This window comes from Burkholderia stabilis (genome assembly GCF_001742165.1).
Taxonomy (GTDB): Bacteria; Pseudomonadota; Gammaproteobacteria; order Burkholderiales; family Burkholderiaceae; genus Burkholderia; species Burkholderia stabilis.
Map to the genome: position 1 here is coordinate 1,262,930 of NZ_CP016444.1, position 57,671 is coordinate 1,320,600.

42 protein-coding genes and 2 pseudogenes (2 of these 44 running past the window's edge) are annotated in these 57,671 nt (G+C 64.9%); 20 read left to right on the plus strand and 24 right to left on the minus strand.

Annotated elements, in window-relative coordinates; translation table 11 throughout:
* The 4 genes from BBJ41_RS38050 to BBJ41_RS38065 form a co-directional block, all read left to right on the plus strand.
* Positions 1-1,058, plus strand: partial view of an aldehyde dehydrogenase gene (locus BBJ41_RS38050; protein WP_069751532.1) — the 3' portion only. 415 nt of this gene lie to the left of the window's left edge; only the last 1,058 of its 1,473 coding nucleotides appear in the window; the start codon falls outside the window, past its left edge; its stop codon occupies positions 1,056-1,058.
* Between the two features lie 48 nt (positions 1,059-1,106).
* The gene (locus tag BBJ41_RS38055; RefSeq protein WP_083282162.1) at positions 1,107-1,928 is read left to right on the plus strand and encodes an SDR family NAD(P)-dependent oxidoreductase; all 822 of its coding nucleotides are present in this window, start codon (positions 1,107-1,109) and stop codon (positions 1,926-1,928) included.
* A 743-nt stretch (positions 1,929-2,671) separates the two neighbouring features.
* Positions 2,672-3,757, plus strand: a complete 1,086-nt coding sequence (locus BBJ41_RS38060; RefSeq protein ID WP_418222329.1) for a porin — start codon at positions 2,672-2,674, stop codon at positions 3,755-3,757.
* Positions 3,758-4,018: 261 nt separating this feature from the next.
* A complete protein-coding gene (locus tag BBJ41_RS38065; RefSeq protein ID WP_069751383.1) occupies positions 4,019-4,918 on the plus strand; it encodes an alpha/beta fold hydrolase in 900 nt (299 codons plus the stop codon).
* Between the two features lie 51 nt (positions 4,919-4,969).
* Here BBJ41_RS38065 and BBJ41_RS38070 read toward each other — a convergent pair whose 3' ends face one another.
* Positions 4,970-5,593: a TetR/AcrR family transcriptional regulator gene (locus tag BBJ41_RS38070; RefSeq protein WP_069751384.1), complete on the minus strand. Its 624-nt coding sequence runs from the start codon at positions 5,591-5,593 to the stop codon at positions 4,970-4,972.
* Between the two features lie 564 nt (positions 5,594-6,157).
* Here BBJ41_RS38070 and BBJ41_RS38075 point away from each other — a divergent pair.
* On the plus strand, positions 6,158-7,045 hold the full coding sequence (locus tag BBJ41_RS38075) for an alpha/beta fold hydrolase (protein WP_236872186.1): 888 nt from the start codon (positions 6,158-6,160) through the stop codon (positions 7,043-7,045).
* A 48-nt stretch (positions 7,046-7,093) separates the two neighbouring features.
* Here BBJ41_RS38075 and BBJ41_RS38080 read toward each other — a convergent pair whose 3' ends face one another.
* The 7 genes from BBJ41_RS38080 to BBJ41_RS38115 form a co-directional block, all read right to left on the minus strand.
* Complete coding sequence (locus BBJ41_RS38080) at positions 7,094-7,507, minus strand: YybH family protein (RefSeq protein WP_069751386.1); 414 nt, start codon at positions 7,505-7,507, stop codon at positions 7,094-7,096.
* Positions 7,508-7,629: 122 nt separating this feature from the next.
* The gene (locus BBJ41_RS38085; protein WP_069751387.1) at positions 7,630-8,343 is read right to left on the minus strand and encodes a nitroreductase; all 714 of its coding nucleotides are present in this window, start codon (positions 8,341-8,343) and stop codon (positions 7,630-7,632) included.
* Between the two features lie 103 nt (positions 8,344-8,446).
* On the minus strand, positions 8,447-9,235 hold the full coding sequence (locus BBJ41_RS38090; RefSeq protein ID WP_069751388.1) for an IclR family transcriptional regulator: 789 nt from the start codon (positions 9,233-9,235) through the stop codon (positions 8,447-8,449).
* Positions 9,236-9,242: 7 nt separating this feature from the next.
* The gene (locus BBJ41_RS38095; RefSeq protein WP_083282179.1) at positions 9,243-10,112 is read right to left on the minus strand and encodes an IclR family transcriptional regulator; all 870 of its coding nucleotides are present in this window, start codon (positions 10,110-10,112) and stop codon (positions 9,243-9,245) included.
* A gap of 437 nt (positions 10,113-10,549) precedes the next feature.
* Positions 10,550-14,068: a pyruvate carboxylase gene (locus BBJ41_RS38100; RefSeq protein ID WP_069751389.1), complete on the minus strand. Its 3,519-nt coding sequence runs from the start codon at positions 14,066-14,068 to the stop codon at positions 10,550-10,552.
* 269 nt (positions 14,069-14,337) lie between these two features.
* A complete protein-coding gene (locus BBJ41_RS38105) occupies positions 14,338-14,532 on the minus strand; it encodes a hypothetical protein (protein WP_069751390.1) in 195 nt (64 codons plus the stop codon).
* Positions 14,533-15,212: 680 nt separating this feature from the next.
* Positions 15,213-16,364, minus strand: a complete 1,152-nt coding sequence (locus tag BBJ41_RS38115) for an acyl-CoA dehydrogenase family protein (RefSeq protein WP_069751392.1) — start codon at positions 16,362-16,364, stop codon at positions 15,213-15,215.
* 241 nt (positions 16,365-16,605) lie between these two features.
* Here BBJ41_RS38115 and BBJ41_RS38120 point away from each other — a divergent pair, with 241 nt between their 5' ends.
* The 6 genes from BBJ41_RS38120 (at position 16,606) to BBJ41_RS38145 (ending at position 23,996) form a co-directional block, all read left to right on the plus strand.
* Entirely contained in the window at positions 16,606-17,481 is an 876-nt protein-coding gene (locus BBJ41_RS38120; RefSeq protein WP_069751393.1) for a MaoC family dehydratase, read from the plus strand.
* A gap of 24 nt (positions 17,482-17,505) precedes the next feature.
* A complete protein-coding gene (locus BBJ41_RS38125; RefSeq protein ID WP_069751394.1) occupies positions 17,506-18,255 on the plus strand; it encodes an SDR family NAD(P)-dependent oxidoreductase in 750 nt (249 codons plus the stop codon).
* A gap of 92 nt (positions 18,256-18,347) precedes the next feature.
* Positions 18,348-19,553, plus strand: a complete 1,206-nt coding sequence (locus tag BBJ41_RS38130; protein WP_069751395.1) for an acetyl-CoA C-acetyltransferase — start codon at positions 18,348-18,350, stop codon at positions 19,551-19,553.
* Positions 19,554-19,568: 15 nt separating this feature from the next.
* Entirely contained in the window at positions 19,569-21,521 is a 1,953-nt protein-coding gene (locus BBJ41_RS38135; protein WP_069751396.1) for an AMP-binding protein, read from the plus strand.
* An 18-nt stretch (positions 21,522-21,539) separates the two neighbouring features.
* Positions 21,540-22,721: a CaiB/BaiF CoA transferase family protein gene (locus BBJ41_RS38140; RefSeq protein WP_069751397.1), complete on the plus strand. Its 1,182-nt coding sequence runs from the start codon at positions 21,540-21,542 to the stop codon at positions 22,719-22,721.
* A gap of 282 nt (positions 22,722-23,003) precedes the next feature.
* The gene (locus BBJ41_RS38145) at positions 23,004-23,996 is read left to right on the plus strand and encodes a LysR family transcriptional regulator (RefSeq protein ID WP_069751398.1); all 993 of its coding nucleotides are present in this window, start codon (positions 23,004-23,006) and stop codon (positions 23,994-23,996) included.
* Between the two features lie 28 nt (positions 23,997-24,024).
* Here BBJ41_RS38145 and BBJ41_RS38150 read toward each other — a convergent pair whose 3' ends face one another.
* Together BBJ41_RS38150 and BBJ41_RS38155 are read right to left on the minus strand one after the other, a co-directional pair.
* Positions 24,025-24,804: an enoyl-CoA hydratase/isomerase family protein gene (locus BBJ41_RS38150; protein WP_069751399.1), complete on the minus strand. Its 780-nt coding sequence runs from the start codon at positions 24,802-24,804 to the stop codon at positions 24,025-24,027.
* Between the two features lie 276 nt (positions 24,805-25,080).
* A complete protein-coding gene (locus BBJ41_RS38155) occupies positions 25,081-26,736 on the minus strand; it encodes a methyl-accepting chemotaxis protein (protein ID WP_083282164.1) in 1,656 nt (551 codons plus the stop codon).
* A 521-nt stretch (positions 26,737-27,257) separates the two neighbouring features.
* Here BBJ41_RS38155 and BBJ41_RS38160 point away from each other — a divergent pair.
* The 4 genes and pseudogenes from BBJ41_RS38160 to BBJ41_RS42190 all read left to right on the plus strand — a co-directional run bounded on the left by BBJ41_RS38160 (position 27,258) and on the right by BBJ41_RS42190 (position 31,306).
* Entirely contained in the window at positions 27,258-28,151 is an 894-nt protein-coding gene (locus BBJ41_RS38160; RefSeq protein ID WP_083282165.1) for an MBL fold metallo-hydrolase, read from the plus strand.
* Between the two features lie 21 nt (positions 28,152-28,172).
* On the plus strand, positions 28,173-29,669 hold the full coding sequence (locus BBJ41_RS38165; RefSeq protein ID WP_069751400.1) for an aldehyde dehydrogenase family protein: 1,497 nt from the start codon (positions 28,173-28,175) through the stop codon (positions 29,667-29,669).
* A 3-nt stretch (positions 29,670-29,672) separates the two neighbouring features.
* Positions 29,673-29,744 (plus strand): annotated as a pseudogene (locus BBJ41_RS42185) (hypothetical protein); the annotation flags it as partial.
* Positions 29,727-31,306: pseudogene (locus tag BBJ41_RS42190) on the plus strand (GMC family oxidoreductase). The pseudogenes BBJ41_RS42185 and BBJ41_RS42190, both read left to right, overlap by 18 nt.
* Before the next feature lie 153 nt (positions 31,307-31,459).
* On the opposite strand, the gene BBJ41_RS38175 reads toward BBJ41_RS42190, so the two are convergent.
* Together BBJ41_RS38175 and BBJ41_RS38180 are read right to left on the minus strand one after the other, a co-directional pair.
* On the minus strand, positions 31,460-32,704 hold the full coding sequence (locus BBJ41_RS38175; protein WP_069751401.1) for an aromatic ring-hydroxylating oxygenase subunit alpha: 1,245 nt from the start codon (positions 32,702-32,704) through the stop codon (positions 31,460-31,462).
* A gap of 56 nt (positions 32,705-32,760) precedes the next feature.
* Positions 32,761-33,123 (minus strand): hypothetical protein, encoded by a 363-nt coding sequence (locus BBJ41_RS38180; protein ID WP_069751402.1) that lies wholly within the window; start codon positions 33,121-33,123, stop codon positions 32,761-32,763.
* A gap of 651 nt (positions 33,124-33,774) precedes the next feature.
* Between BBJ41_RS38180 and BBJ41_RS38185 the strand changes: the two genes are divergently transcribed.
* The gene (locus BBJ41_RS38185; protein WP_236872187.1) at positions 33,775-35,157 is read left to right on the plus strand and encodes a spinster family MFS transporter; all 1,383 of its coding nucleotides are present in this window, start codon (positions 33,775-33,777) and stop codon (positions 35,155-35,157) included.
* 301 nt (positions 35,158-35,458) lie between these two features.
* Here BBJ41_RS38185 and BBJ41_RS41025 read toward each other — a convergent pair whose 3' ends face one another.
* The gene (locus BBJ41_RS41025; RefSeq protein ID WP_156815017.1) at positions 35,459-36,865 is read right to left on the minus strand and encodes a hypothetical protein; all 1,407 of its coding nucleotides are present in this window, start codon (positions 36,863-36,865) and stop codon (positions 35,459-35,461) included.
* 681 nt (positions 36,866-37,546) lie between these two features.
* On the opposite strand from BBJ41_RS41025, the gene BBJ41_RS38200 reads away from it, so the two are divergent.
* Both BBJ41_RS38200 and BBJ41_RS38210 read left to right on the plus strand, forming a co-directional pair.
* The gene (locus BBJ41_RS38200) at positions 37,547-39,115 is read left to right on the plus strand and encodes an AAA family ATPase (protein ID WP_156815018.1); all 1,569 of its coding nucleotides are present in this window, start codon (positions 37,547-37,549) and stop codon (positions 39,113-39,115) included.
* A gap of 140 nt (positions 39,116-39,255) precedes the next feature.
* The gene (locus BBJ41_RS38210; RefSeq protein ID WP_156815019.1) at positions 39,256-40,188 is read left to right on the plus strand and encodes a hypothetical protein; all 933 of its coding nucleotides are present in this window, start codon (positions 39,256-39,258) and stop codon (positions 40,186-40,188) included.
* Between the two features lie 79 nt (positions 40,189-40,267).
* Here the strand turns inward: BBJ41_RS38210 and BBJ41_RS41030 are convergent, their stop codons facing one another.
* The 8 genes from BBJ41_RS41030 to BBJ41_RS38245 all read right to left on the minus strand — a co-directional run bounded on the left by BBJ41_RS41030 (position 40,268) and on the right by BBJ41_RS38245 (position 52,835).
* Positions 40,268-41,422, minus strand: a complete 1,155-nt coding sequence (locus BBJ41_RS41030; protein ID WP_156815020.1) for a hypothetical protein — start codon at positions 41,420-41,422, stop codon at positions 40,268-40,270.
* A 304-nt stretch (positions 41,423-41,726) separates the two neighbouring features.
* Entirely contained in the window at positions 41,727-42,353 is a 627-nt protein-coding gene (locus BBJ41_RS41035; RefSeq protein WP_156815021.1) for a hypothetical protein, read from the minus strand.
* A gap of 534 nt (positions 42,354-42,887) precedes the next feature.
* On the minus strand, positions 42,888-45,197 hold the full coding sequence (locus BBJ41_RS38220; protein WP_156815022.1) for a hypothetical protein: 2,310 nt from the start codon (positions 45,195-45,197) through the stop codon (positions 42,888-42,890).
* A 170-nt stretch (positions 45,198-45,367) separates the two neighbouring features.
* Positions 45,368-47,059: a hypothetical protein gene (locus BBJ41_RS38225; protein ID WP_156815023.1), complete on the minus strand. Its 1,692-nt coding sequence runs from the start codon at positions 47,057-47,059 to the stop codon at positions 45,368-45,370.
* Positions 47,060-47,236: 177 nt separating this feature from the next.
* Positions 47,237-49,135: a hypothetical protein gene (locus tag BBJ41_RS38230; protein WP_156815024.1), complete on the minus strand. Its 1,899-nt coding sequence runs from the start codon at positions 49,133-49,135 to the stop codon at positions 47,237-47,239.
* Between the two features lie 308 nt (positions 49,136-49,443).
* Complete coding sequence (locus BBJ41_RS38235; protein ID WP_069751413.1) at positions 49,444-51,222, minus strand: hypothetical protein; 1,779 nt, start codon at positions 51,220-51,222, stop codon at positions 49,444-49,446.
* A 372-nt stretch (positions 51,223-51,594) separates the two neighbouring features.
* Positions 51,595-51,999, minus strand: a complete 405-nt coding sequence (locus tag BBJ41_RS41040; RefSeq protein WP_156815025.1) for a hypothetical protein — start codon at positions 51,997-51,999, stop codon at positions 51,595-51,597.
* A complete protein-coding gene (locus tag BBJ41_RS38245; protein ID WP_156815026.1) occupies positions 51,933-52,835 on the minus strand; it encodes a hypothetical protein in 903 nt (300 codons plus the stop codon). The genes BBJ41_RS41040 and BBJ41_RS38245 overlap by 67 nt, the downstream gene beginning before the upstream one ends.
* A gap of 72 nt (positions 52,836-52,907) precedes the next feature.
* On the opposite strand from BBJ41_RS38245, the gene istA (BBJ41_RS38250) reads away from it, so the two are divergent.
* Entirely contained in the window at positions 52,908-53,939 is a 1,032-nt protein-coding gene (gene istA / locus BBJ41_RS38250; protein ID WP_042976508.1) for an IS21-like element ISRme20 family transposase, read from the plus strand.
* Positions 53,939-54,745, plus strand: a complete 807-nt coding sequence (gene istB / locus BBJ41_RS38255) for an IS21-like element ISRme20 family helper ATPase IstB (protein ID WP_011516034.1) — start codon at positions 53,939-53,941, stop codon at positions 54,743-54,745. The genes istA (BBJ41_RS38250) and istB (BBJ41_RS38255) overlap by 1 nt, the downstream gene beginning before the upstream one ends.
* A 154-nt stretch (positions 54,746-54,899) precedes the next feature.
* Here the strand turns inward: istB (BBJ41_RS38255) and BBJ41_RS38260 are convergent, their stop codons facing one another.
* The 3 genes in view from BBJ41_RS38260 to istA (BBJ41_RS38270) are tightly spaced (at most 4 nt apart) and all read right to left on the minus strand, a layout consistent with a single transcriptional unit that may run on beyond the window.
* Complete coding sequence (locus BBJ41_RS38260) at positions 54,900-55,820, minus strand: hypothetical protein (RefSeq protein WP_069751416.1); 921 nt, start codon at positions 55,818-55,820, stop codon at positions 54,900-54,902.
* The gene (gene istB, locus BBJ41_RS38265) at positions 55,817-56,605 is read right to left on the minus strand and encodes an IS21-like element ISBmu1 family helper ATPase IstB (protein WP_012213993.1); all 789 of its coding nucleotides are present in this window, start codon (positions 56,603-56,605) and stop codon (positions 55,817-55,819) included. Before istB (BBJ41_RS38265) ends, BBJ41_RS38260 begins: the two co-directional genes overlap by 4 nt.
* 4 nt (positions 56,606-56,609) lie before the next feature.
* Positions 56,610-57,671, minus strand: partial view of an IS21 family transposase gene (gene istA, locus BBJ41_RS38270; protein WP_027809980.1) — the 3' portion only. 450 nt of this gene lie beyond the right edge of the window; only the last 1,062 of its 1,512 coding nucleotides appear in the window; its start codon lies off the right edge, out of view; it ends in the stop codon at positions 56,610-56,612.

A 57,671-nucleotide genomic window follows, 5' to 3' on the forward strand; every position in this document is an offset into this window, starting at 1 on the left:
CCACCGGGCACCAGGCGTACCGCGTGCAGGAGCCGGTGGGCGTCGTCGCGGTGATCGTGCCGTGGAACGGCCCGGCCGGGCTGCTCGCGTACAAGATCGCGCCGGCCCTGCTCGCGGGTTGCACGGTCGTCATCAAGAACTCGCCGGAAACACCGAGTTCCGGCCACCTGTTCGCGCAAATCTGCGACGAAGTCGGGCTGCCGCCCGGCGTGGTCAACATGCTGACGGCGGACCGGACCGTGTCCGAGTCGCTCGTGCGCCATCCCGGCGTGGACAAGATCACCTTCACCGGCTCCACCGGCGCGGGCCGGCGCATCGGCGCGGTCGCGGCCGAACGCGTCGCACGCGTCACGCTCGAGCTCGGCGGCAAATCGCCCGCCGTGGTGCTCGACGACTACGACATCGAAACGGCCGCGAAGGCGCTCGGCGCGCCGTATTTCAGCTACTTGTCGGGTCAGGTCTGCCACAGCCTCACCCGCATCATCGTGCCGCGCGCGCGGCACGACCAGATGGTCGACGCGCTGGTCGCCGCGGCGCGCGGGATGACGCTCGGCGACCCGCTCGACGACGCCACGAGCATGGGCCCGCTGGCCACGGCCGCCCAGCGCGGCGCGGTCGAACGACTGGTCGCACAGGGCGTATCGGACGGCGCGCGGCTGGCGGTCGGCGGCAAGCGGCCCGCGCACCTGACGCGCGGCTTCTTCTTCGAACCGACGGTATTTGCAAACGTGGACAACCGCTCGCGCATCGCGCAGGACGAGTTCTTCGGCCCGGTGCTGTCCGTCATTCCCGCCGACAGCGAGCAACACGCGATCGACATGGCCAACGACACGATCTTCGGCCTGAATGCCGTGGTGTTCACGCAGGACACCGACCGCGCGCTGCGTGTCGCGCGCCGGTTGCGCGCGGGGTCGGTCGGACACAACGCGTCGCGCACCGATTTCTCCATCGGCTTCGGCGGCTTCAAGCAATCGGGCGTGGGCCGCGAAGGCGGCGTGGGCGGCCTCGAAGCATTTCTCGAATCCAAAACCGTGGTGCTGGACCAGCCGGCCGACTGAGCGCCAGCATACGAACGATCGATTACCTGACATCAGGAGGAGCAACGAATGAGCAACACCGAATCCAACAACGAAGCGCCACACGACTGGATGATCCATTCGCGCATCAAGGGGCTGGTCGCGCTGGTGGTCGGCGCCGGCAGCGGCATGGGCGAAGCCAGCGCGAAAACCTTCGCGGCAAACGGCGGCGCGGTCGCCGTGGCGGACCTGAACGCCGGCAACGCCGAACGCGTCGCCGGAGAGATCGCACGACGCGATGGCCAGGCGATCGCGCTCGGCCTCGACGTATCGAAACAGTCGGACATCGACGCGGCCATCGACAGGACGGTCGAGCGCTTCGGCCGGCTCGACGTCGTCATCAACACGGCCGCGCTGGTGCGTTCCGGGATGCTCGAGGACGTGTCGATCGACGAATGGCGCAGCGGTTTCCAGGTCAACGTGGACGGTGCGCTGATGCTCGCGCGCAGCGCGCTGCCGCACCTGAAGAAAAGCCCGCATGCGGCGATCGTGAACACGGCTTCGCTGGCGGGCGTGCACGGCTATTCGCAGGGCGGCGCGTATGGCCCGAGCAAGGCGGCGCTCATCACGCTCAGCCGGCAGATGGCGCACGAGTGGGCGTCGTACGGCGTGCGCGTGAATGTCGTGCTGCCGGGCGTCATCGATACGCCGATGGCACGCGGCTCCGTGCCGCAGGATCTGCTCGACCAGCTTGCGGCGATGCTGCCGATGAGCCGGGTAGGCCGGCCGGAGGAAGTCGCCGACCTGATCGTGTACCTCGCGTCGCCCGCGGCCGGCTACATCACGGCCCAGTCGATCGCATGCGACGGCGGCATGTCGCACATGATGTTCGCGAAACCGATGGGCAAGTAAGCGCCCGGCGTGAAGCACGTGCGCCGTTTGCGGCGAAGGCCCGCCCGGGCCCTCGCCGCCGGCGCTCGCCCGCATTGCCTGCATTGCCCGACGGGAACGATCGGGCTGCGGGCCGCTCCAGCCTGATCTCCCGCCATGCGGGCATCGGATCACGGCTGACGGCGTCCCTTTCTTCTTCCTCTCCCCCCACACGCTGCCCCGGCAGTGCGAATCCGCACGCCCGTTCCGCCTTCGATGAGGCCGCGCACGATTTGAATCGAACCTCGATGCTGGCGATGAAATATCCGGCAACAGACGGTGACGCCCGAAAAACTCGTTCCGCCGGGTAAAACGCCATTCGACAGGGACATCTCCTCCGAATCCATTAAACAGGATCGCCATCCCCTGCATGGAAACGCTTCCACGCACTTTATTACGTAGAACGGATGATATTTCCGGGAATCACGATTGCTCGATTGAGTTGAAGTACGGAACGTCGAAATTCAGCCAGCGGATCATTGCCTAAAAGAACGAATTCGCCTCGGGTTATACCCGATGGAGATTCGATGTCACGCACCTCAATCTACCGAACGTTAGATATTCATCGAACCCAAAGACGATTGTCCGTACCCGGACATCGATAACAAACCGGCACATCCGTCTGGTCGTGCATTCGCCGCACCGCCTCGGCAGTTCGACACGAACCGCCTCTTCACTTTTCATTAAATTCGGATATCGAAATGAATGTAAGCCGATCATCAGGGTTGGGCACGAAGAAAACGATAATTGCGCTTGGCATTGCGCTCCTGCCTGCATGGTCGTATGCGCAAAGCAGCGTCACGCTTTACGGCACGCTCGATACGGGCCTGCTGTTCACCAGCAAGACGCTCAACTCGACGACCGGCACGAACGGCGGCAAGCAGGTCGCCCTCATCAACGGCGGGCTGGAGCCCTCCAATTTCGGCCTGTTCGGGCAGGAAGACCTGGGCGGCGGACTGAAGGCGACCTTCAGGCTGGAAAGCGGCGTGAGCGTCGTCAACGGCGGCTTCGACAACAGCAACGGCAACTTATTCGGCCGTCAGGCATGGCTGGCCCTCGACGGCAACTTCGGCCAACTGAAGGCCGGCGTGCAGTACTCGCCGTTCGTGCTGGCGATCTACGAGGCGGACCCGCGCAACGCCGGCCAGTTCGGCACGGCGTTTTCCGTCTACGGCGCCAATACGTTCGTCGGCAGTTTCAATCCGAATGCGATCACCTATACGAGCCCGAAGTTCGCCGGGTTTTCCGCCAGCGCAATGTATGCGTTCGGCGGCATACCGGGCGACTACCGCGCGGCGCAGCAGTATTCGATCAGCGCGCGCTACGAGTTTCGCGGGCTGGTCGTGAACGCCGCGATGTACGACTCGAGTTCGGCCAGGAATTCCGCGGGGCTGACGATCTTCCAGCAGCCGTTCCTGGGCCGGATGCTCGGGCTCAGCTACCACTTCGGTACGTTCGCGGTGAAGGGTTCGTTCACCAGCTACAAGCTGCCGACGACGGTTGCCGGCGGTGTAACGAACGGCGGCACCAACAACGTCTGGAATCTCGGGTTCGATTACTATCCGCTGCCGCAGCTCGATATCAACTCGGGCGTGTGGTACATCCGCGATCCGCAGGATTCGAACAATCACTCGCTGATCGGTGCGCTGACGACGCGCTATTTCTTGTCGAAGGCGACCTCGCTGTATGCGGAGGTCGGCGCGGCGAACAACCACGGCCGGCAAAAATTCGGGCTGTCGATCGACAACGCGCTGTACGGCGCGCCGGGCACGACCATCGGCGCGATCATCGGGATCAACAAGCGGTTCTAACTATCCCCGGCGGGCACGATGCAACGTACCCCGCTCCGTTCGGTCGGAGTACGGAACACTCGGCCCGCCTCGATTGACTCGATTGCAAACCACCGCGAACGTAGGCGGGTATGTGTCGATTTCTGTTCGGCATGCATGGCATTTCGGCAACGCAGCGCCGACATGCCGGCCGGAAGAAGATCACGAATGGCGGGCGTCCCGGCTGCGACTCGGCGACGAGCGGCCCCGCAACGCGAATGCAATCGAATCATGAATAATGCGATGACTACGGGAACGCGTGCGGCCGGCCCGGCCGGCACGACGCACACCTGGAAAAGCACCGACGGAATCCGGCTCGCGGGTTGCTCGTGGGGCGACCCTGACGGCGCGCCGGTCATCCTGCTGCACGGCAGCGGACAGACGCGTCACGCGTGGAGCGGCATGGGGCGCGCGCTCGGCGCGGCGGGCTTTCATGCGATTGCGTTCGACGCACGCGGCCATGGAGAGTCGGACTGGTCGCCGACCGGCAACTACAGCCAGGGCGCGATGATCCGCGATCTCGAGCGCGTCGCCGCGATGTTCGAAGGCCGTCGGCCGATACTCGTCGGTGCGGGCCTGGGCGGCGGGACGAGCCTGCTCGCCGTCGGCGAAGGGTATCTCGACGCCGAAGCGCTCGTGCTCGTCAACATCGCGCCGTACATCGAACCGGCGGGCGTCCTGCGCCTGCAGTCGTTCATGCGACAGCCGCCGGACGGTTTCGGATCGCCCGATGAAGCGGCCGACGCGATCCGCAACTATCGCGCGCAGCCGGCGCATGCGCTCACGCAGGAAAGCCTGACCCGCAGCCTGCGCTACGACGACGGAAAATATCGCTGGCATTGGGACCCGCACTTTCTCGCGTGGCCGCGAGACCTGGAGCGCCGTCACACGCGTTTCGCGGCCAGCGCACGCCGCCTGAGGCTGCCGACGCTGCTCGTGCGCGGCGAAGATTCGGAAATCGTCAGCAAGGCAGGCGCGCGCGAGTTCCTCGACCTGTGCCGGCACGCGGAATATGCGGACGTACGGGATGCCGGCCACACGGTCGCGGGGGAGCATAACGATCTGTTCGCCCATACCGTGCTCGACTTTCTCGAGCGCCAGATCCCACGCGGCCCGGCGCTGCGGGATCGCGCGGTCGCCTGATCCGGCCGCGTGCGCGGAGAAGCGCACGGCCGGCCGGTCAGCCGCGCGGCATCACGACGATGCGACCGGTTCGGTCTTGCGGCTGACTCGCCGGGCTTTCGCGGCGGGCTTCGCGCCGGCCGCGGGCTTCACGCCTTCGAAGAACATCGTGGCGAGCTGGTCAGCGACCTTGTCCAGCGAGCCCTTCTTCGGGTCGAACCAGGTCTGGACCGAGTTGATGCAACCGAGGACGAACACGCGGCACAGTGCGATGTCGACGTCCTCGCGCAGGAGCCCTTCGGCGCGCAAGCCATCGAACACCTCAGTCCACAGCTGCTGATGGCGCGCGCGCCGCTTGATCTGGCGCTCCCGTACCTTGTCCGGAAGCTGGGTCAGCAGCCTGCCGTGCGCCAGCGCGTAGTCGCCGAACTTGATCAGCCCGCTCATCTGCCCGATCAGCGCCGCCTTGAAACGCGCCTCGGCCGTCGCATCGGGCGGCAGCGCGTCGAAATGCTCCTTGATGTGCTGCACGATGCTGTCCGCGCCGTGCTCCATCACGACGTCGACCAGTTCTTCCTTCGACGAGAAGTGATAGTAGATGCTGGCCGCCTCGATGCCGGCCTGGTCCGCGATGGAGCGCATCGTCGTCGCGGCATAGCCCTGCATCGCAAAGGAGCGCGCGGCAAGCCGCAGCAAGGTTTCCCGGGTATCCGCGCTGGGATTTACATTTCGCTTTCGCACGTTCGTGTATCAGCCGTCTGCTGTTATCAAGATGAAGTGAAGAGATCCGGATGCCGCATGAGCGACGGCCCGGCCGCGCGGCGTCGTGCAGGACGCCCGGCGAGTGATCATCCCGTGCCGCTCCGGTGCGCCGATGGCGGCGTGTCTCCGTCTCCCCGGGTACTGCCTGATCCTGTCGAATGCCGCCATGCGGCACAAAACTAATGTTCGAGAGGGTAGCGTATTTTCAGGGCGCGAGCCAGCGAACCAAAACACCGTCGGCGAACCCGCCGCGCGTGGTTCGCCGGCCGCTGGATTGCCTGAATCTCTCGTCGATGAATCGACGTTGCGAAGCCGTTCGCGGAATGCCGCGGAACCGCGCATCTTCCGAACGATCACTGTACGGAACGCCGTGGCCGCTCGCGTTGACACGTATGCGCCCGCCAGCGAAGTTTGAAGGCTCGACGGGCCATACGACCGGTCCGCCCTTCTCCGTCAGTCATTCATCGCCCTGCCATGCCTTCATCAACCGAATCCGTCGTGCGAGCCTCGACCAAGCCGGGCAACCGGCTGCCCGGCACCCCCGACCCCGCGCACCTGTGGCGCACCGCAGACGGCGTGCGGCTCGCCGGCGATACGTGGGGGCATCCCGACGCCCCGCTCGTGGTGTTGCTCCATGGCGGCGGGCAGACACGTCATGCATGGGGCGGCACGGGGGCGCTGCTGGGTAGCACCGGCTACTTTGCCGTCGCCTACGATGCGCGCGGGCATGGAGACTCGGACTGGAGCCCCGCAGGCGACTACGGCCAGGACGCGTTCGTCAGCGACTTGCGCCACGTCGTCGATGTGCTTGGCGGCCGGCGGCCGATACTCATCGGCGCATCGCTGGGCGGCGGCACCAGCCTCGTCGCGATCGGAGAATGCCGGATCGATGCGCGCGCGCTGATCCTGGTCGACATCGTGCCGTACACCGAGCCGGCCGGTGTCGCCCGCATCAGGACGTTCATGCAGCAGAATCCCGACGGCTTCGGCTCGCTCGACGAGGTCGCCGACGCGATCGGCCGCTACCGCTCGAGCCGGTCGCGGCCGGGCAATCACGCCGGCCTGTCGAAGAATGTGCGGCTCGGCGACGACGGCCGTTACCACTGGCACTGGGACCCGCGCTTCCTGTCGGGGACGACCGATCTCGCTGCCCGTCACGCGCGCTTCTCGGCCTGCGCGCGCAACCTCGCGCTCCCCACGCTACTGGTGCGCGGCGGCAGTTCCGACGTGGTCAGCGAAGCGGGCGTTCGCGAGTTTCTCGAACTCTGTCCGCACGCGGAATACGTGAACGTCGCCGCGGCGGGACACATGGTCGCCGGCGATCGAAACGATGTGTTCGGCCAGGCTGCCGAGCAGTTTCTTGCGCGCCACGTCGCCTCTGCATAGCCACCACGCGCGGGCGCTCGAACACCCGCGCATGCGGATCGCGCGGATTCAGATCGGCGGTGTTTCAGGCGAAGTCGAGAAATGGTGCTGGCGTATTTTCCATTCGCCCTGCTGCAACGCGATCACGAGCGTCGTGCGCAAGCGCGAGCGTGACGTGTTGCCGTCACCGAGCACGAACGCGAATTCGCCGTAGCCTTGCGCGAGAAAACAGTCGTCGCCCAAGCGGATGAAGTGCTGCTCCACCAGCGCCAGCGTCGCCGACCGGATCACGCCGTCGTACGACGCGAAGTACGCGCGAATCGCGTCGCGCCCGGCCGAATGGCCGGGCCGGCCGCCAAAGAACAGCGCATCCGCCGTGTAGATACTTGTCAGCGCATCGGGATTCCAGTCGCGTGCGGCCGCGTTCCACGCGGCCTGCACGATTGCCAGCGCGGGGCCGGGTGTGTCGCTCGTTCCAACCATCGTGTCTTCTCCTGCCCTGGGGCGCCAGCCGGCGCCGTTGCCGATTGCATTTGCCGATCCACCCGTCCGTTACCGCCGCGCATAGGCATCGGCGGATACCGACCCGAGCAGAACGGCACCCGTCAAACCATCTGCATCACATCCGCCGTCGCCACGCGCGTGGAGCGGAACGCGTTCGCCGGATGCGCCATGTCGGCATAACCGAACCCGATGCCGCAGACGAATTTCCGCTCGTCGCCGATACCGAAATAGCGGCGGATGAATCGGGCGTGATGCGCCAGCGCCGCCTGTGCCGTCGTCGCAATGCCATGCGCGCGCGCCGCCAGCATGAACGATGCGACGAATGCGCCGCAGTCGAGCGCCGCATACGGCCCCAGTTCGGCCGGTATCGTCAGCAACGCGACATGCGGCGCGCCGAACAGCCGGAAATTCTCGGCGACCTGCCGCTCGCGCGCCGGCCTGTCGCTGCGCGCGATGCCGAGCGCCGCATAGAGCGCGTATCCGACTTCCCTGCGCCGCTCGCCGTACACGCCGCGATATTCGTCGGGGAACGGGATGTCGGAATCGATCCCCGGATGCTGCGCGGCATGCGCGACGAGCGCCGCGCGGAAACGCTCGGTCGTGTCGCGGGACGTCACGGTCGCGTGCCACGGCTGCACGTTGCACCACGACGCCGCGCGTTTCGCGATGTCGACGATGCGCTCGATCACGTCGGTCGGCACGGCATCCGGCAGGTACGCGCGGCAGGTGAAACGCTCGGACGAAAGGCGGTCGATCGCTTCCGCGTCGGCGATCGCGCGAATGCCCGAATCCTCGTACTCGGCTTGCGCTTGCATGAAACGTCTCCCATTACCGGCACCTGACGGTACCGTATCCACCCAATGGAACTACCATTAGTTAGTCGTCGAAGCCGGCTTGCGCCTGCATCCGGCCTGATTGTCAGGGCTCGCAGTCGACGTCGCTCAGGATGAAGGACAGCGTCTCGGCCGCCGCCTTCAATTCGGGCATCACGCGCTGGCGGATCGCCATCATGTCCGGCTCCAGTTCCACGGCGCCGCAATTCAGCGCCATCAGCGTGCGGGTCCGGCCGACCACGATCGGCAATGCGATGCCGTAGGCGTTGCGCTGATATTCGCCGACCGACATGCACACGCCCGACTGCTTCAGATCGTCGAACGCCGCATCGAGGTTCTCGCGCACGCTGCCCGCATCGTCTCCCGCCGCGTCGAGCAATTCGGCCATCAACGGCTCGCGCATCGCGTCCGGCAGCCCGTACAGATACGCGCGGCCGACCGAGGTCGTCGCCATCGGCAGCAGCGAACCGACGCCCAGGCGCAGCGTCGCGATCCGGGCGCTCGCGCGCCACGCGATATACACCATGTCGAGCCGATGCGGGACTGCGAGCGCGACCGACAGGTTCAGCTTGTCGGCCAGTTTCTGCATCACGGGCGTGACGAGACGTGTGACGGGATTCGCTTCCAGATAGGCGTGGCCGATGCTCAATGCGCCGGCGCTGAGTTCGAACTGGCGCCCGCCGCCCACGCGGCGCAGGTAGCCGATCGAAATCAGCGTCGTGGTCAGCCGCGATACCGTGGCTTTCGGCAGCCCGGTGCGCCGCACCAGCTCCGCGTTGGACAGCGGCGCGCGGGCCGCGCGAAACGCGTGGAGCACCTCGAGCCCGCGTTCGACGGTCAGCGTGACGCCCTGTTGCTTGTCGGACCTGTTCATGTTCGTGTCAGTCGATGACGACCGCCTGTTCCTGCAGATGCTGGGCCGCCGCCACCAGCCGCGGCCCGAGTTCCCGTTCGACCCGCGCACGCCCGAGCCGCGCGCTGCGCCCGATGCAGGCGAGCACGAGCGGCGTGTGATCCTGGACCACCAGCGGCACCGCGAGAATCGTCAGATCCGGCTCCCACTCGCCGAGCGACATGCAATAGCCGACGTTGTGCACCTGCGAAATGCCTTCGCTGATGCGGCGGCGCAGGTTGGGCCAGTCGCGGCCCGTCTTGCGTTCGATGTTGCCGAGCAGGTAGAAGCGTTCGAGTTCCGGCAACGCGGCCAGCAACGCCCAGCCCATCGGCGACGAGGCGATACGCAGGCGCGTGCCCGCGTACAGCTTCAGGTCGACCGACGCCGGCTTGCTCGCGCACGTTTCCAGCACGATCACGTCGAGACGGTCGCGCGTGCCGAGCATCACGTAGGTGTCGTTCGTGTTCGCGAACGCCTGCATTTCGAGCCGCGCGAGCAGTTGAACGTTGGAATGCGCGATCGCCGCATAGCCGAGCGACAGCACGGGGGCCGCCAGCCGATACTTGCGGCGCTGCGGCGAGTAATGAAGGTAGCCGAGCGCGACGAGCGAGCGCACCATCCGCGACACCGTCGGCGCGGGGATGCCCGTTTCGATCACGAGTTCCTGATTGCCGAGCCACGGCTCGTGCGGCGAGAACGCGGCCAGGATCGCCAGGCTGCGCGCCAGCGGAACGACCATCGCACCGGACGCGGGCCCGCCGTCCGGACGCTCGCTGTCTCCGATCGGCGCGTCGTGCCAATTCGCGTCTTCCTGCCCTGACAGGGGCAGCGCTGCCCGGTTTGCCTGCGGCGACATCGATTGCTCCATTTGTCTCGATCTGGCTCTGGAAGCGGCCATGAACTGCTCGTCCCGATCGGTCGGGGCGGGACGCCACACACGGTGGCGGCGCTCGCCCCATGCGACCGTCGGATGGCTTCATTACACGAGCCAACCGGGAAACGAGTCAATTGTAGCGCTGATATGTTCCGTACTTTGAAACAGAAATCGGCGCAAAAAATCGGCTGCTCCCGGTCTGAAGCGGGGCTTTCCCGACAATTTCGAGACGGAACGCGTGCAGGGAGATCAGTCGATGTACGGAACACAAAATCGATTCCGGACGGCCATCGAGGCGCTGCGGCACGACGGCCGGCGCGCGGCCCGCCCTCCCCGAACCCGATCGATTCGAGCCGCGCCGCGCGACAGGCCGTTGTGTCGCAACGGCCTGCCGCATCACGCATCCGGCGCGGCGCGCGTTACGCGGCGCCCTTCAGCTCGATCAGCAGATCCTTCGCCGCGACGCGCTCTCCGGGCTTCACGTGCACGGCCGCGATCTCGCAATCGCGCTCTGCTGCGATGTGGGTTTCCATCTTCATCGCCTCGAGCGCGATCAGCGTCGTGCCGGCCGTCACGCGCTGGCCCGGCTGCACGGCCACCGTCACGACCGAGCCCGGCATCGGCGCGGCCACGTGCAGCGGATTGCCCGGATCGGCGCGTTGCAGGCCGTGCCGCTCCTTGCCCGCATGCACGACCGTCTTCTGCTCGACCAGCGCAGAACGCGACTGACCGTTCAGCTCGAACAGCACCTTCACGATGCCGTCCTGCGCATCGGCGTGCTGCCCCTGCAGCGACACGAGCAGCGTCTTGCCCGGCGAGATGTCGATCGCCACTTCCTCCTGCGGCTGCAGCCCGTACAGGAACGCGGACGTCGGCACCACCGACGTGTCGCTGTACGCGCGCACGTGCGCGTAATAGTCGACCGTCTGCTTCGGATACATCAGGTACGACGCGAGTTGCCGGTCGTCGAGCGGCTGCTCGCACGCGGCCTCGGCCTGCGTGCGCGCCGCGTCGAGATCGACCGGCGCGATCTGGTCGCCGGGGCGATACGGCGCGGGCGGCTCGCTCTTGAGCACCTTGCGCGACAGGTCCGCCGGGAAGCCGTCCGGCGGGAAGCCCAGTTCGCCCTTGAACAGCGACACGACCGACTCGGGGAATGCGATGTCCTTGTCCGGGTTGCGCACGTCGTCCACGGCCAGATCGTTCGCGACCATCATCAGCGCCATGTCGCCGACCACCTTCGACGTCGGCGTCACCTTGACGATGTCGCCGAACAGCCGGTTCACGTCCGCATACGCGCGCGACACCTCGGTCCAGCGATGATCGATGCCGAGCGAGCGCGCCTGCTCGCGCAGGTTCGTGTACTGGCCGCCGGGCATTTCGTGGCGGTACACGTCGGCCGTGCCCGCGCGAATCTCCGATTCGAACGGCGCGTAGTAGCGGCGCACGCCTTCCCAGTACATCGACGCTTCGTGCAGGCGGTCCGCGTTCAGCCCCGGATCGCGCGCGCTGCCCGCGAGCGCGGCCGCGATGCTCGACAGGTTCGGCTGCGACGTGAGCCCGCTCATCGCATCGAGCGCGCCGTCCACCGCGTCGCAACCCGCTTCGACCGCCGCGAGCACCGACGCCGCGGCGATGCCGCTCGTGTCGTGCGTATGGAAATGCACGGGCAGCCCGGTTTCCTCCTTGAGCGCCTTCACGAGCGTGGCGACCGCCTGCGGGCGGCAGATGCCCGCCATGTCCTTGATGCCCAGCACGTGCACGCCGGCCTGCTGCAGCTCGCGCGCGATGCCGACGTAATACTTGAGGTCGTATTTCGAACGCGACGTGTCGAACAGATCGCCGGTGTAGCAGATCGCGCCTTCGCACAGCATCCCGCTTTCGCCCACTGCATCGATCGCGACGCGCATGTTGCGCACCCAGTTCAGCGAATCGAATACGCGGAACACGTCGACGCCCGCGCTCGCCGCTTGCTGCACGAAGAAACGCACGACGTTGTCCGCGTAGTTCGTATAGCCGACCGCGTTCGAGCCGCGCAGCAGCATCTGGAACAGGATGTTCGGCACGCGCTCGCGCAGCAGCGCGAGGCGTTCCCACGGGTCTTCCTTCAGGAAGCGCAGCGCGACGTCGAAGGTCGCGCCGCCCCAGCATTCGAGCGAGAACAGCTGCGACAGCTCGCGCGCGTAGAACGGTGCGATCGGCAGCATGTCGGCGGTACGCATGCGCGTCGCGAAGAGCGACTGGTGCGCGTCGCGCATCGTCGTGTCGGTCAGCAGCACCTGCTTCTGGTCCAGCATCCAGCGCGCGAATTTCTCCGGCCCGAGTTCGCGCAGCCGGTCGCGCGTGCCGGCCGGAATCGCCGTGGCCGTATCGATCTTCGGCAGCACCGGTTTCGACAGCGGCAGCGCCGGCAGCGTGCGGCCGTTCATCTCGGCGTTGCCGTTCACGTTCAGCTCGCCGAGATAGCGCAGCAGCTTCGTCGCGCGATCGCCGCGCTTCGCGAATTCGAGCAGCTCCGGCGTTTTGTCGATGAAGCGCGTCGTCACGTCGCCGGCGATGAACGCCGGATGGTTGATCACGTTTTCGAGGAACTGCAGGTTCGACGTGACGCCGCGAATCCGGAACTCGCGCAGTGCGCGATCCATCCGGTGAATCGATTCTGCGGCCGTCGGCGCCCACGTCGTCACCTTGACGAGCAGCGAATCGTAGTACGGCGTGATCACCGCGCCGCCGTACGCGGTGCCCGCGTCGAGCCGCACGCCGAAGCCTGCCGCGCTGCGGTACGCAGTGAGCCGCCCGTAGTCGGGCAGGAAGTCGTTCTCCGGGTCCTCCGTCGTGATCCGGCATTGCAGCGCGTTGCCGTTCAGCGGGATCGCCTGCTGCGCCGGCACGCCGGCCGCGCGCTCGACGATCGCGCCGTCGTCGTTCGCGACGTCCTCCGCGAGCCCGATCCGGCCGCCTTCCGTGATGCGGATCTGCGCCTTCACGATGTCGATCCCGGTAATCATCTCGGTCACCGTGTGCTCGACCTGGATGCGCGGGTTCACCTCGATGAAGTAGAACTGGCCGCTGTCGGCATCCATCAGGAATTCGACGGTGCCCGCATGCGTATAACCAACGGCGCGCATCAGGCGCAGCGCCGATTCGCACAGCGCCTGCCGGCCCGCATGATCGAGATACGGCGCCGGCGCGCGTTCGACCACCTTCTGGTTGCGCCGCTGCACCGTGCAATCGCGTTCGTACAGGTGCACGACCGTGCCGTGCAGATCGCCGAGCACCTGCACCTCGACGTGCCGCGCGTTGCGCACGAGCTTCTCGACGTACACCTCGTCGTTGCCGAACGCGGCCAGCGCCTCGCGCCGTGCGACCGGCAGCAGCGTCTCGAGATCCTGGGCGTTTTCCAGTACGCGCATCCCGCGCCCGCCGCCACCCCAGCTCGCCTTGAGCATCAGCGGATAGCCGACTTCCGCGGCCAGCGCCTTGCACACGTCGAGATCGTCCGGCAGCGGCGTGGTCGCGGGCATCACCGGCACGCCGGCCGCGATCGCCGCGTTGCGGGCGGCCACCTTGTTGCCGAGCGTGCGCATCACGTCGGGTGACGGGCCGATCCAGCGAATGCCCGCGTCGATCACGGCCTGCGCGAAATCGGGGTTCTCCGACAGGAAGCCGTAACCCGGATGAATCGCGTCGACCTTCGCCTGCCGCGCGACGCGCAGGATGTCGTCGATGTCGAGATAGGCAGCAAGCGGCTTCTTGCCCTCGCCGATCAGGTAGCTCTCGTCCGCCTTGAAGCGATGCAGCGCGAGCCGGTCTTCCTTCGAATAGATCGCCACGGTGCGGATGTTCAGCTCGGCGGCGGCGCGCATCACGCGAATCGAGATTTCCGAACGGTTCGCGATCAGGATGGACTGGATGGGAGTAGGTGTCACGGCGACCATGGATAGTGAATAGTTGAATTAAGCTCGCTGACGCGCCGTCCTCCGCCCGCCTGCTTCACTGGACGGCATGCGGATCGTCGCATCGGTCATTCGCGGTTGCATCGTCCCGGCTTTCGCCAGTCAACATCTTCGTCATATCGCCGTGGAGCCGCTATCGACATCGCGACGACGAACAGCATTCAGCCGACCAACCGGGAAGACGAACAGCAGACCGGCTGGCCGGTCGTCAATCAGGACTCGGCGGGCCCGTGCCCCGGCCCGCCACGACCTCAGTCGCGGTGCTCGAAAAGCGGCGCGTGATCCATCCAGTCGTAGCCCGCACCGGATTTCGCCCACGCCCAGTTCGCCTCGCCGCGCCGGTCACCGGAGCGCACCGTCGATTGAACGCCCTCCGCGCCGTGCTCATGCACAATCCCGCGCGCGCCGTCCTCCAGGACGACATCTCGTTTGTGGCAGCCAGTCATTGCATCACCTCAGGTTTGAAAAAGCTTTCCGTTCCGCGGCCGAACCCGTCCGACACGAGGAAAATTCCTGCCGGACCGGATGGCGCCGCATACGTTGCAGGCTCGATCACGCAAAAAGCAGGCCACATCGAACGTCGAACGGACAGCCCCGGTTCGCGGGGAGATCGTTCAACGCCAGGTTTCAAAACCGTTCAATTCTGAAATTGCGATTCAGGTTTTGAAATGATGAGCCCGATCCTGTCGCGATCGGGCTCGCCGGCAAACGGGCATTCCGCTGGCTTGTTCACCCGGTCATCAACGTGACTGCCGGGAAGCGCTCCGCACGCTGGAAAGCCGGGGATCGCCTACTCGGGCACGAGGAGGCGCCAGCCAAACCCGATCGGGATTGAACGCAAACCGCTAACGGCATCGCGATGGCGAACAGCATTCAGCCGACCTGCCGACGCGATCGGGGCGGCATGCGGATGCCCGGAAACGGCGTCAGTCGCGCTGCCTGAAAAGCGGCGCGTGATCCATCCAGTCGTAGTGAGCGTTGCCGCCCGCCCATGCCCAGTTCGGGGCATCGTGCCGCGCGTCGTCCGGGCCCGGGCGCGAGGACGATCCGCCGCACTCCGTCGCATCGCCGCGGCCTGCTCCGGCGTGCGCGCCGGAACCGCCCGTGGCACCTGTTGCGTCATGCGTCATTGGGCGTCGCGAACCATGTTGCGGGCGATCACGATCTGCTGGATCTGGGTCGTGCCCTCATAGATGCGGAACAGGCGCACATCGCGATAGAAGCGCTCGATCGCATATTCGGACATGTAGCCGGCGCCGCCGAAAATCTGCACCGCGCGATCGGCCACGCGGCCGCACATCTCGGACGCGAACAGCTTCGCGCACGACGCCTCGGTGCTGACCGGCAGCTTGTCGTCGCGCCGGCGCGCGGCATCCACCACCATGCAGCGGGCCGCGTAGATCTCGGCCTTGCTGTCGGCGAGCATCGCCTGCACGAGCTGGAAATCGGCGATCGGCTTGCCGAACTGCTTGCGCTCCATCGCATACGACAGCGCCATCGACAGCATCCGCTCGGCCACGGCCACGCACACCGCGGCGATATGGATGCGGCCCTTGTCGAGCACCTTCATCGCCGTCTTGAAACCCTGCCCTTCCTTCCCGCCGATCAGGTTCGCGGCCGGCACGCGCACGTTGTCGAAGATCACGTCGCACGTATGGGCGCCCTTCTGCCCCATTTTCTTGTCGCGCTTGCCGAAGCTGATGCCGGGCGTCTTCGCGTCCACGATGAACGCCGAGATGCCGCCCGAGCCCTTGTCTTCCGGGTTGGTGCGCGCCATCAGCGTGAAGATGCCCGCGTGCGGCGCGTTCGTGATGAAGCGCTTGGTGCCGTTGACCACGTAGTCGTCGCCGTCGCGGATCGCCGTGGTGCGCAGCGACGCCGCGTCGGAGCCGGCTTCCGGCTCGGTCAGCGCGAAGGACGCGATCAGCTCGCCGGTCGCGAGACGCGGCAGGTACTTCTCCTGCTGCTCGGGCGTGCCGTCGAACAGGATGCCCTGCGAGCCGATGCCCACGGTGGTGCCCAGCAGCGAGCGGAACACCGGCGAAGCCTGGCACAGCTCGAACACCGCCAGCACCTCCTCCTCCATCGTCAGCTCGAGGCCCCCGAAGCGCTCCGGAATGGTGAGGCCGAACAGGCCCATCGCCTTCATGTCGGCGACGATGTCGTCGGGAATCTCGTCGGTGTCGGCCACATGCTCCTCGTTGGGCACGAGTCGCTCGCGCACGAACCGGGCGATGGAGTCGAGCAGGCCGTTGAGCGTTTCTTGATCGCGAATCATGTCGGTACGCCTGAAAAAGGTGGAGAAAACGACCAGATGCTGCGCCGGCGGCCGACGCGAAACAATCGCCCGGCCGAAAACGTTCCGGAGGATGAAATCGCGCCGACTAGGCCGGTATTGGCCCCGCGGCCGTCGCGCCCCGGTCGTCTGCCAAGGTACGGAACAAAGTGCGCCGATCCGTTGACCGGCCAACCCGGCGGTTCCATCGTAGGAGCTCGAATCCACTGCCGCTACGTTCGCCATGCCGCTCCAGCCCGATCACCTGCTGTCCCGCCCGTTCCCGCCCATCGAGCATGCGTACTCGCTGCGCGATACCCAGCTCTACGCACTCGGCCTGGGCCTCGGCGCCGATCCGCTCGACGCGGGGCAATTGCGTTACGTCTACGAAGGCCGGGACGGCGCATCGCTGCGCGCGCTGCCGACCATGGCGAACGTGCTCGCGTACCCGGGCTTCTGGGCGCGCGAAGCGGATACGGGCATCACGTGGCAAAAAATCCTGCACGCGGAGCAGGAAATCAGGATTCACGCGCCGTTGCCGGCCAGCGGCCGCGTCACGGGCACGACGCGCATCACCGGCCTGTGGGACAAGGGCGAAAACAAGGGCGCATTTCTGCAGCAGACGCGCGAGATCGCCGATGCCGACACGGGCCGCCTGCTCGCGACCGTCGTGCAACTGAGCCTGTTGCGCGGCGACGGCGGCTTCGGCGATGGCGGCAGCACCGGCCCGCTGCCGGTGCCGCATGCGATGCCGGACGGCGAACCCGATCACGTCTGCGAGCTGACCACGCCCGCGCAACTGGCACTGATCTACCGCCTGAGCGGCGACCTGAATCCGTTGCATGCCGACCCGTCGGTGGCCTCGGCGGCCGGTTTTGCACGCCCCATCCTGCACGGCATGGCGCTGATGGGCGTGGCCGCGCACGCGGTGCTGCGCACGGTGCTGGGCTACGACGACACGCGCTTCGCGGGCATGCGCGTGCGCTTTACCGCGCCGGCGTGGCCCGGCGACACGCTGCGCACCGAGATGTGGGTGCGCGGCGACACGGTTTCACTGCGCGTCACGGCCGTGGAGCGCAACGTGGTGGTTTTGACCAACGCGCGGGTCGACCTGCGCTGAAACGTAATTCTTGAGGAGACACACATGGATCTGGGTTTGACCGGCAAGGTCGCCATCGTCACCGGCTCGGCACGCGGCCTGGGCGCCGCCACGGCGCGCCGGCTCGCGCAGGAAGGCGCGAGCGTCGTCATCACCGACATCAACGCCGAACTGGCGCAGGCCACCGCACAAGCGCTGCGTGACGAAGGTCTCGCCGCGCATTGCGTGGTGGGCGACATCACGCAGGCGGCCGACGTGCAGCGTCTCGTCGACGAAACGGTCGCGCATTTCGGCGGCGTGCATATTCTCGTGAACAACGCCGGCGCGCCGCGCGACAAGTACCTCGTGAAAATGAGCGAGGACGACTGGGATTTCGTCATGACGGTGATGCTCAAGGGCGCGTTCCTCGCCGCCCGCGCGGTGATGCCGCACTTCATCGAGCAGGGCTGGGGCCGGCTGATCAACATCAGCTCGCGCGCGCACCTGGGCAACCCGACGCAGGCCAACTACTCGGCCGCGAAGGCCGGCCTGATCGGCATGGCCAAGGCGCTGTCGATGGAAGAAGGCCGCTACGGGATCACCGCGAACTGCGTGGCGCCGGGCTTCATGGAAACGGAAATGGTGCAGGCGCTGCCGACCTACGAAACGATCAAGGACCGCGCGGTGGCCGCGCAGCCGATCAAGCGCGTCGGGCGGCCGGACGACATCGCCGATGCGGTGGCCTTCCTCGCCAGCGAGCGCGCCGGCTTCATCAGCGGCGAAGTGCTGCACGTCACGGGCGGCCGCTACGGCTGATCCGGCAACGGCCCCGCAACCACGATAGCCGCCGGCGCGTGACACGCGAGCGAGGGTGGCTGAATATTGATGACATTCAAAAGGTATTCGAAATGAAACGAGCAGCCATCGTCTCCCCGCTGCGCACCCCGGTGGGCGCATTCGGCGGAGCGTTGAAGGGCGTTCCCGTCGAGGAGCTCGGCGCGAGCGTCGCGCGCGCCGTCGTCGCGCGCACCGGGCTCGATCCCGCGCGCATCGACGACGTCGTGTTCGCGCAAAGCTATGCGAGCGGCGAGACGCCGTGCACCGGGCGCTGGGTGGCGCTGCAGGCGGGCTTCCCGATCGAAGTCGCGGGCATGCAGCTGGACCGGCGCTGCGGCGGCGGCGTCCAGGCGCTCGCCACGGCCGCGATGATGGTGCAGACCGGCGCGGCCGACGTGGTGATGGCCGGCGGCGTCGAAAGCATGAGCAACGTCGAGTTCTATACGACCGACATGCGCTGGGGCAAGCGCGCGGGTTCGGTCACGATGCACGACCGGCTCGACCGCGGCCGCGAGCGTTCGCAGCCGGAAAGCCGTTTCGGCCGCATCAGCGGCATGATCGAAACCGCCGAGACGCTCGCGCGCGAGTACGACATCACGCGCGAGGCGTCCGACCGGTTCGCCGCGCGCAGCCACCAGCGCGCCGCTGCCGCGCAGCAGGCCGGGTATTTCGATGCGGAGATCGTTCCGGTATCCGTGCCGCAGCGCAAGGGCGATCCACTGATCGTCGCGCAGGATGAAGGCGTGCGCGGCGAAACGACGCCCGACAGCCTCGCCAAACTGCGCACCATCATGAAGGACGGCGTCGTCACGGCCGGCAATGCATGCCAGCAGAACGACGCGGCCGCCGCGTGCCTGATCGTGGCCGAGGACAAGCTCGACGAGCTCGGCCTCACGCCGATCGGCTGGCTGGTCGGCTGGGCCGCCGCCGGCTGCGACCCGGCCCGCATGGGCATCGGCCCGGTGCCCGCCGTGCAGAAGGTGCTGGCGCGCACGGGCCTGACGTTCGACCAGATGGACCTGATCGAACTCAACGAAGCGTTCGCGTGCCAGGCGCTGGCCTGCGTGAAGGGCTGGGGCAGCTCGATGGAAGCGCTCGAAGACAAGCTCAACGTGAACGGCTCCGGCATCTCGCTGGGCCACCCGGTGGGCGCGACGGGCGGGCGCATCATGACCACGCTGCTGCACGAAATGCAGCGCCGCCAGGCCCGCTACGGGCTGGAAACGATGTGCATCGGCGGCGGCCAGGGCATCGCGATGATCGTCGAACGCGCATAAGGCTGGAGACCAACCATGAGCAACCCTGAATCCGGCCAGACCTGGCAACCCGGCCAGCGCGAGCTGCAGAACGCCGGCATCGTGAAGCTGATGCGCGCGCTGGACGTGCCGTCGTACGATGAACTGCTGCGCGTGTCGATCGCGGAGCCCGAGCGCTACTGGAACACCGTGATGCGCGAATGCGCGATCGCGTGGGACACGCCGCCCACCGGCTACGTGGACCTGTCGCGCGGCCCGCAGTTTCCGAGCTGGTTCCCCGGCGGCCGGCTCAACTGGGTCAACACCATTTACGGCTGGGCGCGCAACCCGGCCACCGCGCAGCAGAAGGCCGTCGTGGCCGAGCGCGAGGACGGCGGCGTGAGCGAGCTGACCTACGCGGAGCTGGCGCAGCGCGTGCGCGACTTCGCGGCCGGGCTCGCCCGGCGCGGCGTCACGCAGGGCGACCGCGTCGGCCTGCTGATGGAAAACGGCGTCGAGGCGACCATCTCGCTGCTGGCCATCGTGCATCTGGGCGCGCTGGTCGTGCCGTTGTTCAGCGGCTTCGGCGTCGATGCGATCGTCGCGCGCCTGTCGGCGGCCGAAGCGCGCATCGTGATCGCCTCCACCGGCTTCTCGCGCCGCACCAAGCGCGTGGACGTCCAGGGCGCGCTGCGCGACGCATGGCGCCAGTTGCCGCTGCTCGAACACGTGATCTGGAAGCGCGGCGAAGGCGACACCGCGCAGGACGCGCGCGATCTCGACTGGCAGGAAACGGCGAGCGTCGCACGCGGCCAGGACGTCGAGCCGGTATCGGTCACGCCCGATACGCCGTTCATGGTGATCTATACGTCGGGCACCACGGGCAAGCCCAAGGGCGTCGTGCACACGCACGGCAGCTTCCCGATCAAGATCGCGCACGATTCGCTGATTCACTTCGACGTGCATCCCGGCGACGTCTACTGCTGGCCCGCCGACATGGGCTGGATCGCGGGCACGCTGGTGCTCGGCTGCGCGCTGCTGCGCGGTGCGACGCTGGTGTGCTACGACGGCGCGCCCGATTACCCCGACTGGTCGCGCATGTCGCGCGTGGTGGAACGCCACCGCGTCACGCACTTCGGCTCGGCGCCGACGCTGATCCGCGGGATGGCCAGCCACGAAGCGCTCGCGCTCGCGGGCGACCGCTCCACCGTGCGCCTGCTGATCACGGCCGGCGAAGGCATCGCGCCCGAGCATTTCAACTGGTTCCTGCAGCGCTTCGGCGACGGCACGGCGCCCGTCATCAACTACACGGGCGGCACCGAAGCGTCGGGCGCGCTGCTCGCGAGCGTCCCGATCCGGCCGATTCCGCCGAGCGGCTTCAACACCGTCTCGCCCGGCGTGGCCGTGGACGTGGTGAACGCCGACGGCCAAAGCGTGACCGGCGAAGTCGGCGAGCTGGCGATCCGTGCGCCGTTCGTCGGCATGACGCAATCGTTCTGGCGCGACGACGAGCGCTACCTGGAAACCTACTGGCAGACCATCCCGGGCGTCTGGGTGCACGGTGATCTCGCGCTGCGCACGCCCGACGGCAACTACTTCATGATGGGCCGCTCCGACGACACGCTGAAGGTCGCCGGCAAGCGCCTGGGGCCGGCCGAGGTCGAGGAAGTCGTGCTGGAGCTGCCCGACGTGGCGGAAGCCGCCGCGATCGGCGTGGCCGATGCGGACAAGGGCCAGAAGCTGGTCGTGTTCATCGTGCCGAAACCCGACGCCGGTGTCGCGCTCGCCGATCTCGAAGCCATCGTGTCGGGCCACGTCGACAAGCGCCTGGGCCGCCCGTTCCGGCCCGGCCGCGTGCACGTGGTCGCGCAGCTGCCGAAAACGCGCAGCTCCAAGATCATGCGGCGCGTGATCCGCAGCGTGTACTGCGGCCAGCCGCCGGGCGACCTGTCGTCGCTCGACAATCCCGGCGCGCTCGACGAAGTACGCGCGGCCGCGACCTCCGCCTGACTCAACCGTGAACGAAACATGAAAGTACTCGAAGGCATCAAGGTCCTCGATTTCGGACGCTTCATCGCCGGGCCGTTCTGCTCGGCGCTGCTGGCCGACTATGGCGCGGACGTCATCCGCATCGACCGCGTAGGCGGCGGCGAGGACCGCTTCATCGTGCCCGTGACCGAACACGGCGAAGGTGCGCTGTTCCTGCAGGTCAACCGCAACAAGCGTTCGATGACGCTCGATCTCGACAGCCCCGAGGGGCGCGACATCGTGCGCAAGCTGGTCGCCGATGCCGACGTGGTGATCGCCAACATGCCGCCCCGCACGCTCAAGAGCCTCGGACTCGACTACGACAGCCTGCGCGCGATCAAGCCCGACGTCATCCTCGTCGCGTCGAACGCATTCGGCAACAGCGAGGCCGTGCGCGACCGCGTGGGCTTCGACGGCGTCGGCCAGGCGCTGAGCGGCGCCGTGTACATGGCGGGCACGCCCGACCGGCCGCAAAAGGCGATGGTGCCGGTGGTGGATTTCGCCACGGCGTTTTCGTGCGCGCTCGGCGTGATGCTGGCGCTCTACGAACGCCAACGCAGCGGCATGGGCCAGGAAGTCAGCGCGTCGCTGCTGTGCACGGGCCTGAACATGGCCAGCGGCGCGCTGATCGAGGAAGCGTTGCTCGGGCTGGATCGCCAGGCGACGCTGAACCGCGCATCCGGCTACGCGCCGTCCGACATCTTCAAGGCGACGGACGGCTGGTTCATCACGCAGGTGATCGGCCGGCCGATGTTCAAGCGCTGGACGCAGCTCGTGGGCCGGCCGGAACTGCTCGACGATCCGCGCTTCGCCGACGATACGCTGCGTGGCGAGAATGGCGCGCTGCTGAGCGAGCTGATGAGCGCATGGTGCGCGGACAAGACGCTCGCCGACGCGCTGGCCGCGCTCGAACAGGCGCGCATCCCGGCCAGCCCCGTCAACTCGCCGCGCCAGGCGCTGGAGGACGAAACCATCAAGGCCGCCGACGTGATCCGCTGGATGGACTACCCCGGCGCGCCGAAGCCGGTGCCGATCTTCGCGACGCCGGTTTCGCTGTCGCGCACGCCGCCGGAGATCCATACGCGGCCGCCGCTGACCGGCGAGCACACGGATGAAATCCTCGCCGGCATCGGACTCGATGCACGCGCGGTGGCTGATTTGCGATCCCGCAAGATCGTCTGACCGGATCAGTTGCCGCGTCACGCGCACCGCCGTCGCAACGACGGCCGGTGCGCGCTCGCTTCGGTGCCCGCGTCGCACGCCAGCCAGCACGCACGCACCCGCGTGGCTGCATCGCCCGTTGACGCGGCGTGCAGCAGCCCGCCCCCGCCTCCTTCCGCTTCCCGTTCGTCACCCCGCGCATTGACGCGCCACATCCCCCTGCCCGGCCGACACCGGCATTTCGCCGATTCCCGGCAAATCAAATTTCAACTATATTCGTCAGCCACACTTGACAATCGAATCATGGACCCGTCCCAGCTCCCTTCCCTCGCGTGGTTCGTGCACATCGCGCACCATCTGAGCTTCACCAAGGCTGCCGCCGAAATGGGCGTGTCGCGCGCTGCGCTGTCGCAGAACCTGAAGGCGCTCGAACGGCAGCTCAACGTGAAGCTGCTGTACCGGACCACGCGCGACATGTCGCTGACCGAGGACGGTCAACGGCTCTACGACACGCTGCGGCCGGCATTCGGCTCGATCGAGCTGGCGATCCGCAACCTGCACGAAGTCCGGCACGAGCCGTCCGGGCTGCTGCGCATCAACACGTCGCGGGTCGCCGCACGAAACCTGGTCGAGCCGCACCTGGGCGAATTCATGGCGCGCTATCCGCTGCTACGGGTGGAGCTCGTGATGGACGACGGGCTGTCGAACATCATCGCCGACGGCTACGACGCCGGCATCCGGCTCGGCGAGAGCCTCGCCGAGCACATGGTGGCCGTACCGATTACGCCGATGCTCGAAATGGCCGTGGCCGGCTCGCCGGACTATTTCGCGCGCCACGGCACGCCGGCCACGCCCGCCGACCTGATCGGGCACAACTGCCTGTGCTATCGGCATACGACGAGCGGCGCGATCTATCGCTGGGAGTTCACGTCGCCCGAGATCGAGGGGCATGCGTTCGAAGTGGAGCCGCACGGCAGCGTGGTCACGAACGACGACGACGGCATGATTCGCGCGGCGCTGCAGGGTATCGGCCTGATCCAGCACCAGGACGTCGCGCTGCGCGAACACCTGGATGCCGGCACGCTGGTGCGCGTGCTCGAACCGTGGTGCAAGCCGTTTCCCGGGTACTACCTGTACACGCCGTCGCGCGAGCAGATGCCGGCGAAGGTGCGCGCGCTGATGGATTTCCTCGTCGAGAAACGCGAACATCTGGCCGTCGACAGCGCCAGGCGCGCGGCCAGCCCGGCGAAGCCCGCCGAGCCGAAGCCACGCAAGCCGCGCGCCACGCGGGCATGAGCGGCCGCGTATCGCGACGCGGCGCCGCTCAGTCTTTGTCGCGCTGCGCGAAATCGTGCACGGACGCCACCAGCGTCGGCGATTCGACGCGATAGCGGTACTGCATCCACCGCTCCATCGACAGCCCGTCGTTCAGCGGCATTTCCAGTGCGCGGCGGGTCATGTACTTCATGGCGGCCAGCGCATCGGCATCGGTTCGCGCGATGTCGCCAGCGAGCTGCATCGTCGCGGCATCGAGCGCATCGCCGCTCACCGCGAGCGACGCGAGCCCCATCCGCTCCGCGTCGCGGCCGGTCATGCGCCGCCCCGTGACGAGGTAGTACATCGCGCGTGCGAGCCCGATCTTGCGCGGCAGGCGCTGCGAGCCGCCGCCGCTCGGCAGCAGGTTGCGCTGCAGATGCGCGTCGCCCAGTTCCGCGTTTTCGTCGACGACCACGATGTCGGAGGCCAGCGCCAGTTCGAACCCGCCCGCCACCGCAAAACCGTTGACCGACGCAATCACGATCTGCCGCGACGCCTCCATCAGCGCGAACGTGTCCTGCATCAGGTCCTGGTGCCGCATGTGCGCGGCGGGATCGGCGAGCACGCCGCTCGCGAGCCACTTCAGGTCGTTGCCCGCGCAGAATGCGCGGCCGCTGCCGCGAATCACGATCACGCGGATATCGCGGGCCGGATCGGCGGCCGTGCGCACCACGTCGTTCAGTGCCGCGAGTGTCGCGCCGTCCAGCGCATTCATCCGCTCGGCACGATTCAGCGTAACGACGCGGATGCCGGGCGTCGAGTCGTCTGTCAGCAGCGTATTCGTCATGTCGTCTCCTGGTCCGGACGAATCGTTCCGGGCCGGCCGGCGCGTCACCGTTCTTCCGGAACGTGTCGTCGGCCGGAACCGTCGTTCATCCGTCGCACGTTTTCCGTGCCTGCATTAAAAGCCCGTTTCGCTGGAATCCGCCATGCGGCGCACGCGTTGTTCCGTTAGCTGGAAACGCGCGCGTTCCGAACGGCATCGCGGCGGCCTGTTCCGACGTCCGTACACGGCCGTCACCCGCGACGAGGATGCGATGCGATAGCGGTATTGCATCCCGCGTTACACCGCATACGACTCGCTCGCCGCAACCGGTCTCGACTCGATCGCGGGCGAGCCATACCGCCGCACATCGGGTGCCTCCTGCATCGGCAGCGCATCGTCTTCGCGAACGATGAAACTCGAAATCATCGTGACGAGCTGCTTGCTCTGATCGTCCAGCGACTGCGCAGCGGCGGCCACTTCCTCGACATACGCGGCATTGTGCTGCGTTGCCCGGTCCATCTCCGACACGGCCTGATTGACCTGATCGATGCCGTGGCCCTGCTCGACCGACGCGGCTGCGATTTCCTCCATCAGGTCGGTCACGCGCGCGATCGCCTGCATGATCTCGGCCATCGATGTCCCTGCCGCGTTCACGAGTTCCACGCCGCCCCTGACACGCCCGACGGATTCGTGGATCAAGCCCCGTATTTCCTTCGACGCCGACGAAGAACGCTGAGCGAGCGAACGCACCTCCGACGCGACGACCGCGAAGCCGCGCCCCTGCTCGCCGGCCCGCGCCGCTTCCACGGCGGCGTTGAGCGCCAGGATGTTGGTCTGGAACGCGATGCCTTCGATGATGCCGACGATCTCGGCGATCCGGCCGGAGCTCGCATCGATACTGCCCATCGCATCGACCACCTGCGCGACGACGCCGTTGCAGCGCTCGGCCACCCGCACGGCCTGCACCGCGACCTGGCTCGCCTGCCGGACGTTGTCGGTGTTCTGGCCGACTCTCGACGAGAGTTCCGCCATGCTCGCCGCGGTCTCCTGCAGCGAAGCGGCCTGCATCTCCGTACGCCGGGACAGATCCTGATCGCCGGCCGAGATCTGTGCGGCCGCCGATGCGATCGAATGGGCGCTCACCTTGATGCCGTTGATCGCGCCGGACAGATTCGCCTGCATGCGCTTCATCGAGTAGAGCAGGCTGCCGCGGTCGTTCGGCGCGGTCACGATGGCCGCCGTGAAATCGTTGGCCGCGATTCGCCCGGCAATCTCGACCGCATAACCCGGCTCCCCGCCCATCGTCCGGGCGATGCCGCGGTTGAGCAGCACGACGATGCTGGTCATCACCAGCGCGATCAGCGCACACAGGCCGAGACTTTGCAGCAGGCTCGCATGAAATGCCGCATCGATGTCGTCGACGAACAGGCTGGTATTGATGATCCAGTCCCACGGACGATACGTGTCGATGTACGCGACGCGGGCCGCGTTCGTCGTCACCCCGGATGTTTCCTTCGGATAGTCGAAGCGCTGGAACCCGTTGCCGGTTCGCGCCACCAGATCGATCTGTTGCTGAACGATCGCAGCGGCCTTCGGGTTCAGTTCGCTCAACGACTTGTTCTGGATCGATGCATCGAACGGGTACATCAACACCACGCCCTTCGAATTCACGATCGAGAAATAGCCGCTGCCGGCTTCGCCGTAACGCATGCCGCGGATCACATCCTGTGCCTGCTTTTGCGCCTGCTCGACGCTCAGTTCTCCCGCAGTGGCACGCTTCGCATAGAAATCGACCGTGGCGAGCGCGATCTGAACGGCATGCACGAGATCCGACTTGCGCTCCTCGAGGCGCATCTCGCGACTGCGGTACGCATCGGTGACGGACAGCAGGACCAGGCAGAGCAAGCTCAGCACCAGCGGCACCCCGAGCTTCTGCTTGAATGACAACTTCATGATCGTGGCATCTCCTCGTTGTTATCGATATGTTTTTTGCATCGGGCGTAGACCCATCCGGTCGCCCGCATGGGGTTGCGTTGCCCTCCCCCGACTTTCGTCCGCGCCTGCCACGCCGGCGCAGCGATGAACGGACGAGCGCAGCCGCCGCGTGAAATCAACCACAAGCAGCGAGACCCATGCTACTTATGGCAATAATCCACCGTCAATTTTGCATTACTTAGTGTTCCGTACATTGGTGAACGCGGTGCGCTCTTGTGCGCTGGTGGGAGGACCATCGCCAGCACATGCATTTCGCGCCGATCAGGTCGCGCTGCACGAATGAAACGCGGATCACGCCCGCATGCTCCGATGTACGGAACAGTGGGCGGCAATCGCGACGGTAACGACGCGCGTCGTGATTGAATCGGATATTCACGTACGGACAGTCACAAGACCTTTCTCGAAGGCGGACGTCGGTCGATCTACCGCGGCACCCTTCGGCAAAGCGCTCATCCCAACCCTCTCCAAGGAAAAACGCCATGCCGCTGCTGCATACCATTCGTTCCCGGATCGGCCATGCGGAAATCGTGCAGATCGTCGAGATGGACATCAGTGGCATTCTGGGCGTGCTGTTGCCCGAGGCCACGCCCGACGTGATGAAGTCCATTGCGTGGATGAAACCGCCCTACGTGGATGACGAACACCGCATGCGCGCCGTCAGCCAGTGCTTCATCGTCACGACCGGCACGCGCGTGCTGGTGGTCGACACCTGTGTCGGCAACGACAAGCAGCTCGCGGGCTTCGACGCGTTCGCCGATCTGCGGCTGGAATTCCTGGCCACGCTGGAGCAGGCCGGCATCGACCGCCACGCGGTCACCGACGTGCTGTGCACGCACCTGCATTTCGATCACGTCGGCTGGAACACGTACAAGCAGGATGGCCGGTGGCTGCCCACCTTTCCCAACGCGACCTACCACTTCGGCAAGACGGAATACGCGTTTGCGCAACAGGGCGACCCGAACGACACGATGTACGAGGCGCAGGACATTTCGTTCCATGAGTCCATCAAGCCGGTCGTCGATGCGGGGCTCGCGAACTTCATCGAGCGCGACACCGACCTGGGTGACGGCATCTCGGTGTTCTCCACGCCCGGGCACTCGATCGGCCACATCGCGATCGAGGTCGACGCGGGCACGGAGAAATTCATCATCGGCGGCGACGCGATGCATCATCCGGTGCAGGTCGCCCGGCCGGACATGGCGCTGGTGCTGGACTACGACAACGCGCAATCGGCCGCCACGCGGCACACGCTGCTGTCACGCCTCGACGGCAGCGCCACGTTGTTTACCTGCACGCATTTCTGTTCGCCGTCGTTCGGGTTGATCAGCAAGGACCCGGACGGCGACTACGTCTTCACCGGGGTGCCGAAGTAAACCCCTTACCTCTCTGAACCCATGCTCAGTCTCGTTTCCCGGCTCGATGCGCTGAATGTCAGCCCGGGCCGCCTTTTCATCGACGGCCAGTGGCTCGACTGGCCCGATGCGCGTTTCGACCAGATCAACCCCTGCACGAACGAAGTCATGACCAGCTTCGCCGAAGCCGGCACGCGTGGCGTGGCGCTCGCGGTAGCCGCGGCACGCAAGGCGTTCGACGAAGGCCCGTGGCCGCGCATGCGCGCGCAGGATCGCAAGCGCATGTTGCAGCCGATCGTCGAGCGGCTGTATGCGGCCGAGGAGGAAATCGCCCGGTTGCAGACCCTCGACAACGGCGTTCCGTACACGTTCAGCCGCAACTCGCGCGTGTCGGCGAAAGCGGCCGCCGACATCTTCGACCATTTCCTCGGCTGGATCGACAAGATCAACGGCGACACGCTGCCGATCTTCTCGGGCGCGTCGAACATGCAGTACATGACCTTCCGCGACCCGGTCGGCGTCGTCGCGGCGATCCTGCCGTACAACGGCCCGGTGATGACGTTCGCGATGAAAGTGGCGCCGGCGCTGGCCTGCGGCTGCACCGTGGTCGTCAAGCCGTCCGAACTCACCAACCTGGCCGTGAGCCGGCTCGCGCAGATCCTCGCCGACAGCGATTTGCCACCCGGCGTGTTCAACCTCGTGACCGGCGCGACCGAAACGGGCACGGCGCTCACGTCGCACCCCGGCGTCGACAAGGTGACGTTCACCGGCAGCCCGCTCGTCGGCGAACGCATCACGGTGGCAAGCGCGCCGACCATGAAACGCCTGTCGCTGGAGCTGGGCGGCAAGAGCGCGGCGCTGGTCTTTCCCGACACGCGCAGCGTGCCGGCCACCGCGCAGGCGATCATGGGGCTCTGCTCCACCTTCCTGTCGGGACAGGTCTGCACCACGCCTTCCCGCGCGCTCGTGCACCGTTCGATCATGGACGAGTTCCTGCATCACGCGCAGGAACAGCTCGCGAAGGTGCGGTTCGGCGATCCGTTCGACGCCGCCACCACGTCCGCGCCGATGATCTCCCGGCGCCACCAGGCGCGCGTGCTCGAATACGTCGAAAGCGGCCGGCAGCAAGGCGCGACGCTGCTGGCCGGCGGCCGTGCGCCGGACGGCGCATCCGGCAACGGCAACTGGGTCGAGCCGGCGCTGTTCGCGAACGTGCGCAACGACATGACGATTGCGCAGGAAGAAATCTTCGGCCCCGTGCTGTCGGTGATTCCGTTCGAGACGGAAGAGGAAGCCGTGCGCATCGCCAACGATAGCGAATACGGCCTCGCCGGCTGCGTGTACACCACGGACGTCAGCCGCGCGTTTCGCGTCGCACGCGCGGTGAAGAGCGGCTCGATCGGCGTCAACGGCTTCGCCAGCATTCCGAACGCGCCGTTCGGCGGCATCAAGCGCTCGGGCGTGGGACGCGAAGGCGGCTGGTCGACGATCGAGGCGTTTACCGAGTTGAAAACGATCAATTTCAATCTGGATGCCTGAGCAATGAGTGAAACCTTCGACTATGTGGTGGTCGGCGCGGGCAGCGGCGGCAGCGTCGTGGCCGCGCGGCTGGCCGAGGCCGGCCATACCGTGTGCGTGCTGGAAGCCGGCCCGCCCGACACCAACCCGTTCATCCACATTCCGGCGGGTTACATCAAGAACCTGTTCAACGACCGGCTGGTGTGGCGCTTTCGCAGCGGGCCGATCGCCGGCACCGACGGGCGCACCATCGAGCTGACGCAAGGCAAGGTGGTGGGCGGCTCCGGTTCGATCAACGGGATGGTCTACAACCGCGGGCAGCATGCCGATTTCGACGGCTGGGCCGCGCTCGGCAATGCGGGCTGGGGCTACGACGACGTGCTGCCGTTCTTCAAGAAGGCCGAGACGCGCATCGGGCCCGGCGACGATCGCTACCGCGGCCGCAACGGCCCGCTGATCGTGACCGACCCGGTCATGCCGGCGCCGCTGTGCGACCTGTTCGTCAAGGCCGTCGAAAGCCTCGGTTATCCGTATGTGGCCGATTCGAATGCCGAAGCGCAGGACGGCGTCGGCCCGTGGCACTTCATGATCGACACGCGCGGCCGCACGCCGCGGCGCAGAAGCGCCGCGAGGGCGACCTGCATCCGGCGATCAAGAAGGGCCGCGTGGCGCTGCGCACCGACAGCCCCGCGACGCGCGTGCTGCTGGAAGGCGGCCGTGCGGTGGGCGTGCGGTACCGGTCCGGCGGCATCGGCGCGCCCGAGCGCGAGGTGCGCGCCAACCGCGAGGTCATCGTCGCGGCGGGCGCGCTGAACACGCCGCGCCTGCTGCAGATCTCCGGCATCGGCGACAGCGCGCATCTGCGCGCCATCGGCGTGCAACCACAGGTCGACCTGCCCGGCGTGGGCGCCAACCTCGTCGATCACTTCAACCTGCGCGTAGCCGTCAAGGTGAAAGACGTCGCCACGATCAACGAACGCGGGCGCGGGCTGCCCCTGGCGAGGGAGATCGCCCGGTACTTCCTCGGCCGGCCGAGCATCCTGAGCATGGGCCCGGTGCCGATGCGTTTCTTCTTCCGCTCCGAACCGTCGCTGTCGCGCCCCGACCTGCAGGTGTCGTTTACGCCCGGCAGCTATCAGGAAGGCCTGCCCGGCCTGCTCGATCACTATCCGGGCATGACGCTCGGCGGCCACAAGCAGCGCCCCGACAGTCGCGGCTGGGTCAGGGCGCGTTCAGCGGATATCGACGAGCTGCCCGAAGTGCAACCCAACTACCTGACCGACGAATCGGACCAGCGCGCGATGGTGGCCGTGGTGAAGATGGCGCGAGCCGTGTTGCAGGCCGGGCCGTTCGCGCCGTACTACGTCGACGAGGTGTTCCCCGGCAAGGACGTACGCACCGACGACGAGATTCTCGCGTTCGCTCGCCAGCGCGGCGGCACCGTTTATCACCACAACGGCACCGCGCGCATGGGGCCCGACAGCGACCCGATGGCGGTGGTCGACACGCGGCTGCGCGTGCGTGGCGTGCGGGGCCTGCGTGTGGCCGATGCGTCCGTGATGCCGATGCCGATCTCGGGCGCGACCAACGCCGCCACCATCATGATCGGCGAGAAGGCCGCCGACATGCTGATACAGGATGCGAAAGCGACGCACTGAGCACGCGTTCGGCCATCGCTTCATTCCGGCCGGCGGCCGGCAGCCCCGGGCAATTGCACGACGGGCTGCCTGCGCGGCGCGGCAACAGCGGATCGATCGATCCGCCGGCGACCGGCGCCGCTGTCCGGCGGCAACCGATCGCGAATACTCGCGCTAGGCGATCGCGTCCCTCACGGTCGATGCCGACGACCACCGGACCACCTGCTCGAGCCCGTGCCGGCACAGAATCTCGCTCTCGTTGAAATAAACGAACGGCTTCGCGCCCGTCTCCATGCCGGCCTGCATCGACTCGATGTTGCCGAGATCCTCGAGCATCCCGTCGGAGATGTGCGACGTGAAGTGCTCGAGTTGCAGGCGCTCCCGCACGCTCTTCGGCTTCTTGTTGTAGAAGCGTGCCTCCCAGATCGTCGTGTTCGCCGACGTCGGCCAGAATTCGTGCGTCCAGAACTGGTTCGCCGAGATCTGCAGGTGCCAGTTCGGGAAGAACCAGTTCACGTCCTGCGACCAGTCCGCATGCCGCTCGGGATTCACGCCGCGGTGCTCGGTGAGCGGGTTGGCCTGCGCGCCATTGCGCGTGCCGGTCACCGTCTCGCCGGCCGAGAACAGCCAGCGCATCACCTTCGCCTGCTCCGGCACCGGGACGCTCTGGTTCAGCCACAGCGAAAACGAACGATGCGCGCCGCGCAGGTTCGCGCCCAGCGGCCGCCCGAACGGATTTTCCTTGCCCGTGTAGATCGGCCCGAACGTCTTCGGGTGGATCGACGCGATGTGATACACCTCGCTGAAGTTTTCGGCCACCGCCTTCCAGTTCGCCTTGAACTCGCCGCGCAGCACGATCGCGTTGTCGGCGTTCGGATAATCGATGCCGGACAGCGCGTCGGCCATCGGCCCGAGGAATTCCGCGAGGCCGACCTCCGGCGCGGGCGCCATGTTGATGAAGATCCAGCCGTCCCACACGTCGAGCGCGACAGGCGTCAGCCCGCATTTCTTCCGGTCGAGATGGAAGAAGCCGGCCTCGTCGGGCACGTTCGCCAGTTCGCCCGCGTTGTTGTAACCCCAGCTGTGGTAACGGCAGACGAAACGCTTCGCGTTGCCGCTCGGCCGGTGCTCGACGATATTCGCGCGATGCGCGCAGACGTTGTGAAACGCGCGGATCTTGCCGTCCTCCGAACGCGCGACGATCACGGACGCCTTCGCGACCGCCAGATCCTTCACGAAGAAATCGCCCGGCTTCGGGATCCGCTCGACGCGGCCCACCATCAGCCAGGCGCGGCGGAAGATCCGTTCGCGTTCGATTTCGTACTGCTCGGGATCCGTGTACAGCGTGGTCGGCATCGGCTTCGTCGACAGGCCGACGGATTCGGTCAAGCTCGGTTTGAATTCGCCAGGATGGTTCATGCCAGCTCCTGAAAGGGATGGGGGGACGGGGTCTGAATCGAATCGACGCGGCGCGCTCAGCCGTGCGGCTGAAAGCCGGTCGTGATCGTCAATGCGTGAACCGGCGGCGCGTGGCGAATGCCCGGCGCCTCGTGCATCTCGACGGCGATCGCGGCGTGGCACATCGCGAGCAGCAGGCGAAACAGGTTCTGCTCGGGCACCGGCATGTCGTCGAGCGGAAACTGCTCGAGATGGACGGTCGCCTCCTCCGCCCGCGCGGACATCGCTTCGTAAAACGTCACGATCTCCGCGTACGGCGTGGCCGCGCGATGGATCCAGCGCGTGTGCGACGTCGGCGCATTCCAGCGGTCGAGAAACGGTTCGAGCGCCTCGAAGCCTTTCGGCAAGCGCTGCGAATCGCGTGATACATCGTCAGTCATCGTGCTCCTCCAGTTCCGGAACGCAACGCCTGAGCCCGGGACGGGCCGCAGCGCATTGCGCCGTGTCACAGCGTGATACGTGACCTCGTGGCATCGGCATCGGGCCGCTCGTGCTGCCTCTTTTCCGGTGTCGATCGGGCGTGCTGCCGAATGTGCGTTCCACCGACGGATTCCGCATTCCGTGCTTCGAAATACGGAGCCGGTCGATAGCGGATGCGCCAGCTTCGGCGTCGCCTCATTTATCTAACGAACGATAGATTGATTCGATGCGAACGATCGCTCCATCCGGTCAAACCCGGACGCAAATGGCTATTTCGGCAGGACCGGGGCGCGCTTGCGCATCGGCATCGTGTGCGCCGGACGCTGTGGGCGCCACGTCGTGGCGCGCGGCGCGGAAGCCGCGTGGCGGTTTACCGCTCGCGGCAGCCATGCTTAATGGATAACACTCATGGCACATCGCTTTGCGCGACGCCAAACTACCTAACGATAGTTTGGTAATCGAATACGTGCCGGCGAAATCGCCGATGCGCCGAACGACGACCCAGGCTGCCGGATGCGACTGACCGGCCTGACGCGCAAGCGACATGCCGTCTCGACATCACCCCTTCACATGAATCAAACGATCGCATCGGAGACAAGATGAGGAATGCCATGAATGAAGTTCCGCCCGTCGGCGGCCTGGACGACGCGCTAGCGGGACGATCCTCGTCGAGGGTCGTCCACGACAGCCTGCGGTCGTGGTACATCCTGGTCATCATCACGCTGGCGTATTCGCTCGCGTATATCGACCGCCAGCTTCTCAACCTGCTCGTCGACCCGATCCGGCATTCGCTCGCCATTTCCGACACGCAACTCAGCCTGGTTCAGGGCATCGCGTTCATTTCCGCCTACCTGATCGCATCGCCCCTCTTCGGCCGGCTCGTCGACGTGACCAACCGGCGCAACATCCTGCTGGTCGGGATTTGCCTGTGGTGCATCTTCACGGCCCTGTGCGGCAAGGCCACGACGTTCCAGGGGCTGTTCCTCGCGCGCTTCGGCGTCGGGGCCAGCGAAGCGTGCGTGTTTCCGATCGCGCTGTCGATGATCGCCGACTGCTTTTCGGCGAAGCAGATGCCGCGCGCGATGAGCGTGTTCATTCTCGGCCCGATGCTCGGCGGCGGGCTCTCGCTCGTCGCTGGCGGGCTCGTCATCTCGTTCGCCCGCGACGTTCATCAGCAGTTCCCGATGCTCGCCGGGTTCGAGACCTGGCAGCTCGCATTCGTGCTGATCGGGTTGCCGGGCATGCTGTTCGCACTGCTGGTATGGCTGACGGTGCGCGAACCGATGCGCAGCAAGGTGGTCAGCGGGAGCGCGGACGACCGTCAGTTCTCGACCCGGGATTCGCTTGCATTCCTGTGGGCGCGACGCGGGTTCTATGCGCGCATCATGCTCGGCGTCGGCATGCTCGCCATCGTCGTGCTCGGCATGCCCGCATGGATGCCGACCTACCTGATCCGTTCGCACGGGATGCCCGCGGCGCTCGTCGGGTTTCGCTTCGGTGCGCTGGTGGTCAGTTGCGGGATTGCAGGCGCGCTGGTGGGCCCCTGGATCGTGCGCCGGTTCGAACGGCGCGGCTACGAGGACGCACCGTTGCGCACGGCCGCGTTCGCGATGATCCCGATGCTGCTGTGCTGTGCGAGCATCCCGTTTGCGCCCGGCGCGACGGGTACGCTGATCGCGGCCGGCGGCACCGTGTTTTTCTTCACGTTGCCGACCGGGTGCATGGCCGCGGCGCTGCAACTCGTGGCGCCCAGCCGTATGCGCGGCACCGTCGGCGCGCTCTATTCGTTCTTCGCGCAGTTGATCGGTTTCGGGCTCGGCCCGACGCTGATTGCGCTCTTCACCGATCGCGTGTTCGGCAATCCGAAGATGGTCGGCGATTCGATCGGCATTGTCTGCACGATCGCAGCCGCGCTTGCCGCGTGGTTGTTGTTCGGTTCGCTGCCGCATTATCGGCGGTTGCTGGCGGAGGAGCGTGGCGCGCAGGTGGGTTGACGCTGCGTGATCGGGACGGAGGTGGTAACCGCTGTGGGTGGCGTCACGCAGCGGTTACGCAAAGTGCTCGATGTGGAACGGTGCCGGTTTCGGCAATCTGACGACTTCAAGGCTTGCACAACCAAAGACGATCGGCCAGCCCGACACACATGTCTGAAGATGCGCCTCGCGCCCCGAATCAAGCCAGGCCGGCACCGAACCGGCCTGAATTCGCGTCGCCAGAATCCGTGCTCATGGTAGAGCGATGCGTTTTCTTGGGTGCGCCACCTTACGCGACCTCTCCCGCGTGACAGCGCTTATGTCACGAACTCAATGCTTTTCGCCAAGCCTGCCCTTCCAGTACGGTGGAATCTGCATCCTCCGGAGCGATTGCCTTGTGTGGATCCGCGATTACGCATCGCGCCTCTCCCTGAAATGCCAACAGCAGATCCAGAACGTTTTTGAAAAAAAGCCGACAATTGCCGTCCTTCATTGGATGTAAATGAATTCCCTGAAAGGAGGCAGCCCATGCTGACTGGCGTTTGTCGGCAGACGAGCTGATGTTCGGCATACTGTCGTAATACCTGTCTGCAATACCATCCATGCACGCCATCAGCTGTTCTTCGCTGGCATCCCAGCGCGAGAAGGTCGCTTCATGGCGCTCCTTACGATCGATGCGTGTGAGCACCTTGCTATTTATGTATTCCTCAGCGGTCATCTCGACAGGATGCGCACGATCGGCTGCGTCGAGTACGCTCTGGACCGATAGCCCCCCTTCTTCGGAAACATAGGTTTCCTCCGGCGTGCGATTGATGTAGTGACCAGGAAGGGATAACGAAGACGATATTCCGAACGATGACATGTCGTCCATCCACTTGCCGAGATATCGCAAGGCTTTCGCGTCATACGAACCCGTGCAGTGCACGTCCTTGGTGGCGAGGGAGAGTTCCATCTTCTCCGAAATATCAAGGATCAGGTCGGCGTCGAAAATCTTGCCCGTGTCGATGCATTTCGCCGTATGGACCAGACCTTTGGCGGTCGAGTGCGCATAATTGCGCGTGTCATAGTCATAGACGAAACAAAGCAGCGGATTCGCCGCATCCAGCCCCAGACAATCAAGGTCTATCCGGTCAGGAATGAGGCGCCCGCGGTGTTCTGGCTTCACATTCGCAAGCTCATGGCTATTTAGCAACAACCCGATCGTTTCACGCGCCTTTGGTGAAAATTCTTTTGGATATTCTCCATACGCCTCAGCGTATAAAGATTGAAAAACACTATCTTCCGGAACCTGTTGAGACGAGTGCGCCCCCCAGGTTGAATCGAAGCGCGCCCGATGAACACTGTCAAACAGAAACCCCCATCGAACGACTTTCTCCGAGAGGCCATCGCCTTCCGAAGCAAGCAATGAATGATTTTCACGCATCCATTTGTGAAAATTTCTGGCTGCGTCGACAGAGATCGAACGAAAATCGTGCGACTCCTCAGTCAATCGCCGCACGGGTCCGGAACGCTTCTCGCTGCTCGTCGACGGCACGAGCCCCGAAGCAGCAGGCGCGCGCCACTGTTGATGCGGAGACGAAGGTCGAGCATTCAGCTCGCTCAGCGGTCCCTGTACGGGCCCGGGAACGGATCTGTTTCCCGCGGGATGATTTACTTCGTTTTCGCCAATATCCAACGAATCGTAATCGTTTAGTGTTTTGGGGCTCATGCCACCAATATTTGCAGCCATGATTTTCTTGAAATTTTTCCGACGCCACCCGAATTGACAGGCGATCGTTCGGCGAGTCATCAGACTATAAGAGGATCGGGAAAGGCACGTCTGAATTCAAGATGGTCATGGAAGCACAACTGGCACACCCAATCAGTTCGTCTCGCGAAGATGTGTTCCGCAATCGGAAGAGTGCTCGTTCGGCGGGCATGGCCTTGCTTCAACGGCTGGACCGAAACGAAGGGAGAGCCTGAGGGACGCGGCACAACGACACTGTGACGTTGCTCAAGCAGCTGCTCGAGATAGGATGAAGAAATAGACAAAAGCGCTGTACTGCGATGATCAACCTGTCCTGCACATTGAACCAGGTTTTTATTTCGACTTGGATACTATTTCATGACGCACATTTTCCCCAAACCCAACACCGAAATTCATTCGACCACCATCAGAACAATTCGATGGAAGGCGAAACCGCGTTGCGCAATGCGTATTTACGATGCCGATCGCGTTATCACATCAATATCTTCATATATTCATGTTTTTTCGCCGTCACCGAAGACACACCCTGTCAAAACCTGATTGTTACCGACCCCATAAAATCAAGTTGTTCGCATATCACGACGACCTTTCGCAAACCAGACCCACCCTCGATTGCTTTTGTGACAAAAATATAAATTTGGCAACGCAACGAGAGGTAGCAAAATGCCGTCCATGGGAAACAGATTTGACTATTACAGTGCCGCACTCGGTGAGCATATCGCCACCACAAATTCGGCAGACACCCCTGCGCCCGAGAAGGAAAAACCAAAGGAATCTTCAAATCCGGCATTCACTTCATTAGCGGAGAAACAAGAACAACGGTACGAGAAATTGAAAGTTCGTGCCGGCGATCGATCGATCGTCAAAACGGCAACTTTGCTCGCAAAACATGTTGGCGAAGCCACGCAGGATGTAGCCGCGACGGCAATCAGTGCTGGCGCGATCGGATATGCAAGTTCGGTGCTGGTCAATGGCGAAAAATCGGATACGAAAGGCCATATCGCACAAGCTGCAACGGCATCGCTGACGATGGCTACGGCGACGCTCGTCAGGGCGTCTGTCAGTGCAGTTGTGAACGGCTCGAAGCTGGATGAGCTATCGGCACAGCATGAAACTTTCAAGAAAGTGAAGCGGGCGACTACCCCCGAGTATCTCGCGCCTTACCCGAAAGATATCAAGGAAGACGTCAAGGCGCTGGACCTGCGCGTCGAGCGGGACATCAAGGCTGGAAATTCCAATGCCCTCTGGTTCAAGAAGCAAATCGATCATCGTGAAAATGTGCTGCTTGCACGTCCATTAAATGCCATTGACTTGACGTGCGGTCGCGATGCCGGAAGTTTGCGGAGCATGATGAATCAGGTGGCGGATCTATGCAAACACACGGAAGATCCTGAAGCATTCAAAACACTGGCGATGCGAATTATCATGAATTCCGTTTCGGAGAAGCCGACCCGGGTTCAGGCAGTTTTCCACGGACCCGGTGGCGTAGGAAAAACATGGTTGATCGAGCAACTCGTCAAGATCATAAAAGGACGACTCATTTACTTGAGAATGGAGGATAGCCGTCATGAAAGTAGCGTAAAAAAAATGTTGGGGTCACGCTGGTCCGTCGAGTACTACCCGCCTGACGCACAAGACAAAGACGTCATCGGAGAATTGCCGCTCGAAATGATCAAGGCCGGCTGCACCAATCCAATCATATTTATCGACGAACTAAAGATAAACAGTGAAACGATTGGCGACCTCAATGTACTTCTGGATCCACTCAAAAAGGAACTGAAAATAGGCGGCTACAACTCCAGCCTGGACTGGAGCCGCGCAACCATCCTGATCGGCACCAACGACGCCATCAAAAACGAGCCGCTTCAGACCCGGCTCCTGATGATGCATTTCTCGAAGGCAAGCGACGAAGTAAAGCGTCTTGTCGTCATGGACAGGGTGAAAGTAGACGCGGAAGTTTTCCGTCATCTGCTGAGCGGGAACGACATGAAACGACTCATCAGCACCATGGAAACCCGGTGCGATGAATTGATTGCCATCGACAACGAAAAATTTCCCGGGGCTCGATACATTCAGTCTGCCGCGTCTCATACGGTTAACTTCGTCGCTGAAGGCCTGTTGACGAATGAACCTCGCAAGGCTCATGAAATATCCGATTTCATGAGAAGGCGTTATGAACATTTCGCGGAATTCGAACCCAACCGCACGAACTACGATAGCGGCCGTGATTGAGATTTGATCGAGCAAAGACATGCGCCCTTGATGGATTGTTCATGAATGTTTCAAGGGCGCTGTCGACCCGATGGACAACTGGCCGCACGGTTTCCCAGACCGGCACATGATCTCCCCCCAACGACTCCGATGGAGCTGTCATGCCTACCCCCGTTCAATCAAGGTCGTCGAGCCCGATACGCGACGAACAGACCGAGGAATCCGCCACGACAACCCGCGCTCGTGCGACCACGCTTGAGTCAGGACAGGGGGAGACTATCCCGGCCAACTTGCGGCCGTTGCTGCAGGCCCGAAACGGGGATGGTTCCTTCCGGCCTCGTTCTCCCGTGCGCGATCGCTCGCACGCCGATCGACGCTGGAGTGAGCTGCCGGATCAACACCATCCCCGATCGATCGAGGAGGCGGATCGGATCGAAGCCGCACTTCGGGCCAGTCATTTGATGCCCGAGGGACATGATCTGCGCATTGATTTCGAAACGTACCGCTTGCTGCTGGAATCCATGCAAGCGCGCGCGAAGGATTTGCCGCCCGTGAGGCAAAGCGCATTCTCGGAGCAGATGACCGCCTTTGCCGAGGTGATTCACCTGATGCCGGAAGAAAATCACCTGGGGGACTTCAAGGGCATCCTGCGCGAAGTTGAGCACAAACTGCCTCCCGAACAGCAGGGTGTCCCGCTCGTGGCGCTCATCGAAGAGTCACGCAAGTTGAGCAACGATTTCCAGGGAGAACTCCGGGAAAAACTGTTCGGCTGCGTGGCAAAACTGCCGCCTGCGCAGCAGAATCGTCCCATGCAGGCGCTTGCCGATCGCCTTCGCGAAGCGGCCGAGCAGATTCGATTGCCGGACCATTCCAATGACATCAAGCCCTTTTCGATCGTTCTGGACGACATCATGGACAAACTGCCGGAGAGATACCGGCGCGCGCCGCTCGTTGCACTGATGACGGTGATCGGCAGTCAGCCGCGACAACACCATCAGAGACTCATCGAAGACGCCCTGGGCAGGATAAAGACGATACGCTCGCGCACGCTCCGGGATGAACTCAAGCAGGCACTCGCCAATATGCTCGATTAGACGGTGAACGCATCGTCGGGGACGGTGACGTGTGACCCACGTGATCGTCCATCGACGTCGCTCGATGCGGTGGCGGCGTTCAGGCCACGGCCTCGAAATGGCCGCCCTTGTCCCAGATGACGACGGTACGCGCATTCATCGCTTCGGACCCGAGGCGGTCGCGGTGAACGACACCGTTCAGTTCCGACACGACCTCCACGCTCAGTTTCGGCCGGACACCCGGGTCGCTGTTGATCAGATCGACCAACGCACGCGCGGCGCTGCTACCCGCGGAAATTTTCTCGTTGCCGGCCAGATCGAGATGCGAAGCAGCGCTCAGGATAGTGCGATATTGATCGACCCGGGCCGAGTGCGACGAGCGGTAATCGCCCGTCGCATGCTGCAGCAGCGAAATCAGGAAGCAGTTATTGCTGCCGTCATTCGTCTCGCCGTCATTGGGTATGGATCGCATTCCCGCCCGATCGAGCGCGCGCTGGATGTGCGACGTGGTCATCTGCGCGGATGTGACCTCCCGGTAGTACGCCAGCTTGTCCGGATAGACCTGCCGCATGTCGGCGCTCAGATCGTCCCAGTCGGTGATGCGCGTCTCGTCGGCCGTCGCCGCCGCGTCGAAATTCTCGTCGATGACGGGCAAACTCTTCAGCAAGGCTTCCGTCCGACTCTGTTCAAGCGCGAGACGCAACTGCGCATCTTCTTCCGCCTGGCTGGCGGGAGGTTGCAGGTCGCCAAGACCTCGTCGCCGCTCTTGAATGAATGCTGCGTGGCCCGATGTGGTTGGCCACGGCACGGTGGGCAGGTGACGTCCTTCGACGATTGACGCGTGACCTGGCCGGAACGACGGCTGCGATGGCCACGCCGTTCCCGGAACCTGAACGGCAGGCCGATGCCAGCCCACGGGCATGCGTTCCGCCACGGGTTGATGGGGTGGCTGGACCTGCGCGAATGGAAAAACGGGGCCGACGAACGGATGCGCCGGACTCGCGGCTGGTTCGGTCGGATAAGACCGGACAGGCTCCGGGCCGGGGCGCCATTGATAGGCCGACACATCAGGCAGCGGGCCACGCCGTATCTGGCTGGCGCCGGCAGACATGCTGCGCGCTTGTGAAGCGAGCGCAGACAGCAGACCGAACGGACCTTGCATCGGGCGCGACTGCGCGCTGACACGTACCTCGTTGACGGCCCGATCAATCGTTCGATCGATGTGTCGTAATGCGCCGGTGATTCCTTTGAACATCGCCATTCCTCAAATCAGGTTCACTCGCCTCGCACGTCCCGACCGCGACGGCGGATGATCAACGGTTGTCCGCTTTTTCATCCAGCGCAAGGCGAACCATGCCGCCGAACCGGAAAGATTCGTCTTTTTGAAAAGCGTTTCGTTTCCCGGTGTGCAGGAGCGTTACATTCCGGTTCCGTTGCGAAGTCATTCGCAGATGGCTCGAACGAGAACCCTGCCCGTCATCCGGAAAACGGCGCGATCGCAGGGATCGCGCGATGCGTGATTCCAGGCAGCCAGGTGTCGAGTCAAGATCAACCTCGACTCAATGCGCATCGGGGGTTCTCCTAGCCGTTCTGTCATAACCCGCTACCCCGCTCAGATCGACGACGTCAGTCCCTTGCAATGCTGCTTCCAGGCATTTCGCGTCGAGTGGATTGTTCACGTTGAGCTCGCGGGTGTCCGCTCGACCGGTAATGCGCTCTCGCAGCCTCAATGCATGTGCTTTTACGTGCTCGTCAACATCGTCATCCTCCGGGTTTATCGGCGTCCATGCGAGTTTTTCCCCGGTTTCCGGGTTCGTTCTCATGCGTTGTCGCGGCAATGTTGCCGGCGGCTCGGATGCCGGCGGCGCAGATACCGGCGGCTCGGATGCCCGAAAGGCGGAAGGGTACTTTGGCGTTCTGGGCGTATCCATTTCGCTCTCCTTGCGCTTCCGGATATCTTCCCGCGATTCTGCACCCGCATGCTGCTCTGCGAGATACACAGGATTCCTGGGCGTATCCATTTCGCTCTCCAGGCGCTTCCGGATGTCCTCCCGCGATTCTGCGCCCGCATGCGGCTTGGCGAGATACTCAGGAATCCTGGGCTTATCCATTTCGCTCTCCAGGCGCCGGCGAATCTCGTCCCTTGACTTCCGGTTTTCCGGCAATTGCGCGGCGCGGTTGGCCATTCGCCCCCATGCGGATGCCTTTTCCGATGTGGGAGCAGGCTCCGAATTGTGTGCGGGATTGGCCGGCCTCTTCAGATCGAGCGATGCGTTCGGTGCTGCACTTGACGGTTCGAGAACATGGGGGCGCCGCGGAATCGGCGCAAGCACGACAGGGGCTGCATTGGAACCCGGAACGCGAAACGATGACGGACGCAACGCTGGATTGGACGGACCCGGCGGATTGCGCAGCGCGCTCAGTGCTGGCGGAAGCGACTCGACAGCGTGCCGAGGGGGCGTGTTTCCCGCAGGAACGTCGCCGCTCGGCCGACTGGCGTGTTGACCGACTTCCGGAGAAGTCGAAACGGATGGATCGAATGAGGGTTTCATCGCTTGGCACTCAGGCAGTGGCGATCTCGACAGGCACCCCTGAACCTTGGTTCAACGCCCGTCGTTCCGCAGCAGGAATACGAACCGGCTCGCTGTTTCGCGAAGCCGTCGATGTCGGCACGTTCACGCCATGCGTCACTGCCTTCCTCATGATGTGTCGGCGCAACGTCAGACCCCGTCCGGCCCCGACTCACCGGCCCTCCGGGGGGCGCGACGCCGTCTTGCGACACGTGCCAACGTATCCGTCGCCGATGACGTGGCCTGGTCGATCGCTTTCGCACCGAAGTCGACCGCGGCGCCCGGAATGCGCACAACGGTATCGGCAGTCACAGCAATGGCATTGGCGACGGGTTTGACCACGTGATGCCCTGTGGCCGTTGCCGCGGCCGCCGCGCCTTTCCCGATCGGGGCGAGGACGGGATCGGCCTTGTCGACGGCCCAGGCGATGCCTTGCCCGGCCGGTTCGAGTACGCGCCGATGGGCAGCACCTGCGATCGCCCTGGCTCCGTGACCGAGCGGTTCGAGCGCATGATCGCGCGCGAGCCGCGAGGCACCGGATACCCCGGTTTGCATCGCGGTCAGCGCGGGGCCGACATACGGCATGTCTCCAACGGGCGCGAGCGCGCGGCCCACGCCGGCCAGCCCCGCGCCCGCGTAGTGCATGCCGATATCGGCCCCCTTGTCGACGACGCCCGTGGCCGCGCCCAGCACCTTGGTCACCGCGTACCCGAGCGCCGCATTGCGCTCGCCATCCGGCCTCGCGATGCGGTCGAGGTCGTCCAGCCCCGTCTCCTCATGACCTGCGATCCGGGCCAGCAGCGCGCTTTGCTTGCCCCGCTCCGTGGTAATGCGGGCATTTTTGTCACCGCCGTCCGCCCCGACCCACGTCTCCTGCGCCATCGACATCGTGATGCCGATGACCTCCGCCGGTATCGAATACATCAGCGTGGCCAGCTGTTCGAACGAACTTGAAACGAGGCCATAGTGTTCGAGTACCGACAGCAACAAACCGAACGTCACGGCGACCTCGCCACTCGTGGCCATCGACCGTATTGCGGATCCGGTGCCGCGCGCGGCACGGATCGTGTTGAGCGTCGATTCGCTCACGTGCTGGCGAAGGTCGGCCACGTCCGGGCGCGGCAGCACGCCGGAATCGATCAGCCGCAACTTGGTTTCGACGAGCTTCTTGTGATCGTTCATCACTTCCAGCGGAATGATCGCGCCGGATATCCAGGTCATCATCAGATTGGTGACCTGCTTCGCCACGAGCAGCGCGGCCGCCGTTTCGGTGTGGCCGGCCCGACGCGCCTCGCCGGCCAGTTCGCGCACGTAGTTGTTCGCGATGGAACCGATTGCAGCGATCGTCCCCGCGAAGGCGGCGCCCTTCACGTTGGCCCATGCTTCGCCGGCGCTTTCAGGGATGAAGTTGCCGCCCTTCATCACGTGAATCAGGCGCGCGATGACGACCGAGTCGAACGTCTCCGCGAACAGCGGGGTCACGGAATCCAGCAGCGGGCCGACCTTCGCCGCCATGGCGGCGCCCATCGCGCGTTTCGCGCTCTCCCAGATGCCGTAGTCGAATATCCCGCCGATCGCTCCGCTGCCGGCCACGCCGACGCCGATGCCGTAGGCGAGCTGCTTGCTGAAATCCCTGCTGGTCGCCAGCGACAGCAGGGACATCGCGCCGAAGTCATGCCGGAACCGTGCCATGCGCGCGCATTTTTCGGGATCGTCGTACGGCTGCTCCAGGACCGCTTGCAGATGCGTGCCGATTTCGGCTGCCGGCGTGACGTGAATGCGCATGCCGAGATTGCGCAGAAATTCGGAGGGCGGCGGACCGTCGCCCGGCATGCGGGCGTCGGACGTAAATGCGCCCGTGTACTTTGCGATCGCGTCGCGCAGCAGATCGGTGGCAACGGGCAGATCGCCATCGGCGAACTGCATGAACTCGCGCATTTTCTGCACCAGGTTGTCGTCCCACTCGATGCTGATCGTCGCGCCTGGTGGGATCTCGAGGCTTTTCACCGCATCCTGATCCAGGTCCCACATCAGATCCAGTACACCTTGCACGCCACGATCGGAAGCGCACTGCAAACGTCCGTCCTCATTCCGAGTCAACGGGCCGCTGCAGGGCGGCGGTATCGTGAACCTGATGCCGGCATCGACCGGTTCCGTCGACGTCGGCGCGGCGGGAGGGCCCGCGGCCGCAAGGCTCGCGCTGTCGGCAGTGGCCGCGACACTGGCACGGCGGGGCCGGTGCGCGTCGAGCGCTTCGATGCTCACACGACGCAGCCCGCCCGTGCTTCCCGTGTCGATCGACCGACGCGGCACTCGTTCGGGAAAGTCCATCGATGCGCGCGGGGAAACACTGCCCGAGGAGTTCGCGGCCTCGACCGATGCAGGATCGGCTGGCGATGCGTCGTGTTCTGGCGAGAACGTCGAAACGACGGGGGAAACGGAACCAATGGAAGACGACATGAAAAACGACCAACTGATGAAACATCACGGCCAGACAATACCCGTGTCGACGTTAAGGCCGGGATGCGCCCACGAGGGTTTGCCACGTTGCCGGCATGTTGCAGGAGAGGAGGCAGCAATTGCATCGATGAAACGAACCGGCTTCCAGCCAAGCGCACTTGCCAACGACGCTATCGCTGACCCAATTGCCGGTCTCGGCGCAGATCGGATGCTTGTGCCCCCGAAAGACTGGCGAGCTGGGTCAGGCTCAGCGGCTGGCCGTCGAGACGGGCGCCCGGAAGGTTCTGCTGGCTGGCCAGGTTCAGACGGCGCGCGTACTGAATTGCCTTCTCTTTTTCCTGACGCGGGAACGCTGCACGTACCGGTGCCAGTTCAGCCGGTAACGCAACCAGTTGCGGGTCTTGGCGCAGATGAGCCTCTATTGCGCCCGAGAGACTGGCGAGCTGGGGCAGGCTCAACGGCTGACCATCGATGCGGGCGCCCGGCTGGTTCTGCTGGCTGGCCAGGTTCAGACGGCGTGCGTAGGGCATGTTCTTCTCGTTGCCCTGGCGCGGGAACGCTGCACGTACCGGTGCCAGTTCGGCCGGTAACGCGACCAGTTGCGAGTCTCGGCGCAGATCGACCTCTGCTGCCCCCGAGAGACTGGCGAGCTGGGTCAGGTCCAGCGGCTGACCGCCGACGCGGGCGCCCGGCTGGTTCTGCTGGCTGACCAGGTTCAGACGGCGCGCGTACTGAATTGCCTTCTCGTTGTCCTGACGCGGGAAGGCTGCACGTACTGGTGCCAGTTCGGCCGGTAACGCGACCCGTTGCGGATCTTGGCGCAGCTTGGCCTCTGTTGCCCCCGAGAGACTGGCGAGCTCGGGCAGGCTCAACGGCTGACCGTCGACGCGGGCGCCCGGCAGGCTCTGCTGGCTAGCCAGGCTCAGACGGCGTGCATACTGAATCGCCTTCTCGTTGTCCTGACGCGGGAACGCTGCACGTACTGATACCAGTTCGACCGGTAACGCGACCCGTTGCGGGTCTTGGCGCAGATCGGATGCTTGTGCCCCCGAAAGACTGGCGAGCTGGGTCAGGCTCAGCGGCTGGCCGTCGATGCGGGCGCCCGGCTGGTTCTGCTGGCTGGCCAGGTTCAGACGGCGCGCGTATTGAATTGCCTTCTCGTTGTCCTCGCGCGGGAACGCTGCACGTACCGGTGCCAGTTCAGCCGGTAACGCGACCAGTTGCGAGTCTCGGCGCAGAGTGGTCTCTTTTGTCCCCGAGAGACTGGCGAGCTGGGTCAGGCTCAGCGGCTTATCGTCGATGCGGGCGCCCGGCTGGTTCTGCTGGCTGGCCAGGTTCAGACGGCGCGCGTACTGAATTGCCTTCTCTCTTTCCTGGCGCGGGAACGCTGCACGTACTGATACCAGTTCGACCGGTAGCGCGAACAGTTGCGGGTCCTGGCGCAGATACGCCTCTGTTGCGCCCGAGAGGCTGGCGAGTTGGGACAGGCCCAGCGGCTGACCGCCGATGCTGGCGCCTGGCAGGCTCTGCTGGCTGGCCAAGTTCAGACGGCGCGCGTACTGGCTCGCTCTCTCGTTTTCACCTCGCGGGAACACATCACCGACCCGCGCGAGCAAAGGTGGTAATTCCTTCCTCGAGCACGAAGCTTCCCCCACGCTCGCCGTCATGCGACCTCGCTTATGCGGTGGCGACTCATCAGAACTTCCGACGCGCCACCGCTTGTCCGCCAGCCCGGCCAGTGCGCCCGTCACTTCGGCCGACCGGGTTTCTGCCTCATCGGGTCTCAGCCTGCCCGGCGTACCGCTCCTACCATCCTGTTCACCGGAGAGCCCCCGACCTTCCAAACCGGAGATTTTGTCCATACCCTGTCCGTCCCCTACTTAAAACTCGCCTCTCCGGAATAGCTGTCCATCGTGCACCGGAATATTCACCCTCACGCGAGAAGGCATTGTCACGTTGCCGGCATGTTGCTGGAGCGGGCGCGTCAATCGCAGCGACGAAACGAACCGGCTTCCAGCCAAGCGCACTTGCCAACGACGCTATCGCTGACCCAGTTGCGGGTCTTTGCGCAGATCGGATGGTTGTGCCCCCGAAAGGCTGGCGAGTTGGGTCAGGCTCAGCGGCTGCCCATCGAGACGGGCGCCCGGAAGGTTCTGCTGGCTGGCCAGGTTCAGACGGCGCGCGTAGGGAACGTTCTTCTCATTGTCCTGGCGCGGGAACGCTGCACGGACTGATACCAGTTCGACCGGTAGCGCGAACAGTTGCGGGTCTTTGCGCAGATCGGATGGTTGTGCCCCCGAAAGGCTGGCGAGCTGGGTCAGGCTCAGCGGCTGGCCGTCGATACGGGCGCCCGGCAGGCTCTGCTGGCTGGCTAGGTTCAGACGGCGCGCGTAGGGGACATTCTTCTCGTTGTCCTGGCGCGGGAATGCTGCACGTACTGGTGCCAGTTCGGCCGGTAACGCGACCAGTTGCGGGTCTTTGCGCAGATCGGCTGCTTGTGCCCCCGAAAGACTGGCGAGCTGGGGCAGGCTCAGCCGCTGACCGTCGACACGGGCGCCCGGCAGGCTCTGCTGGCTGGCCAGGTTCAGACGGCGCGCATACTGAATTGCTTTCTCGTTGTCCTGACGCGGGAACGCTGCACGGACTGATACCAGTTCGACCGGTAGCGCGAACAGTTGCGGGTCTTGGCGCAGAGTGGTGTCTTTTGCCCCCGAGAGGCTGGCGAGTTGGGCCAGGCTCAGCGGCTGACCGTCGACACGGGCGCCCGGCTGGTTCTGCTGGCTGGCCAGGTTCAGACGGCGCGCATACTGAATTACCTTCTCGTTGTCCTCGCGCGGGAACGCTGCACGTACCGGCATGAGCTCGACCGGTAACGCGACCCGTTGCGGGTCTTGGCGCAGCTTGGCCTCTGTTGCCCCCGAGAGGTTGGCGAGCTGGGTCAGACTCAGCGGCTGACCGTCGACACGGGCGCCCGGATGGTTCTGCTGGCTGGCCAGGTTCAGGCGGCGCGCATACTGAATTGCTTTCTCGTTGTCCTGGCGCGGGAACGCTGCACGGACTGATACCAGTTCGATCGATAGCGCGACCAGTTGCGGGTCTTGGCGCAGAGTGGTCTCTTTTGCCCCCGAGAGGCTGGCGAGTTGGGGCAGGCTCAGCGGCTGACCATCGATGCGGGCGCCCGGATGGTTCTGCTGGCTGGCCAGGTTCAGACGGCGCGCGTAGGGCATGTTCTTCTCGTTGTCCTGGCGCGGGAACGCTGCACGGACTGATGCCAGTTCGAGCGGTAGCGCGACCAGTTGCGGGTCTGCCCGCAGCTTGGTCTCTGTTGTCCCCGAGAGGCTGGCGAGCTGGGTCACGCTCAGCGGCTGACCGTCGATACGGGCGCCCGGCTGGTTCTGCTGGCTGGCCAGATTCAGACGGCGAGCGTAGGGGGCGTTCTTCTCGTTGTCCTGACGCGGGAACGCTGCACGGACTGGTGCCAGTTCGACCGGTAGCGCGAACAGTTGCGGGTCTTGGCGCAGATCGCATGCTTGTGCCCCCGAGAGGCTGGCAAGCTGAGCAAAACTCAGCGGCTGACCGTCGATGCGGGCGCCCGGCTGGTTCTGCTGGCTGACCAGATTCAGCCGGCGCGCGTACTGGCTCGCTCTCTCGTTTTCACCTCGCGGGAACACATCACCGACCCGCGCGAGCAAAGGTGGTAACTCCTGCCTCGAGCGCGAAGCGGCCCCCTCGCTCGCCGTCATGCGGCCTCGCTTATGCGGTGGCGACTCATCAGAACTTCCGACGCGCCACCGCTTGTCCGCCAGCCCGGCCAGTGCGCCCGTCACTCCGGTCGACCGGGTTTCTGCCTCATCGGGTCTCAGCCTGCCCGGCGTACCTCTCCTATCATCCTGTTCAACGGAGAGCCCCCGACCTTCCAAACCGGAGATTTTGTCCATACCCTGTCCGTCCCCTACTTAAAACTCGCCTCTCCGGAATAGCCGCCCATCGTGCACCGGAATATCCACCCTCACGCGAGAAGGTATTGTCACGTTGCCGGCATGTTGCTGGAGGCGGAGCGACAATTGCAGCGACGAAACGAACCGGCTTCCAGCCAAGCGCACTCGCCAACGACGCTATCGCTGACCCAGTTGTGGGTCTTTGCGCAGAGCGGATGCTTCTGCCCCCGAGAGACTGGCGAGTTGGGTCAGGCTCAACGGCTGACCGTCGATGCGGGCGCCCGGCAAGCTCTGCTGACTGGCCAGGTTCAGACGGCGCGCGTAGGGGACGTTCTTCTCTTTTTCCTGACGCGGGAACGCTGCACGTACTGATACCAGTTCGACCGGTAACGCAACCAGTTGCGGGTCTTGGCGCAGATGAGCCTCTTTTGCCCCGAGAGACTGGCGAGTTGGGTCAGGCTCAGCGGCTGACCGTCGACGCGGGCGCCCGGCTGGTTCTGCTGGCTGGCCAGGTTCAGGCGGCGCGCATACTGAATTGCCTTCTCGTTGTCCTGGCGCGGGAACGCTGCACGGACCGGCATGAGCTCGACCGGGAACGCGACCCGTTGCGGGTCGTAGCGCAGATGAGCCTCTGTTGCTCCCGAGAGACTGGCGAGCTGTGACAGGTTCAGCGGCTGACCGCCGATGCGGGTGCCCGGATGGTTCTGCTGGCTGGCCAGGTTCAACCGGCGCGCGTACTGAATTGCCTTCTCTTTTTCCTGACGCGGGAACGCTGCACGGACTGGTGCCAATTCGTCCGGTAACGCGACCAGTTGCGGGTCTTGGCGCAGTTGGCCCTCTATTGCTCCCGAGAGGCCAGCGAGCTGGGCCAGGCTCAACGGCTGCCCATCGACACGGGCGCCCGGCTGGTTCTGCCGGCTGGCCAGGTTCAGGCGGCGCGCATACTGAATTGTTTTCTCGTTGTCCTGGCGCGGGAACGCTGCCCGTACCGGTGCCAGTTCGGCCGGTAACGCGAACAGTTGCGGGTCTCGGCGCAGTTGGCCCTCTGCTGCCCCCGAGAGGTTGGCGAGCTGGGTCAGGCTCAACGGCTGCCCATCGATACGGGCGCCCGGATGGTTTTGCCGGCTGGCCAGATTCAGACGGCGCGCATACTGAATTGCCTTCTCGTTGTCCTCGCGCGGAAACGCTGCCCGTACCGGTGCCAGTTCGACCGGTAACGCGAACAGTCGTGGGTCCTGGCGCAGATCGGTCTCTTTTGCCCCTGAAAGACTGGCGAGCTGGGGCAGGCTCAGCGGCTGACCGTCGACACGGGCGCCCGGCTGGTTCTGCTGGCTGGCCAGGTTCAGACGGCGCGCGTAGGGAACGTTCTTCTCGTTGTCATGGCGCGGGAACGCTGCACGGACTGATACCAGTTCGACCGGTAGCGCGAACAGTTGCGGGTCTTGGCGCAGAGTGGTCTCTTTTGCCCCCGAGAGGCTGGCGAGTTGGGGCAGACTCAGCGGCTGACCGCCGATGCGGGCGCCCGGCTGGTTCTGCCGGCTGGCCAGGTTCAGACGGCGCGCATACTGAATTACCTTCTCGTTGTCCTCGCGCGGGAACGCTGCACGTACTGGTGCCAGTTCGGCCGGTAACGCAACCAGTTGCGGGTCTCGGCGCAGATCGTCCTCTGCTGCCCCCGAGAGACTGGCGAGCTGGGGCAGGCTCAGCGGCTGACCGTCGATGCGGGCGCCCGGATGGTTCTGCTGGCTGGCCAGGTTCAACCGGCGCGCGTAGGGCATGTTCTTCTCGTTGTCCTGACGCGGGAACGCTGCACGGACCGGTGCCAGTTCGGCCGGTAACGCGAACAGTTGCGGGTCTCGGCGCAGCTTGGCCTCTGTTGCCCCCGAGAGGTTGGCGAGTTGGGTCAGACTCAGCGGCTGACCGTCGACACGGGCGCCCGGCTGGTTCTGCTGGCTGACCAGATTCAGCCGGCGTGCGTACTGGCTCGCTCTCTCGTTTTCATCTCGCGGGAACACATCACCGACCCGTGCGAGCAAAGGCGGCAATTCCTGCCTCGAGCGCGAAGCTTCCCCCTCGCTCGCCGTCATGCGACCTCGCTTATGCGGTGGCGACTCATCAGGACTTCCGACGTGCCGCCGCTTGTCCGCCAGCCCGGCCAGTGCGCCCGTCACTCCGGCCGACCGGGTTTCTGTCTCATCGGGTCTCAGCCTGCCCGGCGTACCGCCCCTACCATCCTGTTCACCGGAGAGCCCCCGACCTTCCAAACCGGAGATTTTGTCCATACCCTGTCCGTCCCCTACTTAAAACTCGCCTCTCCGGAATAGCCGCCCATCGTGCACCGGAATATCCACCCTCACGCGAGAAGGTATTGCCACGTTGCCGGCATGTTGCAGGAGCGGGCGCGTCAATCGCAGCGACGAAACGAACCGGCTTCCAGCCAAGCGCACTTGCCAACGACGCTATCGCTGACCCAGTTGCGGGTCTTTGCGCAGAGCGGATGCTTCTGCCCCCGAGAGACTGGCGAGTTGGGTCAGGCTCAACGGCTGACCGTCGATACGGGCGCCCGGCTGGTTCTGCTGGCTGGCCAGGTTCAGCCGGCGCGCGTACTGAATTGCCTTCTCGTTGTCCTGGCGCGGGAACGCTGCACGGACTGGTGCCAGTTCGGCCGGTAGCGCGACCAGTTGCGGGTCTCGGCGCAGATCGGCTGCTTGTGCCCCCGAAAGGCTGGCGAGTTGAGTCAGGCCCAGCGGCTGACCGTCGATGCGGGCGCCCGGCTGGTTCTGCTGGCTGGCCAGGTTCAGACGGCGCGCATACTGAATTGCTTTCTCGTTGTCCTGACGCGGGAACGCTGCACGGACCGGCATGAGCTCGACCGGTAACGCGACCCGTTGCGGGTCGTAGCGCAGATGAGCCTCTGCTGCCCCGAGAGACTGGCGAGCTGGGTCAGGCCCAGCGGCTGACCGTCGATACGGGCGCCCGGCAGGCCCTGCTGGCTGGCCAGGTTCAGACGGCGTGCGTAGGGAATGTTCTTCTCGTTGTCCTGACGCGGGAACGCTGCACGTACCGGCATGAGCTCGACAGGTAACGCGACCAGTTGCGAGTCTTGGCGCAGATGAACCTCCATTGCGCCCGAGAGACTGGCGAGCTGAGGCAGGCTCAACGGCTGCCCATCGATACGGGCGCCCGGCTGGTTCTGCTGGCTGGCCAGGTTCAGCCGGCGTGCGTACTGAATTGCCTTCTCGTTGTCCTGGCGCGGGAACGCTGCACGGACTGATGCCAGTTCGACCGGTAGCGCAACCAGTTGCGGGTCTTGGCGCAGATCGGATGCTTGTGCCCCCGAAAGACTGGCGAGCTGGGGCAGGCTCAGCCGCTGACCGTCGACACGGGCGCCCGGCTGGTTCTGCTGGCTGGCCAGGTTCAGACGACGCGCGTAGGGAATGTTCTTCTCGTTGTCCTGGCGCGGGAACGCTGCACGTACCGGTGCCAGTTCGGCCGGTAACGCGACCAGTTGCGGGTCTCGGCGCAGATCGGCTGCTTGTACCCCCGAAAGGCTGGCGAGCTGGGTCACGCTCAGCGGCTGCCCGTCGATACGGGCGCCCGGCTGATTCTGCTGGCTGGCCAGGTTCAGACGGCGAGCGTAGGGGACGTTCTTCTCGTTGTCCTGACGCGGGAACGCTGCACGTACTGGTGTCAGCAGCACGTTGAAAATGACCCAGCGGCAGCACATTGGATTTGACCCACCCGGGTAGGATGGGCCCTTTTTGGAGGGCCAGTGCTTACAAGGGAGGTAATCGTGGAAATACGTGTGTTGGCCCGCCAAGGATTAGGAATCCGGGAGATCTCGCGGGAACTGGGGTTGTCGAGGAACACCGTGCGCAAATACTTACGCAGTTGTGCTGAGCAGGATCGTGCGCCGCGATCGGGGCGCACGCAGAAGCTCGATCCGTTCAAAACCTATCTGCATGACCGGGTTCGCGCAGCGCATCCGGCCTGGCTGCCGGCGACCGCGCTGCTGATCGAGATTCGCGCGATGGGTTATGACGGAGGCCTGACGCGGCTGCGGGTCTATCTGCGGTCGCTGAAGTCGATCAAGGCGCCGGAGCCACTGGTACGTTTCGAAACCGATCCGGGGCAGCAGATGCAGGTCGACTGGATCGTGTTGCGACGTGGCAAGCTGCCGCTGTCGGCATTCGTTGCGACGCTCGGTTACAGTCGGGCGAGTTACGTCGAGTTCGTGACCGACGAACGATTGCCGACGCTGCTGGGATGCCATGAGCGCGCGTTCGACTTCTTCGGTGGGGTTCCTCGCGAGGTCCTGTACGACAACGTCAAGACGGTGGTGATTGGCCGAGACGCCTATGGTCCCGGACTGCATCGCTATCAACCGGCCTTCCTCGACTTTGCGAAGCACCACGGCTTCGTGCCGCGCCTGTGCAAGCCCTACCGAGCGAAGACCAAGGGGAAGGTTGAGCGCTTCAACGGATACCTGCGCCGCAGCTTCTACAATCCGCTGGCAAGCCGGCTCGCTCAGGATCGCCTCTCGCTTGACGCGACCACGGCGAACGCCGAGGTCGTGCGCTGGCTGAGAGATGTCGCCAATGTGCGCATCCACGGCACGACTGGACAGTCGCCGCTCGAGCGTCTCCTGCTTGAGCAACCGAAGCTGCAGCAGTTGCCGGAGCCGTGGCGCGCGAACCTGCCGTCAGCTTCCGTGCCGACGATGCCACCGCCGTCGCGGTTCGATGATACGCCGCTGCAGCATCAGCTGTCAGTGTATCAAGCCCTGCTGACGGAGGCACGTTGATGGACATCCAGCACGAACGTATCCTCGAAGCCTGTCGACAACTGCGGATCGACACGATGGGCGAGCAGTACAGCATGTTGGCAGCTCGCGCGGCAGCGAACCAACTCACGTTTGCCGACTTCTTCGAGGCGCTGTTGAAATCTGCGATGGACGCGAAGCACACGCGGACCAAATCCATGTTGCTGCGCACGGCCGGCTTCCCTGTGCTGAAGACGCTGGAGGAGTTCGACTTTACGTTTGCTCACGGCGTTGCCAAGAAATCGGTGCTGGAGCTGTCGTCGATGGCCTTCGTCGAGCGCGCCGAGAACATCGTGTTGCTCGGGCCGAGCGGCCTTGGCAAAACGCATCTGGCGATCGCACTCGGTTACATCGCAACGCAGATGGGGATCAAGACGCGCTTCATCTCTGCGGCGGATCTCGTCATTGCCTTGGCCGCCGCTTCCCGGCAGGATCGATTGGCCGACTTCCTGAAGCGCAACATCATGAACCCACGGCTGTTGATCATTGATGAGGTCGGCTATCTGCCGCTCGGCCGGGACGATGCCAATCTGTTCTTCCAGGTGATCGCCAAGCGGTATGAAAAGGGTTCCGTGATCGTAACGAGCAACTTGCCGTTCGGGCAATGGGACCAGACGTTCGCCGGAGATCAGACGCTCACGGCCGCGTTGCTCGACCGCCTCCTGCATCACAGCCATGTTCTACAGATCAAAGGCGAAAGCTACCGACTGAAGGACAAGCGAAAAGCCGGCGTGATCCGATCCCGTGCATCCGAAAGTGCTGAACAGCAACTGGAGATGCACGCGTAAGTGATGATCAGCAACATCGTTTGACCCTGGGTCAGGCGAAACCGATGGCCAGCAACTGACGCTGACCCAGGGTCACGCAACATGCTGGGCATCAACTTGGTGACCCAGGTGGGTCAAATCTAATGTGCTGCACAACGGCCCAAGTGGGTCACTTCTAAGTTGCTGTTGACACTGGTGCCAGTTCGGCCGGTAACGCGACCAGTTGCGGGTCCTGGCGCAGATGAGTCTCTGTTGCTCCCGAGAGAATGGCGAGCTGGGTCAGGCCCAGCGGCTGACCGCCGACACGGGCGCCCGGCTGGTTCTGCTGGCTGGCCAGGTTCAACCGGCGCGCGTACTGAATTGCCTGCTCGTTGTCCTGGCGCGGGAACGCTGCACGGACTTGTGCCAGTTCAGCCGGTAACGCGACCAGTTGCCGGTCTCGGCGCAGCTGGGCCTCTGTTGCGCCCGAGAGGCCAGCGAGCTGGGACAGGCTCAGCGGCTGACCGCCGATGCGGGCGCCCGGCAGGCTCTGCTGGCTGGCCAGGTTCAGACGGCGCGCATACTGAATTGCTTTCTCGTTGTCCTGGCGCGGGAACGCTGCACGGACCGGTGCCAGTTCGACCGGTAACGCGAACAGTTGTGGGTCCTGGCGCAGATACGCCTCTGTTGCGCCCGAGAGGCCAGCAAGCTGAGCCAGGCTTAGCGGCTGCCCGTCGATACGGGCGCCCGGCTGGTTCTGCTGGCTGGCCAGATTCAGACGGCGAGCGTAGGGGGCGTTCTTCTCGTTGTCCTGACGCGGGAACGCTGCACGTACCGGTGCCAGTTCGGCCGGTAGCGCGACCAGTTGCGGGTCTCGGCGCAACTGGCCCTCTGTTGCCCCCGAGAGACTGGCGAGCTGGGCCAGGCTCAGCGGCTGACCGTCGATGCGGGCGCCCGGATGGTTCTGCTGGCTGGCCAGGTTCAACCGGCGCGCGTAGGGAATGTTCTTCTCGTTGTCCTGACGCGGGTGTCGCGGGGCGGCGTAAAGGAGCCGGGGATGGGCGGCGTAATGGCGCCAGCAGAACCGGGGGTAAAACGCGGATTCGAACGGTTTCAAGGTTGCGGTTTTTTGCCGTTTTTGGCAACTGCATTTTGAGGGGGATCTGGCATCGGTTTCGGGGTGCGGTAACTGTCGCCCTCGAGGACGAGCCGGTAGGCGCCGTGGCGTAGTCGGTCGAGTGTGGCGGTGCCGAGGATGCGGTTGTCGGGGAACGCGGCGCCCCATTCACCGAAGTCGAGATTCGACGTCAGGATGGTCGCCGCGTGCTCGTAGCGGGCCGCGACGAGATCGTGGAAGTCCTCGTCCTGCGGGGTACGTAGCGGTTTGAGCGCGAAGTCATCGACGATCAGCAGCGGCACCCGGGCGTACTGCTGGAACTTGCGGTCATAGGCGCCGGTGGCGCGCGCGGCGTTCAATCGCTTGAGCAGCTCGGTCTGCGAGATGAACAGCACATCGCGGCCTTGGCGGGCGGCGCAGTGGCCCAGCGCCTGGGCCAAGTGGCTTTTGCCGGTGCCGGTTGGACCGGCGATCAGGATCGCGACCTTCTCGTCGAGATACCGGCCTGTCGCGAGATCATGAACGTGTGAGCGGTTCAACGTAGGCAGCCGGTCGAAGTCGAACGTCTCGAGCGTCTTGCCCATCGCGAAGCCGGCGCGCAGCAGACGGGTGCCGAGCTTCTTGTGTTCGCGACGGGCAACCTCGTCGTGCAGCAGCATGGCAAGGAACTCGGTATAGGCGAGCTGCCCGTCGATCGCCTGACGGTTGCGCTGCTCAAGCGAGTCGAGGATGCCGGACAGGCGCAGCTGTTTGAGGATGGAATTCAATTCGGGACTCGGGTTCATGGTGTCAGTGGATCAGCAGGGATTGGAGATCACGGCCGAAGCGGCCGCCGTTCTGGTAAGCGCCAGTCGGGGCCGACGCGGGACGCGGCACCGGTTCGCTGTCCAGGCCTTTGTCGAGGATGCCCTTGATGGTGCTGTACTTCGCGCTGCTGAACGCGAGCGCACGCTCGCAGGCTGCTTCCAGCCTCTGATCGCCGACTTTCTGTCGCAGCCGGATGATCCCCTGCGCGCCGCGCAGGTTGACGAGCACCTTGTCGTTGAACAGCGCGAGGATCACGCCGTGGCACGACGGCCCGATCTCCTTCGCGCGCGCCAGACACCACTGCGGATCGTGCTCGAGCCAGGCCTGCGCTTCGGGCGGCTGGTGATCTCGCACCGTGTGGCGACCGCCGGCCCGCTGCCGCGGATGGGTTGCGACGAGTTCATGCCGATGGAACAGCTGGATGACCGTATCGGTCGCCTTCAGCCAGAGCGACTTGCCGACGAGCGTGAACGGTGCAGAGTACAGCGCGTGCTTGTAGACGACGTGGCCGTCGCGATGGACCGCCACCTCCTTCCAGACCGACAGTACCGGCGGCACGTCCGGCAATGCAGCGAGCAACGGGCGCTCGACGCCGAAGCGCGTCAGCGGCCGTTCGTGGACGGTGCCGTGGATACGAGTGCCGGCCTGCTGCATCACCCATTCGCGCAGTTGCCGGTTGGCGTCGGCCAGATCCCGGAACTCGCGCAGCGGCACGAAGGACTTCTTGACGTATTTGACGCCCGATTCGACGACGCCCTTCTTCTGGGGATCGTGCGGCGGACAGGCGTCGATCCGGAATCCATATCCCTCGGCAAGCGCGGCGTACGAGCGTTGCACCGCCGGCTCGTATCGACACGCCCGGATGATCGCGCACTTCGCGTTATCGATGATGACCCGGTCGGGACAGCCGCCGAACCATTCGAAGGCGCGCCGGTGGCTGGCGAGCCACGTCTCGACGGTCTGGTCCAGCACGATCTCGGCATACTGGTGGCGCGACCAGCACAACGTCATCACGAAGATCCACGTCCGGACCGCAATGCCCTC

Coding starts and splice junctions, on each gene's coding strand:
- BBJ41_RS38055 (WP_083282162.1), top strand. CDS start 1,107: ATGAGCAACACCGAATCCAACAACGAAGCGCCACACGACTGGATGATC.
- BBJ41_RS38065 (WP_069751383.1), top strand. CDS start 4,019: ATGACTACGGGAACGCGTGCGGCCGGCCCGGCCGGCACGACGCACACC.
- BBJ41_RS38080 (WP_069751386.1), bottom strand. CDS start 7,507: ATGGTTGGAACGAGCGACACACCCGGCCCCGCGCTGGCAATCGTGCAG.
- BBJ41_RS38085 (WP_069751387.1), bottom strand. CDS start 8,343: ATGCAAGCGCAAGCCGAGTACGAGGATTCGGGCATTCGCGCGATCGCC.
- BBJ41_RS38090 (WP_069751388.1), bottom strand. CDS start 9,235: ATGAACAGGTCCGACAAGCAACAGGGCGTCACGCTGACCGTCGAACGC.
- BBJ41_RS38095 (WP_083282179.1), bottom strand. CDS start 10,112: ATGTCGCCGCAGGCAAACCGGGCAGCGCTGCCCCTGTCAGGGCAGGAA.
- BBJ41_RS38100 (WP_069751389.1), bottom strand. CDS start 14,068: ATGGTCGCCGTGACACCTACTCCCATCCAGTCCATCCTGATCGCGAAC.
- BBJ41_RS38105 (WP_069751390.1), bottom strand. CDS start 14,532: ATGACTGGCTGCCACAAACGAGATGTCGTCCTGGAGGACGGCGCGCGC.
- BBJ41_RS38115 (WP_069751392.1), bottom strand. CDS start 16,364: ATGATTCGCGATCAAGAAACGCTCAACGGCCTGCTCGACTCCATCGCC.
- BBJ41_RS38120 (WP_069751393.1), top strand. CDS start 16,606: ATGCCGCTCCAGCCCGATCACCTGCTGTCCCGCCCGTTCCCGCCCATC.
- BBJ41_RS38125 (WP_069751394.1), top strand. CDS start 17,506: ATGGATCTGGGTTTGACCGGCAAGGTCGCCATCGTCACCGGCTCGGCA.
- BBJ41_RS38130 (WP_069751395.1), top strand. CDS start 18,348: ATGAAACGAGCAGCCATCGTCTCCCCGCTGCGCACCCCGGTGGGCGCA.
- BBJ41_RS38135 (WP_069751396.1), top strand. CDS start 19,569: ATGAGCAACCCTGAATCCGGCCAGACCTGGCAACCCGGCCAGCGCGAG.
- BBJ41_RS38140 (WP_069751397.1), top strand. CDS start 21,540: ATGAAAGTACTCGAAGGCATCAAGGTCCTCGATTTCGGACGCTTCATC.
- BBJ41_RS38145 (WP_069751398.1), top strand. CDS start 23,004: ATGGACCCGTCCCAGCTCCCTTCCCTCGCGTGGTTCGTGCACATCGCG.
- BBJ41_RS38150 (WP_069751399.1), bottom strand. CDS start 24,804: ATGACGAATACGCTGCTGACAGACGACTCGACGCCCGGCATCCGCGTC.
- BBJ41_RS38155 (WP_083282164.1), bottom strand. CDS start 26,736: ATGAAGTTGTCATTCAAGCAGAAGCTCGGGGTGCCGCTGGTGCTGAGC.
- BBJ41_RS38160 (WP_083282165.1), top strand. CDS start 27,258: ATGCCGCTGCTGCATACCATTCGTTCCCGGATCGGCCATGCGGAAATC.
- BBJ41_RS38165 (WP_069751400.1), top strand. CDS start 28,173: ATGCTCAGTCTCGTTTCCCGGCTCGATGCGCTGAATGTCAGCCCGGGC.
- BBJ41_RS38175 (WP_069751401.1), bottom strand. CDS start 32,704: ATGAACCATCCTGGCGAATTCAAACCGAGCTTGACCGAATCCGTCGGC.
- BBJ41_RS38180 (WP_069751402.1), bottom strand. CDS start 33,123: ATGACTGACGATGTATCACGCGATTCGCAGCGCTTGCCGAAAGGCTTC.
- BBJ41_RS38185 (WP_236872187.1), top strand. CDS start 33,775: ATGAATGAAGTTCCGCCCGTCGGCGGCCTGGACGACGCGCTAGCGGGA.
- BBJ41_RS41025 (WP_156815017.1), bottom strand. CDS start 36,865: ATGGCTGCAAATATTGGTGGCATGAGCCCCAAAACACTAAACGATTAC.
- BBJ41_RS38200 (WP_156815018.1), top strand. CDS start 37,547: ATGCCGTCCATGGGAAACAGATTTGACTATTACAGTGCCGCACTCGGT.
- BBJ41_RS38210 (WP_156815019.1), top strand. CDS start 39,256: ATGCCTACCCCCGTTCAATCAAGGTCGTCGAGCCCGATACGCGACGAA.
- BBJ41_RS41030 (WP_156815020.1), bottom strand. CDS start 41,422: ATGTTCAAAGGAATCACCGGCGCATTACGACACATCGATCGAACGATT.
- BBJ41_RS41035 (WP_156815021.1), bottom strand. CDS start 42,353: ATGGCCAACCGCGCCGCGCAATTGCCGGAAAACCGGAAGTCAAGGGAC.
- BBJ41_RS38220 (WP_156815022.1), bottom strand. CDS start 45,197: ATGTCGTCTTCCATTGGTTCCGTTTCCCCCGTCGTTTCGACGTTCTCG.
- BBJ41_RS38225 (WP_156815023.1), bottom strand. CDS start 47,059: ATGGACAAAATCTCCGGTTTGGAAGGTCGGGGGCTCTCCGGTGAACAG.
- BBJ41_RS38230 (WP_156815024.1), bottom strand. CDS start 49,135: ATGGACAAAATCTCCGGTTTGGAAGGTCGGGGGCTCTCCGTTGAACAG.
- BBJ41_RS38235 (WP_069751413.1), bottom strand. CDS start 51,222: ATGACGGCGAGCGAGGGGGAAGCTTCGCGCTCGAGGCAGGAATTGCCG.
- BBJ41_RS41040 (WP_156815025.1), bottom strand. CDS start 51,999: ATGCCGGTCCGTGCAGCGTTCCCGCGTCAGGACAACGAGAAAGCAATT.
- istB (WP_011516034.1), top strand. CDS start 53,939: ATGGACATCCAGCACGAACGTATCCTCGAAGCCTGTCGACAACTGCGG.
- istB (WP_012213993.1), bottom strand. CDS start 56,605: ATGAACCCGAGTCCCGAATTGAATTCCATCCTCAAACAGCTGCGCCTG.